General features: G+C 71.8%; 44 protein-coding genes and 2 pseudogenes (2 of these 46 cut by a window edge). 24 read left to right on the forward strand and 22 right to left on the reverse strand.

Features of this window, described 5'->3' with window-relative positions; translation table 11 throughout:
- The 3 genes in view from ACWDYJ_RS02920 to ACWDYJ_RS02930 are tightly spaced (at most 24 nt apart) and all read left to right on the forward strand, a layout consistent with a single transcriptional unit that may run on beyond the window.
- Window positions 1-347: the 3' portion of a response regulator gene (locus ACWDYJ_RS02920; RefSeq protein ID WP_451563669.1), read on the forward strand. The gene continues 340 nt to the left of window position 1, outside the view; 347 of the gene's 687 nt are visible here — the last part of the coding sequence; the start codon falls outside the window, past its left edge; its stop codon occupies window positions 345-347.
- A gap of 24 nt (window positions 348-371) precedes the next feature.
- Window positions 372-791, forward strand: coding sequence for an OB-fold nucleic acid binding domain-containing protein (locus tag ACWDYJ_RS02925; protein WP_451563670.1), 420 nt, complete (start codon window positions 372-374; stop codon window positions 789-791).
- 3 nt (window positions 792-794) lie between these two features.
- Complete coding sequence (locus ACWDYJ_RS02930; RefSeq protein ID WP_451563671.1) at window positions 795-1,514, forward strand: DUF3159 domain-containing protein; 720 nt, start codon at window positions 795-797, stop codon at window positions 1,512-1,514.
- 175 nt (window positions 1,515-1,689) lie between these two features.
- On the opposite strand, the gene ACWDYJ_RS02935 is transcribed toward ACWDYJ_RS02930, so the two are convergent.
- Together ACWDYJ_RS02935 and ACWDYJ_RS02940 are read right to left on the reverse strand one after the other, a co-directional pair.
- Window positions 1,690-2,352 (reverse strand): potassium channel family protein, encoded by a 663-nt coding sequence (locus ACWDYJ_RS02935; protein WP_451563672.1) that lies wholly within the window; start codon window positions 2,350-2,352, stop codon window positions 1,690-1,692.
- Complete coding sequence (locus ACWDYJ_RS02940) at window positions 2,349-3,017, reverse strand: potassium channel family protein (RefSeq protein WP_451563673.1); 669 nt, start codon at window positions 3,015-3,017, stop codon at window positions 2,349-2,351. The genes ACWDYJ_RS02935 and ACWDYJ_RS02940 overlap by 4 nt, the downstream gene beginning before the upstream one ends.
- Before the next feature lie 199 nt (window positions 3,018-3,216).
- On the opposite strand from ACWDYJ_RS02940, the gene ACWDYJ_RS02945 reads away from it, so the two are divergent.
- Window positions 3,217-5,265, forward strand: a complete 2,049-nt coding sequence (locus ACWDYJ_RS02945; protein WP_451563674.1) for an APC family permease — start codon at window positions 3,217-3,219, stop codon at window positions 5,263-5,265.
- A gap of 109 nt (window positions 5,266-5,374) precedes the next feature.
- Window positions 5,375-6,706, forward strand: a complete 1,332-nt coding sequence (locus tag ACWDYJ_RS02950) for a class I SAM-dependent RNA methyltransferase (protein WP_451563675.1) — start codon at window positions 5,375-5,377, stop codon at window positions 6,704-6,706.
- A 365-nt stretch (window positions 6,707-7,071) separates the two neighbouring features.
- Here the strand turns inward: ACWDYJ_RS02950 and ACWDYJ_RS02955 are convergent, their stop codons facing one another.
- The 7 genes and pseudogenes from ACWDYJ_RS02955 to ACWDYJ_RS02985 form a co-directional block, all read right to left on the reverse strand.
- A complete protein-coding gene (locus ACWDYJ_RS02955) occupies window positions 7,072-13,800 on the reverse strand; it encodes a DUF3320 domain-containing protein (RefSeq protein ID WP_451563749.1) in 6,729 nt (2,242 codons plus the stop codon).
- A gap of 128 nt (window positions 13,801-13,928) precedes the next feature.
- A pseudogene (locus ACWDYJ_RS02960) lies at window positions 13,929-14,435 on the reverse strand (DEAD/DEAH box helicase); the annotation flags it as partial.
- 263 nt (window positions 14,436-14,698) lie between these two features.
- Window positions 14,699-14,962: pseudogene (locus tag ACWDYJ_RS02965) on the reverse strand (NERD domain-containing protein); the annotation flags it as partial.
- Window positions 14,963-15,076: 114 nt separating this feature from the next.
- The gene (locus ACWDYJ_RS02970) at window positions 15,077-18,994 is read right to left on the reverse strand and encodes a caspase, EACC1-associated type (protein ID WP_451563676.1); all 3,918 of its coding nucleotides are present in this window, start codon (window positions 18,992-18,994) and stop codon (window positions 15,077-15,079) included.
- Entirely contained in the window at window positions 18,991-19,398 is a 408-nt protein-coding gene (locus tag ACWDYJ_RS02975) for an effector-associated constant component EACC1 (protein ID WP_451563677.1), read from the reverse strand. Before ACWDYJ_RS02975 ends, ACWDYJ_RS02970 begins: the two co-directional genes overlap by 4 nt.
- 171 nt (window positions 19,399-19,569) lie before the next feature.
- Window positions 19,570-21,447 carry a DNA/RNA helicase domain-containing protein gene (locus ACWDYJ_RS02980; protein ID WP_451563678.1) on the reverse strand — a complete coding sequence of 626 codons (1,878 nt, stop codon included), beginning with the start codon at window positions 21,445-21,447 and terminating at the stop codon, window positions 19,570-19,572.
- Window positions 21,448-21,876: 429 nt separating this feature from the next.
- Window positions 21,877-22,332, reverse strand: a complete 456-nt coding sequence (locus ACWDYJ_RS02985) for an Lrp/AsnC family transcriptional regulator (RefSeq protein WP_451563679.1) — start codon at window positions 22,330-22,332, stop codon at window positions 21,877-21,879.
- A gap of 146 nt (window positions 22,333-22,478) precedes the next feature.
- Between ACWDYJ_RS02985 and ACWDYJ_RS02990 the strand changes: the two genes are divergently transcribed.
- Window positions 22,479-23,480, forward strand: coding sequence for an asparaginase (locus ACWDYJ_RS02990; RefSeq protein ID WP_451563680.1), 1,002 nt, complete (start codon window positions 22,479-22,481; stop codon window positions 23,478-23,480).
- A 70-nt stretch (window positions 23,481-23,550) separates the two neighbouring features.
- Here ACWDYJ_RS02990 and meaB read toward each other — a convergent pair whose 3' ends face one another.
- From meaB to ACWDYJ_RS03020, 6 genes are all read right to left on the reverse strand, one after another.
- Window positions 23,551-24,537, reverse strand: a complete 987-nt coding sequence (meaB, locus tag ACWDYJ_RS02995; protein WP_451563681.1) for a methylmalonyl Co-A mutase-associated GTPase MeaB — start codon at window positions 24,535-24,537, stop codon at window positions 23,551-23,553.
- Between the two features lie 12 nt (window positions 24,538-24,549).
- Window positions 24,550-26,757 carry a methylmalonyl-CoA mutase gene (gene scpA, locus ACWDYJ_RS03000; protein ID WP_451563682.1) on the reverse strand — a complete coding sequence of 736 codons (2,208 nt, stop codon included), beginning with the start codon at window positions 26,755-26,757 and terminating at the stop codon, window positions 24,550-24,552.
- Entirely contained in the window at window positions 26,754-28,628 is a 1,875-nt protein-coding gene (locus ACWDYJ_RS03005) for a methylmalonyl-CoA mutase family protein (protein ID WP_451563683.1), read from the reverse strand. The genes scpA and ACWDYJ_RS03005 overlap by 4 nt, the downstream gene beginning before the upstream one ends.
- 141 nt (window positions 28,629-28,769) lie before the next feature.
- Entirely contained in the window at window positions 28,770-29,690 is a 921-nt protein-coding gene (locus ACWDYJ_RS03010; RefSeq protein ID WP_451563684.1) for an NADP-dependent oxidoreductase, read from the reverse strand.
- A 63-nt stretch (window positions 29,691-29,753) separates the two neighbouring features.
- On the reverse strand, window positions 29,754-30,527 hold the full coding sequence (locus ACWDYJ_RS03015) for a DUF2470 domain-containing protein (RefSeq protein ID WP_451563685.1): 774 nt from the start codon (window positions 30,525-30,527) through the stop codon (window positions 29,754-29,756).
- A 42-nt stretch (window positions 30,528-30,569) separates the two neighbouring features.
- Window positions 30,570-30,833, reverse strand: coding sequence for a TetR family transcriptional regulator (locus ACWDYJ_RS03020; protein WP_451563686.1), 264 nt, complete (start codon window positions 30,831-30,833; stop codon window positions 30,570-30,572).
- Between the two features lie 240 nt (window positions 30,834-31,073).
- On the opposite strand from ACWDYJ_RS03020, the gene ACWDYJ_RS03025 reads away from it, so the two are divergent.
- From ACWDYJ_RS03025 to ACWDYJ_RS03040, 4 genes are all read left to right on the forward strand, one after another.
- Complete coding sequence (locus ACWDYJ_RS03025; protein WP_073777979.1) at window positions 31,074-31,469, forward strand: cell division protein SepF; 396 nt, start codon at window positions 31,074-31,076, stop codon at window positions 31,467-31,469.
- 66 nt (window positions 31,470-31,535) lie between these two features.
- A complete protein-coding gene (locus ACWDYJ_RS03030; protein ID WP_451563687.1) occupies window positions 31,536-32,756 on the forward strand; it encodes an ATP-binding protein in 1,221 nt (406 codons plus the stop codon).
- Window positions 32,753-33,142 (forward strand): nucleotide pyrophosphohydrolase, encoded by a 390-nt coding sequence (locus tag ACWDYJ_RS03035; protein ID WP_451563688.1) that lies wholly within the window; start codon window positions 32,753-32,755, stop codon window positions 33,140-33,142. Before ACWDYJ_RS03030 ends, ACWDYJ_RS03035 begins: the two co-directional genes overlap by 4 nt.
- A 122-nt stretch (window positions 33,143-33,264) precedes the next feature.
- The gene (locus tag ACWDYJ_RS03040) at window positions 33,265-33,750 is read left to right on the forward strand and encodes a DUF6099 family protein (protein WP_451563689.1); all 486 of its coding nucleotides are present in this window, start codon (window positions 33,265-33,267) and stop codon (window positions 33,748-33,750) included.
- Window positions 33,751-33,798: 48 nt separating this feature from the next.
- Here ACWDYJ_RS03040 and ACWDYJ_RS03045 read toward each other — a convergent pair whose 3' ends face one another.
- The gene (locus ACWDYJ_RS03045; RefSeq protein WP_451563690.1) at window positions 33,799-34,035 is read right to left on the reverse strand and encodes a hypothetical protein; all 237 of its coding nucleotides are present in this window, start codon (window positions 34,033-34,035) and stop codon (window positions 33,799-33,801) included.
- A gap of 202 nt (window positions 34,036-34,237) precedes the next feature.
- Here ACWDYJ_RS03045 and ACWDYJ_RS03050 point away from each other — a divergent pair, with 202 nt between their 5' ends.
- The 9 genes from ACWDYJ_RS03050 to ACWDYJ_RS03090 all read left to right on the forward strand — a co-directional run bounded on the left by ACWDYJ_RS03050 (window position 34,238) and on the right by ACWDYJ_RS03090 (window position 46,452).
- Window positions 34,238-35,161: an LLM class F420-dependent oxidoreductase gene (locus ACWDYJ_RS03050; protein WP_451563691.1), complete on the forward strand. Its 924-nt coding sequence runs from the start codon at window positions 34,238-34,240 to the stop codon at window positions 35,159-35,161.
- 30 nt (window positions 35,162-35,191) lie between these two features.
- A complete protein-coding gene (mmuM, locus tag ACWDYJ_RS03055; RefSeq protein WP_451563692.1) occupies window positions 35,192-36,061 on the forward strand; it encodes a homocysteine S-methyltransferase in 870 nt (289 codons plus the stop codon).
- A gap of 47 nt (window positions 36,062-36,108) precedes the next feature.
- Window positions 36,109-37,578: a 3' terminal RNA ribose 2'-O-methyltransferase Hen1 gene (locus tag ACWDYJ_RS03060; RefSeq protein WP_451563693.1), complete on the forward strand. Its 1,470-nt coding sequence runs from the start codon at window positions 36,109-36,111 to the stop codon at window positions 37,576-37,578.
- Complete coding sequence (locus tag ACWDYJ_RS03065; RefSeq protein WP_451563694.1) at window positions 37,575-40,178, forward strand: polynucleotide kinase-phosphatase; 2,604 nt, start codon at window positions 37,575-37,577, stop codon at window positions 40,176-40,178. Before ACWDYJ_RS03060 ends, ACWDYJ_RS03065 begins: the two co-directional genes overlap by 4 nt.
- Window positions 40,179-40,331: 153 nt before the next feature.
- The gene (locus ACWDYJ_RS03070) at window positions 40,332-40,835 is read left to right on the forward strand and encodes a hypothetical protein (RefSeq protein ID WP_451563695.1); all 504 of its coding nucleotides are present in this window, start codon (window positions 40,332-40,334) and stop codon (window positions 40,833-40,835) included.
- A gap of 55 nt (window positions 40,836-40,890) precedes the next feature.
- On the forward strand, window positions 40,891-42,117 hold the full coding sequence (locus ACWDYJ_RS03075; protein ID WP_451563696.1) for an arginine deiminase: 1,227 nt from the start codon (window positions 40,891-40,893) through the stop codon (window positions 42,115-42,117).
- A 139-nt stretch (window positions 42,118-42,256) separates the two neighbouring features.
- Window positions 42,257-43,267: an ornithine carbamoyltransferase gene (argF, locus tag ACWDYJ_RS03080; RefSeq protein WP_451563697.1), complete on the forward strand. Its 1,011-nt coding sequence runs from the start codon at window positions 42,257-42,259 to the stop codon at window positions 43,265-43,267.
- A gap of 103 nt (window positions 43,268-43,370) precedes the next feature.
- Window positions 43,371-44,198: an enoyl-CoA hydratase family protein gene (locus ACWDYJ_RS03085; protein WP_451563698.1), complete on the forward strand. Its 828-nt coding sequence runs from the start codon at window positions 43,371-43,373 to the stop codon at window positions 44,196-44,198.
- Window positions 44,199-44,202: 4 nt separating this feature from the next.
- Complete coding sequence (locus ACWDYJ_RS03090; RefSeq protein WP_451563699.1) at window positions 44,203-46,452, forward strand: bifunctional salicylyl-CoA 5-hydroxylase/oxidoreductase; 2,250 nt, start codon at window positions 44,203-44,205, stop codon at window positions 46,450-46,452.
- A 59-nt stretch (window positions 46,453-46,511) separates the two neighbouring features.
- On the opposite strand, the gene ACWDYJ_RS03095 is transcribed toward ACWDYJ_RS03090, so the two are convergent.
- Genes ACWDYJ_RS03095 through ACWDYJ_RS03105 form a run of 3 tightly spaced genes read right to left on the reverse strand, consistent with a single transcriptional unit; the run spans window position 46,512 to window position 49,835 of the window.
- Complete coding sequence (locus ACWDYJ_RS03095) at window positions 46,512-47,351, reverse strand: GNAT family N-acetyltransferase (protein ID WP_451563700.1); 840 nt, start codon at window positions 47,349-47,351, stop codon at window positions 46,512-46,514.
- Window positions 47,352-47,410: 59 nt separating this feature from the next.
- A complete protein-coding gene (locus ACWDYJ_RS03100; protein ID WP_451563701.1) occupies window positions 47,411-48,211 on the reverse strand; it encodes a PaaX family transcriptional regulator in 801 nt (266 codons plus the stop codon).
- Between the two features lie 4 nt (window positions 48,212-48,215).
- Complete coding sequence (locus tag ACWDYJ_RS03105; RefSeq protein WP_451563702.1) at window positions 48,216-49,835, reverse strand: AMP-binding protein; 1,620 nt, start codon at window positions 49,833-49,835, stop codon at window positions 48,216-48,218.
- A 118-nt stretch (window positions 49,836-49,953) separates the two neighbouring features.
- Here ACWDYJ_RS03105 and ACWDYJ_RS03110 point away from each other — a divergent pair, with 118 nt between their 5' ends.
- On the forward strand, window positions 49,954-51,090 hold the full coding sequence (locus ACWDYJ_RS03110; RefSeq protein WP_451563703.1) for an acyl-CoA dehydrogenase family protein: 1,137 nt from the start codon (window positions 49,954-49,956) through the stop codon (window positions 51,088-51,090).
- Entirely contained in the window at window positions 51,087-51,563 is a 477-nt protein-coding gene (locus ACWDYJ_RS03115; RefSeq protein ID WP_451563704.1) for a RidA family protein, read from the forward strand. The genes ACWDYJ_RS03110 and ACWDYJ_RS03115 overlap by 4 nt, the downstream gene beginning before the upstream one ends.
- A 29-nt stretch (window positions 51,564-51,592) precedes the next feature.
- On the opposite strand, the gene ACWDYJ_RS03120 is transcribed toward ACWDYJ_RS03115, so the two are convergent.
- Window positions 51,593-51,802: a tautomerase family protein gene (locus ACWDYJ_RS03120; RefSeq protein ID WP_451563705.1), complete on the reverse strand. Its 210-nt coding sequence runs from the start codon at window positions 51,800-51,802 to the stop codon at window positions 51,593-51,595.
- A gap of 54 nt (window positions 51,803-51,856) precedes the next feature.
- Complete coding sequence (locus ACWDYJ_RS03125; protein ID WP_451563706.1) at window positions 51,857-52,618, reverse strand: SDR family NAD(P)-dependent oxidoreductase; 762 nt, start codon at window positions 52,616-52,618, stop codon at window positions 51,857-51,859.
- 124 nt (window positions 52,619-52,742) lie between these two features.
- Between ACWDYJ_RS03125 and ACWDYJ_RS03130 the strand changes: the two genes are divergently transcribed.
- Both ACWDYJ_RS03130 and ACWDYJ_RS03135 read left to right on the forward strand, forming a co-directional pair.
- On the forward strand, window positions 52,743-53,678 hold the full coding sequence (locus ACWDYJ_RS03130; RefSeq protein WP_451563707.1) for a LysR family transcriptional regulator: 936 nt from the start codon (window positions 52,743-52,745) through the stop codon (window positions 53,676-53,678).
- A 107-nt stretch (window positions 53,679-53,785) separates the two neighbouring features.
- Entirely contained in the window at window positions 53,786-54,763 is a 978-nt protein-coding gene (locus tag ACWDYJ_RS03135) for an alpha/beta fold hydrolase (RefSeq protein ID WP_451563708.1), read from the forward strand.
- A 117-nt stretch (window positions 54,764-54,880) separates the two neighbouring features.
- Here ACWDYJ_RS03135 and ACWDYJ_RS03140 read toward each other — a convergent pair whose 3' ends face one another.
- Window positions 54,881-56,257 carry an aminopeptidase P family protein gene (locus ACWDYJ_RS03140; RefSeq protein WP_451563709.1) on the reverse strand — a complete coding sequence of 459 codons (1,377 nt, stop codon included), beginning with the start codon at window positions 56,255-56,257 and terminating at the stop codon, window positions 54,881-54,883.
- Window positions 56,258-56,430: 173 nt separating this feature from the next.
- Between ACWDYJ_RS03140 and ACWDYJ_RS03145 the strand changes: the two genes are divergently transcribed.
- Window positions 56,431-57,671, forward strand: partial view of a collagenase gene (locus ACWDYJ_RS03145; protein ID WP_451563710.1) — the 5' portion only. The gene runs 1,189 nt beyond the window's last position; the window shows 1,241 of its 2,430 coding nt (coding positions 1-1,241); the start codon lies at window positions 56,431-56,433; the stop codon falls past the right edge of the window.

Below are 57,671 nucleotides of genomic sequence, written 5' to 3' on the forward strand. Positions count from 1 at the left end.
CGGCGGTCCGCCGGGCCGAGCCCGCAGCCGCGGCCGGCGGGGACGAGGTGATCGTGGAGACCGACGGCTTCACGGTGGACCTGGCGGCCAAGAAGGCGGTGCGCGCGGGGCGCGACGTACGCCTGACCCCCACCGAGTGGCACCTGCTGGAGGTGCTGGTGCGGGGCGCCGGCAAGCTGGTCAGCCAGAAGCAGCTCCTCCAGGAGGTCTGGGGGCCCTCGTACGGCACGGAGACCAACTATCTGCGCGTCTACATGGCACAGCTGCGCCGCAAGCTGGAGGCGGATCCCTCGCACCCCCGGCACTTCATCACCGAACCGGGCATGGGATACCGCTTCGAGAGGTAGCGGGGGCGCCGGTACGCTTCCTGTATGAGTGCTGAACCGCGTCCCGAGAAGCCCGCGAAACCGGCCAGGCCGGCGGGCCGGTTCCGCCGGATGATAGAGCGGCTTTCCACCTCCCAGGAGGATCTGCATTCGGCTGAGCTGCAGGAGGACGCAGAAGCCGCGGGGTGCCTGCGGATCTGCGACTGCCACGACCGCCAGATAGTCAAGGTGACCGGCACCCTGCGTACGGTCACCCTGCGGCCGAGGGCGGGCGTACCCGCCCTGGAGGCGGAGCTGTTCGACGGCTCCGCCGCACTGGACGTGGTGTGGCTCGGACGTCGCTCGATCGTGGGAATCGAGCCCGGGAGGCGCGTGATCGCCTCCGGGCGGATCTCGATGAGTCATGGGCGCCGGGTGCTCTTCAACCCGAAGTACGAACTGCGACCGCTCGGACAGGAGCAGTAACCGGTGACGTCACTCGACAAACCGACCACGCCGGCCACGCCGGAACCCGCGGCGGAGGACGACCAGAAGGCCGTGACCCAGGCGGCGCTCTTCGATGCCTTCGGCGGCATCCGGGGCACCGTGGAGACGATGGTCCCCGGCCTCCTCTTCGTGATGATCTACACCATCAACAGGGACGTGAAACTGTCCGCCATCTCGGCGGGCGCGGTCGCGGTCCTGCTGGTGATCGTGCGGCTGCTGCGCAAGGACACGGTCAAGCACGCCTTCAGCGGCGTCTTCGGCGTCGGTGTGGGCGTGGCCTTCGCCCTCTTCACGGGCACCGCCAAGGGCTTCTACCTGCCCGGCATGATCTACGGCGCCGGGCTGGGCGTGGCGTTCACGGTCTCCGCGCTGGTGGGCTTCCCGCTGCTCGGCGTGATGCTGGGGCCGGTGTTCAAGGAGAACCTCTCCTGGCGCACCCGCAACCCCGGCCGCAAGAAGGCGTACACGAAGGCCAGTCTGGCCTGGGGGATCATCTTCCTCGCCAAGTACGCGATCCTCTTCCCGCTGTACTGGTGGGGTGACGCGACGCAGCTCGGCTGGGTCCTGATCGCGCTGAAGCTGCCGCCGATGGTGCTGGCGGTGTACTTCACGTGGCTCTTCCTGGCGAAGGCGCCGCCGCCGATCGATGTGATCGCGGAGTGGGAGGCCAAAGACGCTGCCGCTCGGGAGCGGGGGGCCTGAGCCGCCGCCGTACGCGGCGTTCCGCGGATGAAGAAAGGGCGGGGACGACCACAGGTCGTCCCCGCCCTTTCCGCATCGCGGGTGCGGCGCCGTTGCCGGGGGCTCTGCCCCCGGGCCCCTGCGCCTCAACCCCCCAGACTCCGTCCGGGGATACCCCCTGGCGGGGCGGGAAATGCTAGCCGCGGGCCTGGAGGAGGTCTTCCAGTTGTTGTTCGCGGGCCTGGGCGGCCACGAAGAGGAGTTCGTCGCCGGGCTCCAGGGTTTCCTCGCCGTGCGGGGTGAGGACCCGGTTGCCGCGGATGATCGTGACGAGCGAGGTGTCCTCGGGCCAGGTGATCTCGCTGATCTGGGTCCCCGCGACCGAGGAGTCGGGCGGCAGGGTCAGCTCGACGAGGTTGGCGTCGCCGTGGCTGAAGCGCAGCAGCCGCACCAGGTCGCCGACGCTGACGGCCTCCTCGACCAGGGCCGACATCAGGCGCGGCGTGGAGACCGCGACGTCGACGCCCCAGGACTCGTTGAACAGCCACTCGTTCTTCGGGTTGTTGACCCGCGCGACGACCCGGGGGACCCCGTACTCGGTCTTGGCGAGGAGGGAGACGACCAGGTTGACCTTGTCGTCGCCGGTCGCGGCGATGACCACGTTGCAGCGCTGGAGCGCCGCCTCGTCGAGCGAGGTGATCTCGCAGGCGTCGGCCAGCAGCCACTCGGCCTGCGGCACCCGCTCCACCGAGATGGCGGTCGGCGCCTTGTCGACCAGGAGCACCTCGTGGCCGTTCTCCAGCAGTTCGCCCGCGATGGAGCGTCCCACGGCGCCGGCTCCGGCGATCGCGACTCTCATGCGTGTGCCTCCTCAGGCCCTTCGGCGAAGGCCGCCTCGACCTTGTCGATCTCGTCCGTGCGCATCATCACGTGGACGAGGTCGCCCTCCTGGAGGACGGTCGCCGACGTGGGCAGCATGGCCTCCCCCAGGCGGGTGAGGAACGCGACACGCACCCCGGTCTCGTCCTGGAGCTTGCTGACTTTGTGCCCGACCCAGGCGGTGGAGGTGTGCACCTCGGCGAGCTGCACACCGCCGCTCGGGTCGCGCCACAGCGGCTCCGCGCCCGAGGGCAGCAGCCGGCGCAGCATCTGGTCGGCGGTCCACCGTACGGTCGCGACGGTGGGGATGCCGAGCCGCTGGTAGACCTCGGCGCGCTTGGGGTCATAGATGCGGGCGGCGACGTTCTCGATGCCGAACATCTCGCGGGCCACGCGGGCGGCGATGATGTTGGAATTGTCACCGCTGCTGACCGCGGCGAAGGCTCCCGCGTCCTCGATCCCCGCCTCCCGCAGGGTGTCCTGGTCGAAGCCGACGCCGGTCACGCGGCGCCCGCCGAACGATGCCCCGAGACGGCGGAACGCGGTGGGGTCCTGGTCGACGACCGCGACCGTATGCCCCTGCTGCTCCAGGGTCTGGGCGAGGGCGGAACCCACTCTTCCGCAGCCCATGATGACGATGTGCACGGCCGTCCTTCCGGCTGACAGCGGCTCGCTGGTTTCCAGCCTCATTGCATGCTCTGGCTAATCAGGGTCTCAGACCATGGCCCAAGCTACACACGGGCGGTCACGAGCGTGACCTTTTGGGGCCCAGGTAGGGGCTCATTACCCGGGAAAGGGCCAGGGGGGTTCGTCAGCCGCATATCGAACGCTTACGATCCTCTGCGTGTCCAAACTGACCGACGTGCCCAAACGGATCCTGATCGGCCGGGCGCTTCGCAGCGACCGCCTCGGGGAAACGCTCCTGCCGAAGCGGATCGCGCTACCCGTCTTCGCATCCGACCCGCTCTCCTCGGTGGCATATGCCCCGGGGGAGGTTCTGTTGGTCCTGTCGATCGCGGGTGTGTCGGCGTACCAGTTCAGCCCCTGGATCGCGGTCGCGGTCGTCGTGCTGATGTTCACGGTGGTGGCCTCGTACCGCCAGAACGTCCACGCCTATCCCAGTGGCGGCGGTGACTACGAAGTCGCCAACACCAACCTCGGGCCCAAGGCCGGTCTCACCGTCGCGAGTGCCCTGCTCGTCGACTACGTGCTGACCGTCGCCGTGTCCATTTCCTCCGGCGTCGAGAACCTCGGCTCCGCCGTCGATTTCGTCATCGAGCACAAAGTGCTCTCGGCGATCGTCATGATCCTGCTCCTCACGCTGATGAACCTGCGCGGAGTGAAGGAGTCCGGAAAGCTCTTCGCCATTCCGACGTACGTCTTCGTCGCCACCGTCTTCGCCATGATCGCCTGGGGCGCCTGGCGCGGCCTCGTCCTCGACGACACCATGCAGGCGCGGACCGCCGACCTGGAGATCAAGGCCGAGCACGAGGGGCTGGCCGGTTTCGCGCTGGTCTTCCTGCTGCTGCGCGCCTTCTCGTCCGGCTGCGCCGCCCTGACCGGCGTCGAGGCGATCAGCAACGGCGTCCCCGCCTTCCGCAAGCCCAAGAGCAAGAACGCCGCCACCACCCTCGCCTACATGGGCGGCCTGGCCGTCACGATGTTCTGCGGAATCATCGGCCTGGCCATGGCCACCGACGTGAAGATGGCCGAGAAGCCCGCCCAGGACCTGCTGGCGAACGGTGTTCCGGTCGGCCCCGAATACGTCCAGAACCCGGTGATCTCCCAGGTCGCCGAGGCCGTCTTCGGGCACGGCAGCATCCTGTTCATCGTGCTGGCCACCGCCACCGCGCTGGTCCTGTTCCTGGCCGCCAACACCGCGTACAACGGCTTCCCGTTGCTCGGCTCGATCCTCGCCCAGGACCGTTACCTGCCGCGCCAGCTGCACACCCGCGGCGACCGGCTCGCCTTCTCCAACGGCATCGTGCTCCTCGCGGGCGCCGCCATACTGCTCGTCTGGGTCTACGACGCCGACTCGACGAAGCTGATCCAGCTGTACATCGTCGGAGTCTTCGTCTCCTTCACGCTGAGCCAGATCGGCATGGTCCGGCACTGGAACCGCCACCTGCGGTCGGAACGGGACAAGGCCGCGCGCCGGCGGATGCACCGCTCCCGGGCGATCAACACCTTCGGAGCCTTCTTCACGGGCATGGTGCTGGTGGTCGTCCTCGCCACCAAGTTCACCCACGGTGCCTGGGTCGCCCTGCTCGGCATGCTGATCTTCTACGGCACGATGAGCGCCATCCGGAAGCACTACGACCGCGTCGCCACCGAGATCGCCGCCGCCGAGGGCCCGAGCGACGACAGCGTGCGCCCCTCCCGCGTCCACTCCATCGTCCTGGTCTCCAAGGTCCACAAGCCCACGCTGCGCGCCCTGGCCTTCGCCAAGCTGACGCGCTCGGACACCCTGGAGGCGCTCAGCATCAGCGTCGACCCCGTGGAGACCAAGGCGCTGCGGACCGAGTGGGAGCGGCGCGAGATCAACGTCCCGCTGAAGATCCTCGACTCGCCCTACCGCGAGATCACCCGGCCCGTGGTCGAGTACGTCAAGGGGCTGCGCAGCGAGAACCCGCGCGACGCCGTCAGCGTCTACATCCCCGAGTACGTCGTCGGCCGCTGGTACGAGCACCTGCTGCACAACCAGAGCGCGCTGCGGCTCAAGGGCCGGCTGCTGTTCACGCCTGGTGTGATGGTCACCTCCGTGCCCTACCAGCTGGAATCCTCGGAGATCGCCAAGAAGCGGGCCAAGAAGCGGCAGGAGTGGAACGCCCCGGGCGCGGTGCGCCGGGGACCGGTGAACACGTCGCGTCCGAAGGACCCGGCGGCGAAGTAGGGCGGGCAGGCCCTGTCCGGTTGGCGAACGGCCGGACGAGATCCACGTAAACTGGTGGGTCGGTCGTCCGGCCGTTTCTTTTATTCATGACCCTTGGAGTCTCCCCACCATGACCGAGCAGAACGAGAAGCAGTCATTGGTCGGGGAGGAGTACGAGGTCGAGGTCGGTCCCGTCGCGCACGGCGGCCACTGCATCGCCCGGACCGCCGAGGGCCGGGTCCTCTTCGTCCGCCACACCCTGCCCGGCGAGAAGATCATCGCGAAGGTCACCGAAGGTGACGCCGACTCCCGCTTCCTGCGCGCCGACGCCATCACGGTGCTCGAGGCCTCCAAGGACCGCATCGAGGCGCCGTGCCCGTACGCCGGCCCCGGCAAGTGCGGCGGCTGCGACTGGCAGCACGCCAAGCCGGGCGCCCAGCGCCGGCTCAAGGGCGAGGTCGTCGCCGAGCAGCTGAAGCGGCTCGCCGGCCTCACCCCGGAAGAGGCCGGCTGGGACGGCACCGTCATGCCGGCCGAGGGCGACAAGCTCCCGGCCGGGCAGGTCCCGCAGTGGCGCACCCGGGTCCAGTACGCCATCGACGAGGACGGCACCGTGGGCCTGCGCAAGCACCGCTCCCACGAGATCCAGCCGATCGACCACTGCATGATCGCCGCCGAGGGCGTCTCCGAGCTCGGCATCGAGAAGCAGGACTGGCCGCAGATGGAGACCGTCGAGGCCATCGCCGCCTCCGGCTCCGGCGACCGCCAGGTCGTCCTCACCCCGCGCCCCGGCGGCCGCCTGCCGCTGGTGGAGCTGGACAAGCCCGTCTCGGTCCTGCGCGTCGAGGAGAAGGACGGCGGGGTCCACCGCGTCCACGGCCGCCCCTTCGTCCGCGAGCGCGCGGACGGCCGTACGTACCGCGTGGGCATGGGCGGCTTCTGGCAGGTCCACCCGCAGGCCGCCGACACGCTGATCAAGGCGGTCATGCAGGGCCTGATGCCGCGCAAGGGCGAGATGGCCCTCGACCTCTACTGCGGCGTGGGCATCTTCGCGGGCGCACTGGCGGAGCGGCTCGGGGACACGGGCGCGGTGCTCGGCATCGAGTCGACGAAGCGCGCGGTCGAGGACGCCCGGCACAACCTGGCCGACATGCCGCGCGTGCGGATCGAGCAGGGCAAGGTCGAGCAGATCCTGCCCAAGACCGGGATCACCGAGTGCGACCTGGTCGTCCTCGACCCCCCGCGCGCGGGCGCCGGCAAGCAGACGGTCCGCCACATCGCGGGCCTCTCGCCCCGCCGCATCGCCTACGTCGCCTGCGACCCGGCGGCCCTGGCGCGCGACCTGGGCTACTTCAAGGAGAACGGCTACAAGGTCCGCACGCTGCGCGTGTTCGACCTGTTCCCGATGACGCACCACGTGGAGTGCGTGGCGATCCTGGAGCCCGTCAAGAATGATGCCTGACCTGCGGGTCAGGGCAGTGTGCGTGATGTGCGCCGCGGGCGTTGCGCGCGAATCTTGACGCAGCGCAGGTCAGACCAGGCATCAGGCCTGCCTCCGGAGGCCTGGCATGGCGAAGTCTTGACTGTTCGCTGCCATGGGTGGCCAACATCCATGGCAGCGGTAACACTAGGAAATCGCACCTCTGACGCTGGGCTGCGATGGTGAAGTGGGCAGGGCCGTTTCGCCGGCGGTTTGGTGCAGGTACGCCCGGGCCCGGCGCCGACTGCACTGGCACAGGTCTCGGGGATCTTCCCGACCGGCCGGCCCGTGGCCACGCGGATGGGCCCAGCTGCTCCGGGGAGAGCAGCGTGAGGGACGGCCCACTGTCAACGGCCCACGGAACGGTCCTCCATGGGGATCAAACCCGATGGTCCTTCCTCGATGCTGTTTCTGGCGATGAGGGCCTCGACGTCTTGGTCGAAGGCAGCCCGAATGTCAGCCCCCACACGCAGCCACCCGAAGAACCGCGCTGTTTCTCTGGCGAGTTCATCGCGTCGCAGTCCAGGAGACTCGGAGAGAATGCCCAGGAGGGCCACTTGTCGCTCGGCGGGGGGAACGTGCAGGACCTTCTTGCGCTCGAGGTCCGCACTCGGCGTACGAGCCGTTGTCACCTCGCGCTCCGGCGTGTTCCATGCCGTTCCCGCCCGAACCGCCAAGTTCTTCCCGCGCAGCCGCACTAGTGCCTTACGGACACTGGCCTGCACGATTTGACCTGCGCGATCGAGACCCCAGGCTTCTCGCACCCTGCCGATCAGCACTTCCTCCTCAATGGGCCCCTCGACCGAGATGATGTGACGCGCCAATTCCGCCAGCAGACCGATGGCTTCGGGTTCGCGCAGATCGATGTCGCCGAGCCCCGTCTGCATGCCCAGGACACGGCGAAGCTCGTACAACTCCCCGAGCCGCACCGCGCGGTAGGGCCGGCTCCACTCCGAGCGGTCCGACTCCTCGACGGGAACGATCACGACCTCTGCCGTCACTGGAACGGATACCGCGACCGGCTCCGGTCCCGCGGCCGGTGCGTGAGGATCGACGGCGCAGGCGGCCTCGACCGCTTCGCGGAGCCGCCGCTGCGCGTCCTTGCGGTTGCGGTACCAGTCCGTTCCCCAGATCCGGTGCAGGTTCCACCCCAGGCCGCGCAGCATCTCCTCCCGCAGCCGGTCACGGTCACGGGCCGCGCGTGAGGAGTGGTACATCGCGCCGTCGCACTCGATTCCGAGCGCGTACGAGCCCGGAGCGCCCGGGTGCCGGACCGCCATGTCGATCCGGAAGCCCGCCACGCCCACTTGGGGCTGCACGTCGTAGCCCCAGCTGCGCAAGACGTCGATCACGTCCTCCTCGAACGGGCTTTCCGGCGCGGCGTCCGCTTCCGGTGCTGTCGTGGCCAGCACCGCCGGGCCCTGCTCCGCGTACTGCAAATAGCGCTTGAGATGCTGGACGCTCTTGTTCGGGCTGTCCGCCAGGTCGGCGCCGTAGAAGGACGCCACGACCTCCACCCGGTGACGGGCCCGGGTCACGGCCACGTTCAGCCGCCGCCAGCCGCCCTCGCGGTTGATCGGACCGAACGTGGCGCGCAGTTTGCCCTGCGCGTCGGGTCCGTAACCGACCGACAGGATGATCACGTCACGTTCGTCACCCTGCACCGTCTCCAGGTTCTTCACGAAGAAGCCGCCCAGGCGGTCCTCCGTGAAGTGCGGGTCGAGGTCGGGTCGGGCCTTGCGTGCCTTGGCGACGGCGTCCTCGACGGCCTCCGCCTGCGCTTTGGAGAGTGTGACGATCCCCAGGGTCAGATGAGACCGCGTCGAGAAGTGGTGGATGACCCGCTCGGCCACCATCTCGGCCTCGCGGACGTTGTCGCGCCGGTTGCTGCGGTCGTACACGCCGTCGGCCTTGTAGAAGGCGACCCCCACGTCGTGGCCGTCGATGACCGCGCCCGGGAAGACCACCATGGCGTCGTCGTAGAACTCGTGGTTGCTGAAGGCGATCAAGTTCTCGTGGCGGCTCCGGTAGTGCCAGCGCAGTGACAGCTCACGCAGCACCCCGCTGGCCTTGCAGGCGTCCAGGATCGACTCGAAGGAGTCGGGCACCTCCTCGTCCCACTCGTCGTCATCGTCGGAGTCGCCACCGGCGCTGAAGAACGACGTGGGCGGGAGCTGGCGCGGGTCGCCCGCCACGATCAGGGCGTCACCGCGATAGACGGCGTTCACGGCGTCCTGCGGAAGGACCTGGGAAGCCTCGTCGAAGATCACGACATCGAAGTGGAAGTCCGGCGGCAGGAACTGGCTGACCGTCAGCGGGCTCATCATGAAGCACGGCTTGAGCCGCTGTACGACGTCCCGTGTCTCATCGAGGAGCCGCCGCACGGGCTTGTGCCGTCGCTGCAGTTTCGCCTGGCGGCTCAGGATGGCGGCCTGTCCCGTCGTCGCCCTACGGGGGCGTCGCGTGTTGCAGGCGGCGATCACCGCCGCGTGGGCGGCCTGCACCAGCCCACGGTCCAGTCGGCGGTACCGCTCCACCAACTGGTCCCGGTCGGTGGCCCGCACCACCGAGAGACGGCTGTCGGTTGCCAGTTGGTGCTCCACCCAGGCGCGCAGCACGGTGCGCTCCACGGCCACGGGGAAGAGCGATGCCGGCACCTCACGGTCCGCCAGTTGCGCCGGCAGCTCCTCCAGACCGTAGCCGCTCAACACCGCGCGGGCCTCGGCGGAGCGGAGCCAGGCGTCCGGGCCGTACGGATCGTCGGCCATGCGGTCGAGGAGTGCCCGGGCGGAAGGGAACGCGGTCGCCAGCTCGGCACGGACCTCTGCCGCCCGGGTCGGCGCGAACTGCCCGATGAGCACCTGCGACCGCTCCAGCCAGTCGCGGTTACGGCGCTCCACCGAGGAGTCGGGCGCCGCGTGCAGCAGCAGGCGTGCGGCCTCAGGCGTCAGGGGAGCCGCCGTGCCGGTCGCGGAAGCGCAACGCCTGGCGCCGAGAGCCCAGTCCAGAGCGCTGTGGACGGTCTCCCGGGAGGTGTGGATCGCTTCGTACAGGTCACCGAGCAGGCGGCGGTGCTCCACCTCGGCGCTCAGGAAGTCCTCCTCGGTGGCGCGCGCCGCCACCACGGCTGCCACGGAGGAGCGGGCGCCGCCCAGTGACAGCCAGGCGGTACCCCCCTGCGAGGAGCCTGTCGTACGGGTCACTGAGTGGATCAAGGAGGTGGCCTCGTCGAGCGGTTCGAGGTGTGCGCGCAGCCAGGCGGCGCCCTCGCGGAGGGAACGAGCACGCAGACCGGGGCCGGCAGGGGCCGCGGGGGGAGAGTTCGTGAAGGTCTCCCAGTCGGCGCAGCCGGCGCGTAGACGGGCGGCCGTCGCGAGCAGGCCCGGGACGGCGGGCCGTCCGGAACAGAGCACGTGGACGATGCCGCTCCGCCGCGCCGGGTCCGCCAGAACCGGTCCGACCAACCGGTGGGCGTCGGATGCGGCGGCCAGCGCCGTGGCCAGGGCGGCGGTGCGAGGCCGGCCGTCCGAGGCGTACTCGCCCAGGAGCTCGACGGCTTTCGAAGCATCACGGTCCGTCCCGGGCTCGCTGTCCGCGGCCCGAAGCCGCACCGCCCGGCGCAGCAGTACCTCCTCCACCGTTGTACTGCCGCCGGAGTCAGGCCGGTTGTCGAGACGAGTGTCCAGGCCCTCGTACCAGGCGCACAGCAGTTCCCGGTCGTCAGCTTCCCTCGCCGCGAACGCCGCGTCCTCCCGCTGCGCCGCGTGAGCCACGGCAACGGCCGTGCGTGCCGAGGCGAGGGTGTGCCCCGTTCCCTCGGTGAACTCCCGACGGCCGACGGACTGGACGGTGTCGATGATCCGTACGGTGTCTTCCAGCGCCGGCCCATGTGCGTGCAGCCACGCTGAGGCCGCCGCCGGTCCGAGGTGGTCCAGAGCCGCTTCGTGCTCGCGCAGTCGCGGCTCCCGCAGCGCGGACGCCCACGTGCTCAGATCGTCTCGCAGCCGCGTGCCCCACTCGAGGAGCGCGGCGTCGGAGATGGATCCATGGGCCAGTTGCGCGGCCAGACGACGGCGACGGACCGGGTCGGCCACCACGGCTGTGCCGAGCCGGTGGGCCTCCTCAGCCTGGTGCAGTGCGCCGTCCAGCGCGTCGAGGTCGGGCAGGTCCTCGCCGGCGTAGGCCGCGAGCAGTTTCCCGTACTCGGTCACAGCGGCCCGTACGGCCTGGTGTGCCTGCTGCCAGAGCGCGGCCTTGGCCATCTCCTCCCGCAGACCGCTGTGCCAGGACCCGCCGGTGCTGATCCCGCCGACGAGCTTGCGGTCAGCCCGGACCTGGAAAGACAGACCCGCCGCGAAGCGCCGGCCGTTCTCCGAGAGACGGCGCACCGCGTCGGTCAGGCCAACGGTCCCGGGCGTCTCGGGGCCGAACGTGTCCTGCGCCTCCGTCCTGGCTTTCGCGAGGACGTTCATGAGGCGGTGCAGTTCGATCACGGCCTGGCGTGCCCGAGGAAGAACCACCGGATCGAACCAGGCTTCGGGAGCCCGATGGGCGCTGGTCGCCAGCGTGGCCAGACCGGTCACGGACCGCGTTTCGCAGAGGGTGCCAGGCGGCTCGCATCCCAGCACATCCGCTGCGTCCACCGCGCACTTCGCGGCGCCCTCCAGCATGTGGGCAAGGGTGCTCCAGCGGCGGGCGAGGGATGCGGCCTCCTCCCGCCCGAGGACGGTGAGATCGGCACCGGGCGGTTCCAAAGTGACGAGCGCCAGCTCCGCGGCCTGCGGCTGTCGGGGCAGATGGGACGGCATGTCCGCCCAGCAGGGCCCTGCGTATTCGTGCGCGGTCGCCCGCGCCGCGACCGTTCGGTCCCGGCGGATCTCGAACTCTCCCACAGCATCCGCCACGAGGGTGAGGGCCGCCTGCTGCGCCGCGGCGAAGCCCTTCGGGTCGCCCCACGCCTCCAGCGGGCGATGCGGGAGAGCGGAGAGGTCCACCAGATCGCACAAGGCCGTTGCCTCGGCCAGCGATCCCGGTTCGTCGACCCCCAGGATCCGGGTGAGCTCGCGGGCCGAGGCATCCGCGCTCCCCAGCAGGTCGACTGTCCTTTTGAAGTCCCGGCAGAGGTCGTCCGTCTCGCGCTCGGTCAGCCCCGCCAGATCCAGTCCCTGGGGCTCGAGGGCAGCCAGAGCCCGCTCCGCCGCGGGTCGCTCGGCGCGAAGGCGTGGGGACAGCTCCTGCCAGCGGTCACCCACCAGGTCCTGCGCGGACCGCTGGGCACGCCGTACGCGACGCAACGCGTCGAGGAAGGACTCGACCGGATCGGTCACGGAGTGCGCGACGTCGACGTCGGTGAGCCACCACTCGGGCACGGGTAGACGTTCATCCAGCAGGCGCAGTAGCCGGACGAGCCGGTCGACCTGGTGCGATGTCGTGAACTGCGCGCCGTCCGTGTTGAGCGCGTCGTAGCCGTCGAGGGCGGACAGGAGCCCGCTCAGGGCTGTGCGTGCCTCCTCGAGCGCGGGGCCGGGATGGGGGAGGTCCGTGCGGAGCCCGCGCCACGGAAAGGCCGGGTCGGCCACTGCCTGCCAGGCACCACCGATGGCATGGGCGGCCTTGAGTACGTTCTCCAGGTTGGCCGCGGAGAGAGCGGAAGCGTCGAATCGCCGAGACGTGCCGTCACCGGCGGCCAGGTAGGCGACAGGTGCGTCGTCGAGCTTGCCCACCTGTCCGAGGACATCGTGCAGCGTGCGGCCCATGGGCTGACGCACTTCGTTCATCGCGGTGGCGTAAGCGGACAGCGCTTCGCGGTCGAGGCGTGCCTGGGCCCTCTCCTGGTCGTCGAGCCCGCTCGCCTGCGGCTGCTCGGCGAGCGCGCGGCCCAGTTCCTGCGCCACGGCCTTGCGGCTTGTGTTGCGGCTGTGGAGGGCGAAGGCGTAGGAGTCGAGTCCCACGGACTGCAAGCGCTGCAGTACGACGTCCAGCGCGGCAGCCTTCTCACTGACGAACAGCACACTGCGGCCGGCGTGCATCAGCCCGGCGATGATGTTGGTGATGGTCTGGCTCTTGCCCGTCCCCGGAGGGCCGTCGAGCACGAAGGACCGCCCCGCCACAGCCGCCGCGACGGCCTGCCGCTGCGAGGTGTCCGCGTCCAGGACCAAAGGCGCGTCTTCCGGAGGGGCCAGCTCGTCCACCCGCTCGGACGGTACCTCCTCGAAGTCGAAGCGGTCGGAGGCGAGGGCGTCGCCGGGGCCCACCGCCACCGCGCGTACCAGGTCGCTCGCGAGGAGCCGGTCCTCGTTTTCGAGCAGGTCCCGGTACATGGACTCCTTGTGCGAGGCGAAGAGCGCCATGACGGCTCGCTCCTCCACGTCCCATTGGGACTTGCCGGCGACGGCCTTGCGTACGGCCTCCACCACGGCGGTCACGTCACGGCAGTCGGTCTCAGCGACAGGCGCCCAGTCGATGCCGAACTGCTCCAGCTTGATGGGCAGTGCGGGATTGAGCTGTGGGTCCTCGTCGTCGTTCGCCTGGAGGAGCACCTGCCCGGTGGGCGTCCGTACGAGTTCCACAGGAATGAGAATCAGCGGTGCCTGACTGCTGGTCGCAGCTCCGTCCTCACGCCAGTGGAGGACGCCGACGCCCAGGTGAAGGGTCCATAGACCGTAGTCGTTGAACACCTGTGTCGCTTTTGAACGCAGGGAGCGCAGCGCCCGCTGCAAGGCAGGAGCCGTGGTCTTCTGCGTGACGATGTCGCCCTCACCGGGCGGAGGGCACACCGGCTCCTCTCCCTCCGCCGGTACTTCGTCCGGGAGCGAGGCGAAGTACAACGCGCGGTTTTCCAGCATGCTCACCAGGACCGACGGTGAGGGGGCCGAAATCTCCAGCGTCGAGGTGCGGGTGTGCCTGAAGTTCAACAGACGGTTACGTCCGCTGAGATCCACAAGTGACGTACGCCAATCCGCGAGGATGGCCTTGAGGCGTTCCAGATCGCTGCCGCCCCCGAAGGTACCCGGATCGGTCGTCACAGTTGTCCCCGCTCTCGCTTCGCACCACTCGGGCCCGAAGGAGAAGAGCACGTAGCTCTCCTCGGGGTACGGCGACACGGGCAGGCCCGGCATCCTCCGACTGATCCCCGGTGTGACATGTTCGCCCTGTCGCACTCGCCCCCCACGGACGGGCGAATTCTATGGTCACGGTGCCGAATTCAGAAGCTGGTCTCAAAGCGGACGGGTTCCGTGAGTACAGCGCGTGCTCCGTCGAAGTCGGCGAGTCGCGCGGCGACGGTGGCGATCGCGAGACGCTGTGGCAGTGCGGCGGAGAACTTCAGCCCGTGCACGGCACGGGGATCCACATCCGGCAACACCAGGGCGCTGCCTCCATCGGCCGCCTCAAAGGCCGTACGCCACATCCCGGGTGTGAGGTCTTCCCGCAGACGCACGTAGCAGTCGGTCGGTCGCTGGACCGGGTCGGAGATCGACGGCAGAGTCGCCGCGATCGTCGCGTTGGCGCGGTAGCCGGCCCACGTCCACCAGCGCACGTCCTTCTCCACCCGGGAAACCAGCGTCCCTCCCGGACGGGCCGTGTGCGGCGCGCTCTCCGCACGCCATTCCGCCAGGCATACCTCGGCGCGGCGGGTGAGCGACACCGAGGGGTCCGACCCCAACAGCACGTCGCGCATGGCGCGCGTCAAGGCGTACGACAGCCCGGCAATCGTGGCGTCGCCGCGGCGTTGAGGGAAGCCGCGGCGGCCAGCTCCACCAGGCGGCGTTCGTCCCAGTCGAGCGTGCCCGGCGGCGGGGTCAGGGCGCCGAGTTCGCCGAGGACCGTCGTGGCGGTCGGCAGGGTGTCCAGCTTGGCGAGGCGGTCGGCCGTGCGGCCCAGGCGTACGGCGTAGTCGAGCAGGCCCGGGGCCGTCGGGGTGTCGGGGCGTCGTCCTCCCGGACGTCCAGTGCGAGCAGGCCCGCGCCCAACGCCTCCTCCGTGGGTGGTCTGCACCCATGTGCCGTTCTCACTGGTCAGCGAGCCGTGCCAGTTCTTCAGCTCGATGACGCAGACCCCGCCGGGGGCGATGACGAGGAGGTCGACCTCCCGGACGTGCCCCGTGTTCGCGGTGAAGGTGAAGTTGGACCACGCCCGCCACGGATCGCAGTCCGGCAGCTTCTCGCGGATGGACTCCAGACCGCGGCGTTCGTGATCGAACTCGGACTCGGTGACCGTGGTCCACCGGCCTTCCCGCATGTGCTGCCCCCGCTTCGTGGATCTGCTGTGCCCGCAGCGATCCTAATGGCGGAGCCCGACATCAGGGGCAGCGTGAGGAAGCGGGCACGGAAGGGATCGGTTCCCTTGGAAGGGCTACCGGCCTCCCCGCACCGCATGAGTGGGTCCCATGCCGAACAGCGGTTCCAGCGCCCGGTCTCCGGCGAGGATCCGCCAGGCCGGCACCCGGACCGTGCGCTCCACCGGACCGGTCTTCGCACCCAGGCCGCCGGACGGCAGCCCCACCAGCAGATCGCTGCGCGCGTGGGTGAGGCGCAGGTGCCGTGCGGGGTCGTGGGCGTGCTGCGGGCCGGTGTCGATCAGTACCGCGGTGTTCGCGCCGTCCACCGTGAACAGCAGGTCCACGGTGTGCCCGCCGACCGGCGCCGCCCGTTCCAGATCGGTGACGCCCCGTGCGGCGAGGTGCTGCTGAATCCGGTCCGCGAGTTCCTCGCGGAACCTGGACGCCGCTGTCACCGGCGCTGCCACCGGCCTGACGTCAGGGCCTGCGGCGCCGGGTGCGACCGCACTCAACAGGGAGGACCGCTCAGCGAGCTGGGCGGGCAGTTCCGCCTGCCCTTGCCAGAAGGCATGGCTGCCTACGGTGACCAGCTGCGACTTCGCCCGGGTGATCGCCACGTTCCACAGATTGACCTGGCTCGCCACCCAGTGCGCGGTTCGTGGCGGGGTGTTCTTCGTCGCCACCGGGCTGAGCACCATGACGTCCCGCTCGCCGCCCTGGAAGGCGTGCACCGTGCCCACGCGCACCCGGTCGTTTCCCGCCCATACGCGTGCCAGCGCGTCCTTCTGGGCTCTGAACGGCGTCACCACCCCGACGGTGGCGTGCTCGGGCAGCCGGGCGAGCAGCTCGTCCACGGTGCTCCGTACGGCTCGGGCCTCGGCAGCGTTGCGCCAGGACTGCCCGTCGCCGCCTCGCGCCGACTCGCCGTCCGGTACGTCCACCCAGGCCAGGACGGGCGCCGGGTCCGCGAAGCCCACCGGATCGAGCGCCGGTACCTGCCTGCGGACGTCGGTGAGCACCTGCAACTGGCCCGCGTAGCAGTAGCCGTTGACCACGTCCGCGATCGCCGGGTGGCACCGGTAGTGCTCGTCCAGCAGCAGCGCCGTCTCACCGTGCTGCGCTGCCGCGTGGTACGAGGAGTAGACGTGGTAGGCGAGCCGGTGGTCTTCCAGAAGCGCCGCGCTCAGACCGGAGCGGACCCGGGCCTGCCGCTCCTGCTCGGGTGAGATGCCCGGAATGTGGCCGAGCTGCATCGGGTCGCCGATGATCAGCGCGCGCTTCGCGCGGAACAGCAGTGGCAGGATCGCCGGGATCGAGCACTGGCTCGCCTCGTCGATCACCACGAGGTCGAAGAGCTTCGGGGTCAGCTCGAGCTGGCGCACCGAGTGCGTGCTGATGGCCCACCCCTTGATGTGGGCCATCAGGTTCCGCTGGCTCTTCTGGAAGCCGGAACGCCGGCGCAGGGCCTGGAGCCGCTGGCTCATCAGCGAGCGCCCCCGGACCATGGCCTCGGCAGCCACGGCCCGGGACAGCTCGCCCGAAGCCTCCGACAGGCCGGCCGCGCTCTCCAGCCGCGCCCGCTTCAGCTCGTCCTCGTCGCGGGCGAGATGCTCGGGTACGAGGTCCCGGAGGGCCCGTTCCACGTCCGCGGCATCGGCCAGGGAGTCGAGCAGCTCGGGCAAGGCGGGCCGCTCGGCGGCCCAGGCCGGCCACGGGTACGCCGGATCGGCGGCTTGAGAGGCGACGAGTGCGGACAGAGCCCGCCCCCTGCGCCACCGGCCGAACGAGAACCAACCAGCCGCGGCCGCCTTCCGCGCCCGCTCCTGCCAACGGGCGAGAGGAGGAGCCCCGTCGCCCGCCCAGGCCCGTTCCAGGAGGTCCACCGGCATTCCGAGGCTGCCGGCCCGCTCGGCGCGCTCGCGGAGCAGATCCAGCAGCCGGCTTTCCTCGCCGACCAGGCCGGCTGCTTCCGCCCGCCGTGCGGCTGCCACCGCGTGACGGTTGCGCAGCTCTCCCGCCACGGTCGCCGAGCCGCGCCGCGGTGTCTCACCCGGTTCGGCAAGAAGCCGTTCCAGCTTCGTGGCCTCGCGCTCCAGGGCCGCGGCATTACCCGTTCGCATGAGCAGCCCGGGGGAGATGTCGTCGCAGCGCCCGGCGACGACGTCGACCGCCTCGTTGTTGGTGGAGGCGACTAGCACGGACTGGCCTGCGGCGACAGCGGTGGTGACGACTGCGGTCACGACCGCGCTCTTGCCGGTGCCCGGCGGTCCGGTGGCGACGGTGAGGGGGCGTGACATCGCCGACGTGATCACCAGCTCCTGGCTCTCGTTGCACGGTCCGGGCGCGACCACGGTGTCGGGCGCGTCGAGAACGGCGCCGGGATCCCCACCCGTCAGGAGCGCGTCCAGCGCCGTACCGGCGATCTGCCCCGTACGCGCCGACATCTGGAGCAGGTTGTCCACCAGAGCCTGAGTGGCGACGCGCTCCACACCCGTGGGCGCCAGGAGTACGGCGGCGTTGTGGGCTCCGGGACGCAGGGACTGCATCACGGACTGCTCACTCAGCGCGGACAGGTCGAGGGGTTCCAGTTCCGGGACACCCAGCTCCGTCAGCAACTCCCGTACGCCACGCAGCATCTGGCTATCGTTGCCCTCTTGCCAGGTCGGCTGCCAGCGGGCCAGCAGATCGGCGGCCTGGTCGTCCCCCAGCAGCTCCGTGATCACGCCCGTGTGCAGGGAGGGCACTCCGCTCGGACGGAGCATGTCCCGGCCGTTCTCGTCCGGAGCGAGTTCCATCGGCTGGATCAGCAGCGGGGCGAGCCGCACCGATGCCCGTCGCCGGCCGTCTCCTCCGCGCTCGGGAAGGGTGATGGCGGGGTACCCGTACCAGTACTCCTGCAGCGCATCGGCAGTCGCCTGCGCGTCGCCGCTCTTGGGCTTCGGGAGTTGCGCGGGGGCGGGGAAGGACGACCCCAGGCCGGACTGGATCGTTTCGGGGCCCCGTCCCAGGAGGAAGTAGGCGGAGTCGCGGCCCTTGTCCCGGTCGGGCAGCGTTCCCGCCTCGGCCTGCGCGGTCAGGCAGTGCACGTAATAGCGCAGCAGCCGCTGCCACTCGACGCCGTCGTGAGCGTCCCGCGCTGCCAGCTCTCGCGCCTTGAGCAGAGCGGGAGAGCCTTGTGCGGCCTCGGCGGCGTCGCGGGGCGGGGGCTGGAGGTGGACGGTTCGGGCCACGGAGCGCGCGAGGGGCAGGCTGTGTGTCGCGCGGATCGTCGACTTGGTCGGTCGCTGCTCCTCGGGCACACCATTGCGCACCATCTGTGAGGTCAAGTACTCGAAGAGGTCGTCCGGTGTGATCCAGGCGCCGTTCTCCTTGATCCGGCCGGTGCGCAGCCCCTCCACGATCTCCCCGGTGAACCGGGAGGTGCCGAGGGACGACCCGACCGGGGCCATGGCGGAGGCCGCCTGGAGCGCGTCGGAGGCGGTGATGAAGTAGACGCCGGTCGGCCGCAGCAGGGTGCTGGGCGAAGGCCGGTCTCCCGCATCCGTCGCACCCTTGGCCGTCCACCCCTGGACGACGGAGCCGCTGGAGCAGCAGTCCAGCAGCACCACCTTCGAAGAGGCGCGGCAAGACTGGAGCATGCGCTCCAGGAACTCCGCGGAGACGGCCGTCCCGGGCAGATCATCCGGGTCGGCGTCCCGGGTGAGGAAGTACAGCTGGTTGTCGGCCTCGCAGAACTCCCCGTGCCCACTGAAGTACAGCAGGGCCGTCTCGCTGGACTGCCGCTCCTCCAGAAACGCCTCGATGGCGTGCAGCATCTCAGCGCGGGTGGGCTCCGCGACCATGGCGCAGTCGTTGTACATGCCGATCTCGGTGCTCTCCAGCACCGCTTGCATGTAGTGCAGGTCAGCCCGGACCGGCGGCAGGTCGTGGTAGCGGTCGCTGTCGTACGTGGATACGCCGATGAGGATGGCGTACCGGTCGTTCTCGCTCATTCGGTGCCCGGACCGCCCTCGCCGCTGTCGCTGTTCCGCGTGTCCCCGTCGAGGAACCGTGCGATCTGCTCGTCATCGGCGCGCGCCTCCTTGCCGGAGATGCGCAGGGTCGCCCCGTCCGGGCGGGTGACCACAACGGTCCGCTGCGGCACGCGGGCCAGCCAGACCTGCACGCCCGCGGCGGCCAGGGAACCTGCGCTGAACACCAGCGCGACGAGGTCCGTGACCGCACCGCCCTTGTCGGTCTCGGGGCCGGTCCGCTGACCCGGGACGTCGAGAGCGGCCAGGGGGTCGGCTTCACCGATCGTGGCGAGGAGCTCGCGTGCTTCACGGCGAGCACGCAACGGGTCCTCGTCGACGATGGAGATGCGGTAGCCGGCCGGACCCGCGTGGATGGTGTTCATGCTCGCTGTCCCCCTGGTTTCCTCGTGCGGCGAGCACGAACCCATGAGGATATCCAGGGGAATCGCCGCCTATTGCACTGTCTTCCGGAACCAGCTGGTTCATTGGCGTAAACATGCCGACATCAGTTCGCGCAGGCATGCCCTCCCGCTGATCCAGCTCTATCCGGCGGTCTAAACCTCCGCGACGGGCGGGACCAAAGCGCGGAGCTTCTCGCGGGTTTCCGGGTCCGTTGAGTAGACGATCGTGCCGATCATGCCCCGGGTCAGCAGCACCTTGTAGGTGTTGCGGACGAGGCGGTCGACGTCCTCGTCCGGGGTGGCCTTGGCGAAGGACGGGTCCTTGGACGCGGTGCGGTCCACCACCCAGCGGTCAGTCCGCCAGACGAGGTCCGGGCCCATGATCACGCCCGACCAGTCGTACTCGAAGCCCTGCGCGGTGTACACGCACCCGATCTGGCCGAACCCCGCGGGATCCGTGGCCCAGAGCGGCGACGGTGGCGCTCCGAGCAGGGAGCGGTCTCCGGACAGGTTCCACGGCTTGGCCCAGTCGCCGATGACCACGTCCGCGGGCAGTTCCGTCATGTCCGGGGTGATCTTCTTCGTCCACTTCCAGCAGTAGCCCGCCGACATCCGAGCCTCGTAGTCCTGGGCCCGTTGTGCGCTCAGGAAGCCTTCCAGCTCCTGCGGGCTGTCGACCGTCAGCAGCTGTACCTTGCCGTCCGGTTCCCACTCGACCGGCCCGTCGCCATCCAGCCCCAGCAGGCTTGTCACCCACCGCAGGTACGCGTCGCTGCCACCGCACCGGAACTGGCTGTCCAACTCCACCACAGTGCACTCCAGCCCCTGCTCGGCTGCTGCTACCCGGATCTCCTCCACTGTCCCCATCTCACCCGGGCGCACCACCTGGTGCTGGTCCAGCAGGAACACGGGAACCCGGGCAGCGTCCATCAGCTCCGCCACCTGCGGGCGGCCAGTGCGCAGGGCGGCGCTGGTGTAGCGGTTGGCGGAGGTCTTTCGGAGCCGGTGTGCTTCGTCGCAAACGAGCACGTCCAGATCGTTGGGCTCGGCCTCCATGAAACTGTTGAAGTAGCGGAAGAGCTTCTGGACCTCAGGCTTGCGGGCTCCCGCGACCTTGCGCATGGTCTTGGTGAACGACTGCGAACCGGTCGCGTGGAGTGCCGGCACACCGCGCCGGTACAGATCGCCGAGCAGGGACAGGGCGATCACGCTCTTGCCGGAGCCCGGACCGCCGGCCACCACGACCACCTGCTTGTGGTTGGACCGCCGCGCCTTCCGGACCGCGGACATCACCGTCTCGTAGGCGAGTCGCTGCTCGCCCAGCAGCACGAACTGCTCGCGGTTCCGCACTTCCTCGGCAGCAACGGCCATCAGCTGCTTGGACGGCCTGACCTTGCCCTGGAGCAGAGCGTCGGCCGCATCGGCGCCGGGCTTCGGTGCCAGCATCGAACGCAGGTAGTCCAGGAAGGCGCCGCGCTGCTCACCAGTGAACATCCGGCCCCGCCGGTCCTCCGTGACGGCCCGCAGTCCTGCCACCCCGAACTCGGTGGCGTTGTGCAGGTATGCCACTCCGGCGATCGACTCCGGTACCTGCTCCAGCGCACCGTTGAACGACACGAGGTAGTCGCAGTAGCCACGCACTTGCTCGATCGGGTTCAGGACAGGCCCCGGGTACGCGTCGATGCGGCACCGCAGCGGGTCACCGTCTTCCGGGTAGGCACTGCTCCACTGCTTGAGTTCGACCACCACGTACGACGGTCCGCTGGTGACCGGATGCACGCCGGCCAATATCACGTCCGCGCGCTTGCTGGTCAGAGGCAGCCCGTACTCCAGCAGCATCTCCACTTCGCCGAGCCCGGCTTCGACCAGCGCGTTGGTGAGCGCGGGAATGCTGCGCTCCCAAGAGCGCACCTCCGACGGGTGGGGCCGGTGGCGGTGTTTGTGCAGGAAATTCTCGCTCAGGAGCTGTGCCAGCCGTCCTTCGAGGTGGGTGCGGGTGGCCAACGACGCCGCGGACTCACGGAACAGCAAGAAAATGCCCCCAGGCAGCACGAAGTAGCTCGTGCGGGTGGGGGCATGTCCTTCAGTTCCACGGAAGTGGAGCGGAAGCCCGTCGGGCCGCTGAGATGGTCATCGCCATCCTAGAACAGGACGTGGATCATGCACCCAGAGCTGGGCGGCAGTCTCATGGGTAGGGAACTGGTGACGCTCCTCTGACGCATGTTGCCCTCTCGCTTTGATAACAGAGGGGCCTGACCGGCGTTTTCGCCGAGCGCCTTCTCTCAGAGCGTTTTCTGGGACGCACGGTGGGCGTTACGGGCGGCGTCCTGATGCCGACCTGACGCGCGTGGATGGTGAGCCGGAACTGAGCGTCCTGCTGTGCCTGCCGGTGCACGGGCCCGGCGGTGCTGCCGTGAGAACGGCCCTCCATGGGCACCAGACCGCACAGTGCCGTGGTGCTCAGTGGTCGACCGGGAGGCCCGTCGGTTCCTTGATCCGCTTCATGATGATCTGGGAGTTGACCTCCGTCACGCCGGACAGGGCGGTGAGCTGCTCGATCCACAGCCGCTCGTACGCGCGCAGGTCCGCGACGGCGATCCGCAGCAGGCAGCCGGGGCTGCCGAAGAGGCGGTAGGCCTCGATGACGTCGGGGATCTCCTGGAGCGCCGACTCGAAGGCCTCGACGGCCTCGCGGTCGCGGCGGACCTCGACGGACACCAGTACCTCGAAGCCGCGGCCCACCGCCTCGGGGTCGATCACCGCGCGGTAGCCCTGGATCACCCCGTCCTGCTCCAGCTGGCGCACCCGGCGCATGCAGGGGGCCGGGGTCAGGCCGATGCGCTGGGCCAGCTCCTGGTTGCTGAGCCGGCCGTCGCTCTGAAGCTCGCGCAAGATTTCGCGGTCAATGGCGTCCATGGCGCAATTATGCATCGCCCTGGCGCGGGGGAGCGGCTCGAAGAGGCAATCTCATTGCGCGTAGATCTCACTATCATTGCGCCTCGTAGAAAATGTGTGCGGTCTGTGCGTGTCTGTACGAGATCCGTGTGAGGGAGAGGGTGGCCATGGGACGCATCGTCGTCATCAGCACCGGCGGAACGATAGCCAGCCGATGGACGGGCTCGGGCTTCGCCGCCGACGCCGACGGCCGCGAGGTGATGGCCACCGCCCCGATGCCCGAGGGCATCACCGTCGAGGTCGTGGACCTGTTCTCGGTGAACAGCCCCCGCCTCACCACCGCCCACCAGCTGACCCTGCTGCGCACGGTCCACGAGGTGCTCGCCGACCCCGGCGTGGACGGCATCGTCGTCACGCACGGCACCGACACCCTGGAGGAGTCGGCGTTCCTCGTCGACCTGCATCACCATGACGCCCGTTCCGTGGTGTTCACGGGCTCGCAGCGGCCCATGGGCACCGCCGACGGGGACGGGCCGGGGAACCTTTACGACGCGCTGCTCACGGCGGCCACCACGCGCGGGCTCGGCGTGCTGATCGCCTTCGCGGGCCGGGTGCACGCCGCCCGGGGCACCGTGAAGACGCAGGCCGTGGACCTGGACGCGTTCGCCGACCCCTCGTGGGAACCGCTCGGGAAGGTCGGTTTCGGCAAGGTCACCCTGCTGCGCCAGGCCCAGCGGCCGACCCCCCTGGCGTTGCCGGCGATGCCGGAACTGCCGCCCCGTGTCGACATGGTGATGCACCACGCCGACGGCGACCCGCTGCTGATGAACGCCGCCGTCGACGCGGGCGCCCGGGGCATCGTCCTGGTCGGGACCGGCGCGGGCAACGCCACGCCCGAGATCGTGGACGCGGTGGCCGCCGCCGTCGCGCGCGGTGTGCTGGTCGCGCTGACCACGCGGGTCGCGGCCGGGCCGATCACCGAGATCTACACGCAGGGCGGTGCGGTCGACCTGGTCGCCGCCGGAGCCGTGCCCACCGGAACCCTGCGCGCGGGCCAGGCGCGGATCGCCGTCCTCAGCGCGCTGCTGGCCAGTGCCGACCCGGCGGAGCGGTCCCGGATCCTGCGCCGGGCGCTGGCCGCGGAGGGCCCGGTCCTGGCCGCTGCCTGACCACAAGGTCATAGGGAAGAGGCTCACATACGACATTGCAATGTCGTATGTGAGCCTCTTTCGCTCTGTGTCACACCTGACGGAACGCCGACAGGATGCGGTCCGCCGCCGACGTGGCCGTCACCGTGCCCGCTCGGACCTCCGCTTCGAGCCCCGGCGCGAGTCCCCGTACGGCGGGGTCGGCGCGCAGCCGCTCCAGCAGCTCCTCACGGACCATCGCCCAGGTCCACTCCACCTGCTGCTCGGCCCGCTTCGCCGCCAGCCGGCCACCGGCCTCCAGCAGCACCCGGTGCTGCTCCAACCGGTTCCAGACCTCGTCGAGCCCCGCCGACTCCCGCGCGCTGCACGTCAGCACCGGCGGGGTCCACGCCGCGTCCGCCGGGTGCATCAGGCGCAGCGCGCCCGACAGCTCCCGCGCCGCGGCCTTCGCGTCGCGCTCGTGCGGGCCGTCCGCCTTGTTCACCGCCAGGACGTCGGCCAGCTCCAGGACGCCCTTCTTGATGCCCTGCAACTGGTCGCCCGTACGGGCCAGGGAGAGGAGGAGGAAGGAGTCGACCATCCCGGCGACCGTGGTCTCCGACTGGCCCACCCCCACCGTCTCGACCAGGACCACGTCGTAGCCCGCGGCCTCCATGACGATCATGGACTCGCGCGTCGCCTTCGCGACCCCGCCCAGCGTCCCCGCCGAGGGCGAGGGGCGGACGAACGCCGCCGGGTCGACGGCCAGGCGCTCCATCCGCGTCTTGTCACCCAGGATGGAGCCGCCCGTCCGCTTCGACGACGGGTCGACCGCGAGGACGGCGACCTTGTGGCCCAGGCCCGTCAGCATCGTGCCGAACGCGTCGATGAAGGTGGACTTGCCCACCCCCGGCACCCCGCTGATGCCGATCCGCCGGGCGTTGCCCGCGTGCGGCAGCAGCTGCGTCAACAGCCGCTGCGCCAGGGCCCGATGGTCCGCGCGGGTGGACTCGACGAGGGTGATGGCGCGGGCGATGTGCGCGCGCTTCCCGTCGAGTACGCCCTTCACGTACACGTCGATGTCGATCCTCGGAGGCATCCGCGCGGCCGCCTACAGCTCGTGGCCCAGTTCCGCGGCGAGCCGCGTCACCAGGTCGTGGGCCGCGTCCGGGATGACCGTGCCCGGCGGGAAGACCGCGGTCGCGCCCATCTCCAGCAGCGTCGGCACGTCCGCCGGCGGGATGACCCCGCCCACCACGATCATGATGTCCTCGCGCCCCTCCTCCGCCAGCTGCTCGCGCAGCGCCGGTACGAGGGTCAGGTGGCCGGCCGCCAGCGACGAGACGCCCACCACGTGGACGTCCGCCTCGACGGCCTGGCGGGCCACCTCCGCGGGGGTCTGGAACAGCGGGCCGACGTCCACGTCGAAGCCCAGGTCGGCGAAGGCGGTCGCGATGACCTTCTGCCCCCGGTCGTGCCCGTCCTGGCCCATCTTGGCGACCAGGATGCGCGGGCGCCGGCCCTCCGCCTCCTCGAACCGGTCGACGAGCGTGCGGGTGCGTTCCACGGACGGGGACTCTCCTGCCTCGGTGCGGTACACACCCGAAATCGTACGGATCTGGCTCGCGTGCCGCCCGTACACCTTCTCGAGCGCGTCGGAGATCTCCCCGACGGTCGCCTTCGCCCGCGCCGCGTTCACCGCCAGCGCCAGGAGGTTGCCCTCCATGCCCTGACCGGCACCGCGCTCGGCGGCGTTCGTCAGCGCCCGCAGCGCGTCCTGCGTCAGCGCCTCGTCGCGCTCCTCGCGCAGCCGCCGCAGCTTGGCGATCTGCTGCGTGCGCACGGAGGAGTTGTCGACCTTGAGGACGTCGATCCGCTCGTCGGTCTCCACGCGGTACTTGTTGACGCCGATCACCGGCTGGCGGCCCGAGTCGATCCGCGCCTGCGTCCGGGCCGCGGCCTCCTCCACGCGCAGCTTCGGGATGCCCGCGTCGATGGCCTGCGCCATACCGCCGGCCGCCTCGACCTCCTGGATGTGCTGCCAGGCCCGCCGGGCCAGGTCGTACGTCAGCTTCTCGACGTACGCGCTGCCGCCCCACGGGTCGATCGAGCGGCAGGTGCCCGACTCCTGCTGGAGCAGCAGCTGGGTGTTGCGGGCGATGCGCGCGGAGAAGTCCGTCGGCAGCGCGAGCGCCTCGTCGAGGGCGTTGGTGTGCAGCGACTGGGTGTGTCCCTGGGTCGCAGCCATCGCCTCGACGCACGTGCGCGTCACGTTGTTGAAGACGTCCTGCGCCGTCAGCGACCAGCCCGAGGTCTGCGAATGGGTGCGCAGCGACAGGGACTTGGCGTTCTGCGGGTCGAACTGCTTGACCAGGCGCGCCCACAGCAGGCGCGCGGCGCGCAGCTTCGCGACCTCCATGAAGAAGTTCATGCCGATCGCCCAGAAGAACGACAGCCGCGGCGCGAAGGCGTCCACGTTCAGCCCGACGGCCTGCCCGGCCCGCAGGTACTCCACCCCGTCCGCGAGGGTGTACGCCAGCTCCAGGTCGGCCGTGGCCCCCGCCTCCTGGATGTGGTACCCGGAGATGGAGATGGAGTTGTAGCGCGGCATCTTCTGCGAGGTGAAGGAGAAGATGTCGGAGATGATCCGCATCGAGGGCTTCGGCGGATAGATGTAGGTGTTGCGGACCATGAACTCTTTGAGAATGTCGTTCTGGATGGTCCCGGCGAGCTTGTCGGGGGAGACGCCCTGCTCCTCCGCCGCCACGATGTAGAGGGCGAGGACCGGCAGCACCGCGCCGTTCATCGTCATCGACACCGACATCTTGTCCAGCGGGATCCCCTCGAACAGCTGCCGCATGTCGTAGATCGAGTCGATCGCCACACCCGCCATGCCGACATCGCCCGTCACCCGGGGGTGGTCGCTGTCGTAGCCGCGGTGGGTCGGCAGGTCGAAGGCGACCGACAGGCCCTTCTGGCCGGAGGCGAGGTTGCGCCGGTAGAAGGCGTTGGACTCCTCCGCCGTGGAGAAACCGGCGTACTGCCGGATCGTCCAGGGCTGGTTGACGTACATCGTCGGGTACGGGCCGCGCAGGTACGGGGCCACTCCCGGGTACGTCGCCAGGAAGTCCAGGCCCTCCAGGTCCCGCCCGGTGTACAGCGGCTTGACGCCGATGCCCTCGGGGGTCTCCCACAGAAGGTCGCCCGTGGCGGTCCCGGTGGACTCCTTCACCGCCGCGCGCCACTGGTCCTCGGACCCGGCGGAGTCGTGGCCGCCGAGCGCGAGCTCGGAGAAATCGGGGATTCCGGTGCCGCTCAAGACGCTACTCCCATCCGATCGAGTACGCGGGACAGCACGGCGACCGCGTCGCAGCCGGCGAAGACGTACTCGTCCGCGGCCTGCTCGGCGGTGCCGGGCCGGCCGGCGAGGAACACGGTCGTCGCGCCGGCCTCGCGCAGGGCGGCGGCCACCGCCCCGGCCTGCTCCTCGTACAGCCCGTCGCTGGAGCACAGCACCGCCATGCCGTCGGCGCCGCTCGCCGCGTACGCCGCGGCGGCCGTCGCCGGATCCACCGAGACGGGGTCGTGCACCGGTTCGGTGCCGCCCGCCTGGAACAGGTTCGAGGCGAAGGTGGCCCGCGCGGTGTGCGCGGACGCCGGGCCGAGGGCGGCGAGGAAGATCCGCGGGCGGGCGCCGGTGGCGGCCAGGTGCGCGTCACTCCGGGCGCGCAGGGCCTCGTACGCCTCGTCGCGCCGGACGCGCGGCAGTCCGCCGGTGGCTCCCGCGGGCGCGGGCTCGCGTACGACCGGCTTCTCCGACAGCAGCGGGAACTCGCTGACGCCGGTGATCGGTTCGCGGCGCGTGGCCAGCTTCTTGGAGCGCGCGGCCCAGGTGGCGGCGAGCCGGTCCGCGACCAGCCCGGAGCGCAGGGCGGCCGCCTGGCCGCCCGCCCGCTCGACGGTCTGGAAGAACTCCCAGGCCACGTGCGCGAGTTCGTCGGTCAGCTGCTCCACGTAGTACGAGCCGCCGGCCGGGTCGATCACCTTGGCCAGGTGCGACTCCTCCAGCAGGATCGTGGAGGTGTTGCGGGCGATCCGGCGCGCGAAGGCGTCCGGCAGGCCCAGCTCGTTGTCGAAGGGGAGCACGGTGACCGCGTCCGCACCGCCCACGCCCGCCGCCATGCAGGCGACGGTGGTGCGCAGCATGTTCACCCACGGGTCGCGGCGGGTCATCATCACCGGCGAGGTGACGGCGTGCTGCCGCTGGGCGCCCGCGTCGGGGGCGCCGCAGGCCTCGGCGACCCGGGCCCACAGGCGCCGGGCGGCGCGCAGCTTGGCGATGGTGAGGAACTGGTCGGCGGTCGCGGCGTAACGGAACTCCAGCTGCCCGAGGGCCGCCTCGGTGGTGAGGCCGGCCTCCGTCAGGGCCCGCAGGTAGGCGACCCCGGTGGCCAGGGACAGCCCCAGCTCCTCGGCGGCCGAGCCGCCCGCCTCGTGGTACGGCAGGGCGTCCACGGTCATGGCCCGTACGCCGGGCCAGGCGGCGGCGGTCTCACGGGCCAGTTCGGCCGCGGGCGCCAGGTCCAGGGCCTCGCCGGTGCGGGCCTCGTGGCCCAGCGGGTCGATGCCGAGCGCGGCGCGGGCGGCGTCGGGGGACACCTCGCGCTCGGTGTACAGGTCGAGCAACGCCCGTGCGGCGTCGGCGTATCCGGCTCCGGCGTCGAGGGTGACGGGGGCCAGGTCGAGGTAGACGCCGTCCAGTGCCCGGCACAGTCCGCCGGCCGGGAGACCGCCCTGGCCGACGGTCAGCCAGAGGGAGGTGGTCCCGTTCTCGAGGTCCGCGAGGGCAGCCTCGTTCACCCGTACCGGGTCACTGCCCGTGAGCCGCTGCCGTACGTCCCACCCGGACGCGCTGGTGCCCGCGGGGGCACCTCCGCGCACGAAGGGCGCGAAGCCGGGGAAACCGGGGAAACCGGTGTCGACGCCGTCCCCGTCAGGACGCGCGGTGTAGAGCGGGCGGGTGATGAGCCCGTCTTCGAGCTTCGTGGACAGCGCTGCTTCCGCTGCCTCGCCGGATACTTCCTTGCCCGACTTGCGCAGTACGCCTTCAACCAGGCGCTGCCACTGCTCATGTGTCGCGTCAGGAAACTCGGCGGCCAGGGAGAGCCCGTCGTCAGGCTGGACCGTCATGACTCGAATGCTAGGGGGGCCGCTCATTCGAGACCATAACCGCCGGATGTGATCTCGCACTCCCAGGTCAGACCGCCCGGCCCGGCCCCGGCGGGCCCGCAGGGAGCGGGCTCGCCCCCGGGCCCACCCGTGCCCGAAAGCTCAAACCGTGAGGACGATCTTGCCCCGGGTCCGGCCGGTCGCGCTCAGCTTCCACGCCTCGGCGGCGTTCGCCAGCGGCAGGACGTGCTCCACGTTGACGGTGAGCCGCCCCGTGTCGGCCAGGTCCGCGAGGGCGGCCAGGACGGCGGTGTCGGCGCGGGCCCAGATGTGCTTGGCACCCTTGGATCCGGCGTCGTTGTCGGCGATGGAGATCACCGGGGCTCCTTCGCGGACCAGCGACTGGAGGAGCTCGACGCCGCCCTCGCCGTAGAAGTCGAGTCCCGCGTCGACACCCTCGGGGGCCAGCGCGCGGATCCGGTCGGCGACGCCGTCCCCGTAGAGCACCGGTTCGGCGCCCAGCGTGCGCAGGTAGTCGTGGTTGTGCGCGCCCGCCGTGCCGATGACCCGCGCGCCGAGGGCGACCGCGATCTGCACGCCCAGCGAACCGGTGCCGCCGGCGGCCGAGTGGATGACGACGGTCTGGCCGGCCGTGACGCCCGCGCGGGTGATGGCCTGGTAGGAGGTGAGCCCGGCGAGCGGAAGGCCCGCGGCCTCCTCGAAGGTCAGCGAGCGCGGCTTGTGGGCGATGGTGCGCACGGGAGCGGCCACCAGCTCGGCGTACGTGCCGAGCTCGACCCATTCCTTGCGGACGTAGCCGTACACCTCGTCGCCGACGGCGTAGTCGTCGGTGTCCGGGCCGACGGCCTCCACGATGCCGGAGACGTCCCAGCCGGGGATGACCGGGTGGCGGACCTCGAGGACTTCGCCGAGGAATCCGGCGGCGAGCTTCCAGTCCACGGGGTTGACCCCGGCGGCCTTGACGCGGATGAGCACCTCGCTGGGGCCGACCTTGGGCTCCGGCGCGTCAACCAGCTCCAGGCGGGCGGGACTTCCGTATGCGCTGTACGCGATTGCCTTCATGGTCGTCCCAACGGGGCCGAAGCGGAGGGTATTCCGTCGTTTGCGCGCGGTGCCGGGTTCGGTTCAGGCGGGCAGCGTGTTGTGGTGGGAACGCCGCCGGGCAGCGCTCAGGAGGGCCTGGATCTGGGCGCCCGACTGCTCGACGTCGTCCAGCGGCGAGGGGAACGCCAGCCGGACGTCGCGGTGGCCGCGCCGCTCCTCCAGGCGCAGGGTGATCCCGTACCGGTCCAGGGCGAGCGGCAGCGCGCGCACGACCGCCGCCGAGGGCGCCGGCCGGACCAGGCGCAGCAGCAGGGTGACCAGCTCGGGGTGCTCGTCGAGGAGGTGGGTGAGCATGCCCGCCTCGTAGGGGGCGAGCGGGTCGGGCCAGGCCTCGTCGAGTTCCTCCAGCCCGATGTACGCGACTCCCTCCGCGGTCTCCAGGACCGCCTGGCCGTACTCCACGCAGGTGCTGCCCGTGGGCCCTGCGGCTCCCTCGTCGGCGAAGGGCCCGTACGGGGTCTCGTAGGGGGTGAGGAGGTGCCCGAGGACGGTGACGCGGGCGCGGACCCGGTCGCGTACGGGGGTCGGGGCGATGTCGGTGAACTCCAGCCGGATCGCGGGACGGGCGTCGTCCGGCGGAGAGGTGGGATGTCCTGCGGCGGGCGCGGCGGGGTGCAGGTGCAGCCGGCCGAGGACGTCGCTGCCGTCGAGGTGGCGGACCTCGGTGCGGACGCCGTCGGTGACCACGGTCATCGAGTGGGCGGCGGCCAGGACGGACCGGACCCGCTCGGCGTCGGTGGGGCGGGTCGCGGGCGGGTCGGCGGGCGTGGCGGCGGAGGCACCGGGCAGGCGCATGCGGGTCTCTCCCTCATCCGGAGCGGGTTAGGTATGCCTAACCTAACCCATTCGATCCGGGGGGAGTACCCCGCGTGCACGCGCCCAGTACCGGTAGGCGGCCCCGGCGAACCGGTCCTGCCCCGCCGTAGTGCCGAGCGTCAGCGGAAGATGCCGCTCCAGGTGCTCGACGGCGGAGATGGAAGCGGGGTCCGGGAAGCGGTGGTAGAGCGTGGCCCGGCCCACCCCGGCGGCCTTGGCGATCCGGTCCGTCGTCAGGGCGCGCGGATCGCACTCCGTGAACAACTGTTCCGCCGCGGCCGGCATCTGGGCGCGGTCGCGGATCGCGTCGGCGCGCTGCCGCGGCCGACGGGTCGAGGCCCGGGCGCCGGGCCCGGGGGTTGCCCGCTGGGGCGGGACCGGCGCCCGCGATGTCGCTCACGGCGCGGACCTGGTAGCCCTCGGTCATGGCGGCGGCCCTACGTGCTTCGTGTCGGTGTTGGGCTGAACGGGTGAAACGGGAGAGGATGGCGGGATGCACATGAAGCGCACGGCCGAGGCGGCCCGGTGAGCAGGTACGACGTCACGGACGAACAGTGGGAGGGACTCGCGCAGGTGGTACCCCTGCGCAGTCGCAACGAGTGGCCCTCCCGGGTGGACCACCGCACGATTCCCGCGAGTCCCGGGGCGTCCGCCGCGGAGCAGCGGCGCTTCGTCGTGATCCGGGTTCAGATCTTCGCGGACGCGCGGGAGGTGGCGGAGTACCTGATCGCGCAGATCCCGGTCCTGCTCGACCTCACGGGCGCGGACAGCGAAGTCGCCAAGCGGATCCTGGACTTCAGCAGCGGTGTGGTCTTCGGCCTCGGCAGCGGCATGCACCGGGTCGACAGGAACGTCTTCCTGCTCGCGCCCGTCGGGACCGAGGTCGAGGGGATCGCGGCAGCCGCCGTCCCCCGATCGTAGGAAGGTCGTGGCGACGGAACGGTTCGCCGGGCCCCCGGACGCCCCGGCGGCCCGTACCGTCCGGCCATGGACGCCATCCTGGACGCGCCGCGGCCCGGCGCCGCCGCCGCGACCGACACTCCCGCACGGCCCGCCGTCCCCGCAGGGGGTCAGCTGCGCCCCAGCGTCACCGAGTTACGGCTGTCCGCCTTCGGGCCACACCGCGCGGCCGTGTTCCCACTGGGCCCCGTGACCCTCTTCGCCGGATCGAGCGGCAGCGGCAAGTCCCAGGCCCTCGCCGCCTACGAGGCCCTCGCCGGGCTCGGCTCCGGGATCCCGCTGGAGGAGGTGTTCCCCGACCCCCTGGCCCGGGTGCCCGAACGGGCCCGGCCCGACGCGGACGGGCGGCGCGGCTTCCGGATCGGCTGCGTGGTCGACGGTCCGGTCGGCCCCGTCCGCCTCGACCTCGCCGTACAGGCCGAGCCCGCGCTGCGCGTCGTCGGCGAACGGCTCTCGCAGGACGGTCAGATCCTGTTCAGCACCGCCCTGCTCGACCCCCGCCGACGCTCCGTCCAGGCCGCCTGGCTGACCGGCGGCACCATCGGCGTGACGCGCGCCCCGCTGCCGGACGACCGGCTCGGCACCGCCCTGCTGCCGCTGCGCGTCGCCGGATCCACCCCCGGACAGCGCCGCGTCCTGGCCGCCGCCGAGCAGGTGGTGGTCGCTCTGCGCTCGGTGTTCGCCTGCGACCCCCGCCCGGAGCGGATGCGGGCACCCGTCCCGCCCGGGGACGGCCGGCTGCGGCGCGACTGCGCCAACCTGGCCGACGTACTGCGCCGGACCCGCCACGAGTGCGGCACCCGCCACGCGCTGCTGGCCGAGGCGGCGCGTACCGGCTGCGCGGGACCGGTGGCCGCGCTGGACGTCCGCAGCCCGGACGCCGGGGCCGACGGCGACGGCCTCCTGTCGGCCCTGCTGGACCGCGGACCCGACCGGCCCGCGACGTGGTTCGGCCGGCTCGGCGCGGGCGAGCTCCGCTTCCTCGGGCTGGCGCTCGTCCTGCTCACCGGGCCGGGGGTGCTCGCCGTGGATCCGGCCGCCGAGATGCTCTCCGCGCGGCAGGCCCTGACCGTACTGGCCGACGGTCTCGACCGCGGTCTGGACCGGCGGCAGAGCGCCGAACTGCTGCGCCTGGCCCTGCTGTCCGGCGGGCGCGGCCACATCCGGCTGGTGGCGGCGGTGGGAGAGGACGCGGCGGGAACCGCGCGGGGCCTGCCGGGCGTCTCGGTGGTAGACCTGTCCTCATGAACGACAGGCAGGATGCCCCGCGGGGGGAGCGGCTGTACCAACTCCAGCGGCGGCTGGCGGATTTCGCGGCGGCCCGGGACTGGGGCCCGTACCACACGCCCAAGAACCTGGCCGTGGCCTTGAGCGTCGAGGCGTCCGAACTGGTCGAGATCTTCCAGTGGCTGACGCCTGAGCAGTCGGCGGCGGTGATGGACAAGCCGGAAACCGCGCACAAGGTGGCCGACGAGGTGGCCGATGTGCTCGCGTACCTGCTGCAATTCTGTGAGGTTCTCGGGGTGGATGTGCTGGACGCTCTCGCCGCGAAGATCGAGAGGAACGAGCTCCGGTTTCCGGTGACGGGTCCGCCGGGGCACGATGGAACACCGAATCGTCACTCTTCGGAGTGATGGCGCTGTCCACAACCATGTTTGTGTCCACAGATTTCCGAATACCCCTGGCTTTACTGGCTCGTTGCCTTCACTCTGGGTAGTGGAGAACGGCGGGATGTCGTGCGGACGGGGGACGGCATATGGATGCGGTACGGCTCATCGCGGCCGGCCGGCACGCGCTGGCACAGAGCGGGGCTGCGTGGGACATCGTGGGCGAGGCCTGGCAGGCCCAGGCGCTCGCCCAGGGGATAGGCGGCTGGCTGGCGGTCACCGGGCCGCCGGAGCTCAGAGCGGAGGCACGGGGACTGGGAGAAGCGGGAGGCAGAGGCTGCGGGGTGATCGACCGGGCGGCGCTGCGCGGTGAGGGCAGCGCACCCGAGCGGCCGCCGCGCGCGGAGCAGCTGACCGAGGTGGCGGATGTGCGCCAGGCGCTGCTCGGACTCCAGGCGCTGCTCGGCGAGGTCGGGATAGCGCTCGTCGGAGTGGCCTGCGGGACGGACGAAGAGGGCCTGTACTGGCAGTGCATAGAGTCGATCGACGCGGCGGACGAGTCGAGCGACCGGGTACGGGGACTGCTGCGCCGGATGACGGTCCGGGAGCGGGGGTCCGCATCGGGCGTGGCCTGAGCGGTTCGGGGTCCGGGTCCCGCCGCGCGCGGCGGGACCCTCGCACGCTCAGAAGGACCGGTCGGGCTGAGGCTCGCTCTGCGGGCGCTCGCTCTGCTGGAGGTCGGCATCGAGCTGGGACAGGTCGGCGTTCAGCGCCGCCATCAGCTCTTCCATCTGCTGCAGCAGGCCCTTCGGCGCGCCGCCCTGGGCGGGTTCCGCGGACTCGTGGCGTGCGTGGTCGTGCGCTGCCTGTCCGGTCTGTCCGTTCTGTCGGCGGGTCTCCGGCACGGACTCGTGGGACATGGCGGCCTCCTCGGCCCTGGCCCTTCCGGTGCGGAAGGGGGCGGTGGACGCACCGGCGAGAGGCCGCCGGCGCGCGGGCCGGGCGGTCCGGCTCCGTCCGAGCCAACGATCCCCTTCCGCGCTGGTCACTGGCGAGGCGGAGGGCAGGCCTCCCGGTTGACGCAGATTCACCCGGCAGGGGTGGGAGGGGCAGGATGGGGGCATGGATCTCCGCATTTTCACCGAACCCCAGCAGGGTGCGAGTTACGACACCCTCCTGAGCGTCGCCAAGGCCACCGAGGACCTGGGCTTTGACGCGTTCTTCCGCTCGGACCACTACCTGAGGATGGGATCCGCCGACGGGCTGCCCGGTCCCACCGACGCCTGGATCACCCTCGCGGGCCTGGCCCGCGAGACCAAGCGGATCCGGCTGGGCACGCTGATGACGGCCGGCACCTTCCGGCTGCCCGGCGTGCTCGCCATCCAGGTGGCGCAGGTCGACCAGATGTCCGGCGGCCGGGTCGAACTCGGCCTTGGCGCGGGCTGGTTCGAAGAGGAGCACAAGGCGTACGGGATTCCCTTCCCGGCGGAGCGCATGGCCCGACTGGAGGAGCAGCTGGCCATCGTCACCGGCCTGTGGGCGACCGAGCCCGGCGCCACCTTCGACCACCGGGGCAGCCACTACCAGGTGGAGAACTCCCCGGCCCTGCCCAAGCCGGCCCAGGCCAAGGTGCCCGTCCTCGTCGGCGGCCACGGCGCACGGCGCACCCCGCGCCTCGCCGCCCGGTACGCGGACGAGTTCAACATGCCGTTCGCCTCGGTCGCCGACAGCGAGCGGCAGTTCGGCCGGGTCCGCGAGGCGGCCGAGGAGGCGGGCCGCAAGGCCGGCGAACTCGTCTACTCCAACGCGCTCGTGGTGTGCGTGGGCAAGGACGACGCCGAGGTCGCCCGCCGGGCCGCCGCCATCGGCCGCGAGGTGGACGAGCTGAAGGCCAACGGCCTGGCCGGTTCCCCGGCCGAGGTCGTCGAGAAGATCGGCACCTACTCCGCCATCGGCTCCTCCCGCACCTACCTCCAGCTGCTCGACCTCGACGACCTGGACCACCTGGAGCTGATCTCCTCCCAGGTGCTCTCCCAGCTCGGCTGAGTCCGTCCCCGGAAAGGAGCAGCGGAACCGATGCCCCGAGCGACCGGCCCCCTCGCCGAATCCCTCGCCCACCGGGCCGTGCTCCTGGACGGCGGGCTGAGCAACCAGCTCACCGCCCAGGGCTGCGACCTGTCCGGCGGCCTCTGGACCGGCCGGGTGCTCGCCGAGCGGCCGGACCAGGTGGAGGCCGCCCACACGGCGTACGTCCGGGCCGGCGCGGAGGTACTGATCACCGCTACCTACCAGGTCGGCCACGAGGCCGCCGCCCTGCTGCGCCGGGGCGTCGCCGTGGCCGCCCGTGCGGCGCGGGCGGCGGACCACGAGGTCTGGGTGGCGGCCTCGGTGGGCCCGTACGGGGCGGTCCTGGCGGACGGTTCGGAGTACCGCGGGCGGTACGGGCTGAGCGTGCGCGAGCTGGCCGCCTTCCACCGCCCCCGGATCGAGGCCCTGCTGGAGGCGGGGCCGGACGTCCTGGCCCTGGAGACCGTCCCGGACACCGACGAGGCCGAGGCCCTGCTGGACGTCCTGGCGGGGACGGGCGCCCGCGCCTGGCTGAGCTACACCGTCGCGGGCGACCGCACCCGGGCCGGCCAGCCCCTCACCGAGGCCTTCGCCCTCGCCGCCCACGCCCCGGAGGTGATCGCGGTCGGCGTCAACTGCTGCGACCCGGCGGACGTACTGCCCGCCCTGCGGGCGGCCGCCCCGGTCACGGACAAGCCGCTGCTGGCGTACCCCAACGACGGCTCCGTCTGGGACGCGACCGCCCGGCAGTGGCACCCCCCGCCGACGCCCGCGGCGTGGGACGTGCCCGCCTGGCGGGCCACGGGCGCCCGCCTCCTCGGCGGCTGCTGCCGCGTGGGCCCGGACCGGATCGCCGCCCTCGGAGCGGCCTTGGCCTGAGGAAAACCAGAGGCAGACAGGGCGCGTGACCGGCGACAATCGGCCGTGTGTTCCTGACGATCTCCACCACCGGCATCCCCGAACGACCCGCCACCGACCTGGGCTTCCTGCTGCACAAGCATCCCGGGAAGGCGCAGGCGTTCTCCACCTCCCACGGCACCGCCCACGTGTTCTACCCCGAGGCCACGGCCGAACGGTGCACGGCGGCCCTGCTCCTGGAGGTGGATCCCGTCGCGCTCGTGCGGCGCGGCCAGGGCAAGGGCCGGGGCGGAGCACCCGACGCCGCGCTCGCGCAGTACGTCAACGACCGGCCGTACGCCGCCTCCTCCCTGCTCGCCGTCGCGCTCAGCGGCGTATTCCGCAGCGCCCTGGCGGGCCAGTGCACGGCCCGGCCCGAACTGCCCGGGCAGCCGCGCCCGCTGCGGATCGAGATCCCGGCGCTGCCCGCCCGGGGCGGCGCGGAGCTGGTGCACCGGCTGTTCGGCCCGCTCGGCTGGGACTCCGTACGGACCGAGCCCGTCGCGCTCGACGAGCAGTTCCCCGAGTGGGGCGACAGCCGCTACGTACGGCTCGTCCTGGAGGGCGAGCTGAAGCTCGACGACGCCCTGCGCCAGCTGTACGTCCTGCTGCCCGTCCTCGACGACGCCAAGCACTACTGGATCGCCCCCGACGAGGTCGACAAGCTGCTGCGCGCCGGAGACGGCTGGCTGCCGGCGCACCCCGAGCACCAGCTCATCACCGCCCGCTACCTCGCCCGCCACAAGCGGCTCACCCAGGACGCCCTGGAGCGCCTGGAACTGGCCCGTCTCGCCGAGGCCGACGGAAGCGAGGCCGAGGAACTCGACAACGCCGTCGACGAGGCACGGGACACGGAGGAGCGGCCGCTGCCGCTCGCGGTGCTGCGGCGCGACGCGATCCTCGCCGCCCTGCGCGATGCCGGGGCCCAGCGCGTGCTGGATCTGGGCTGCGGGCAGGGCCAGCTGGTGCAGGCGCTGCTCAAGGACCCGGCGTACACCGAGATCGTCGGCGTGGACGTGTCCGTGCGGGCGCTGAACACGGCGGCCAAGCGGCTGCGGCTGGAACGGATGGGGGAGCGGCAGAGTTCCCGCGTCCAGCTCCTCCAGGGTTCGCTCGCGTACACCGACAAGCGGCTGGCCGGGTACGACGCGGCCGTGCTCAGCGAGGTGATCGAGCACCTGGACCTGCCGCGCCTGCCCGCGCTCGAATACGCCGTGTTCGGTTCGGCCCGTCCGCACACGGTCCTCGTGACCACGCCGAACGTCGAGTACAACGTCCGCTGGGACTCCCTGCCCGCCGGACAGGTCCGCCACCGCGACCACCGCTTCGAGTGGACCCGCGAGGAGTTCCGGACCTGGGCCGGCCAGGTCGCCGACCGGCACGGGTACGCCGTCGCGTACGTGCCCGTCGGGGACGACGACCCCGAGGTCGGACCGCCGACCCAGATGGCCGTCTTCACCCGTACCACCGAGACCCCGAAGGAGGGCCGGGCAGCATGACCGACACCGACACCGACACCGACACCGACACCGACACCGCCACCGACGCAGCCACCGAGGCCCGGACCCACCGCGTCCTTCCCGTCACCGACCTGTCCCTCGTCGTCCTGGTCGGGGCCACCGGATCGGGCAAGTCCACCTTCGCCCGCAAGCACTTCAAGCCCACCGAGATCCTCTCCTCCGACTTCTGCCGGGGGCTCGTCGCCGACGACGAGAACGACCAGAGCGCCAGCAAGGACGCCTTCGAGGTCCTGCACCACATCGCCGGCAAGCGCCTCGCCGCCGGCCGCCTCACCGTCGTGGACGCCACCAGCGTGCAGCCGGAGTCGCGCCGCCGGCTCGTGAAGCTGGCCCGCGAGTACGACGTACTGCCCATCGCCATCGTCCTCGACATGCCCGAAGCGGTCTGCGCCGAGCGCAACGCGGCCCGTCCCGACCGGGCCGGCCTGCCCCGCCGCGTCATCCAGCGCCACCGCAGCGAGCTGCGCCGCTCGCTGCGCGGACTGGAGCGCGAGGGCTTCCGCAAGGTGCACGTGCTGCGCTCGGTGGAGGAGGCCGAGTCGGCCGAGGTCGTCCTGGAGAAGCGGTTCAACGACCTCACCCACCTCACCGGCCCCTTCGACATCATCGGCGACATCCACGGCTGCGCCTCCGAACTGGAGACCCTGCTCGCCAAGCTCGGCTACGAGAACGGCGCCCACCCCGCGGGCCGTACCGCCGTCTTCGTCGGCGACCTCGTCGACCGTGGCCCGGACAGCCCCGGCGTGCTGCGCCGCGTCATGGGCATGGTCGCGTCCGGCAACGCCCTGTGCGTGCCGGGGAACCACGAGAACAAGCTCGGCCGTTACCTCAAGGGCTCCAAGGTCCAGCAGACCCACGGCCTCGCCGAGACCGTCGAGCAGCTCGCGCGCGAGCCGCAGGAGTTCGTGGACGAGGTACGGGAGTTCATCGCCGGCCTGGTCAGCCACTACGTCCTCGACGGCGGCAAGCTCGTGGTCTGCCACGCCGGGCTGCCCGAGAAGTACCACGGGCGCACCTCCGGCCGGGTCCGCTCGCACGCCCTCTACGGCGAGACCACCGGCGAGACCGATGAGTTCGGCCTGCCCGTGCGCTACCCGTGGGCCGAGGACTACCGCGGCAAGGCGGTGGTGGTCTACGGCCACACCCCGGTCCCGGACACCACCTGGATCAACAACACCATCTGCCTCGACACCGGCGCCGTCTTCGGCGGCCGGATGACCGCCCTGCGCTGGCCCGAGCGCGAACTGGTCGACGTACCGGCCGAGAAGGTCTGGTACGAGCCGGTCAAGCCGCTCGTCACCGAGGTCCCCGGAGGTCATGACGGCCGCCCCCTCGACCTGGCCGACGTCCACGGGCGGCGGATCGTGGAGACCCGGCACCTGGGCAACGTCACCGTGCGCGAGGAGAACGCGGCGGCCGCCCTGGAGGTCATGAGCCGCTTCGCGGTCGACCCCCGCCTGGTCCCGTACCTGCCGCCGACCATGGCGCCCACGGCCACCTCGGGGCAGGAGGGCTGGCTGGAGCACCCGGCCGAGGCCTTCGCGCAGTACCGCGCGGACGGCATCGAGCGGGTCGTGTGCGAGGAGAAGCACATGGGCTCCCGCGCCACCGTCCTGCTGTGCAAGGACGCCGACGCCGCCCGCGAGCGCTTCGGCGCCGAAGGGCCCACCGGCTCCCTCTACACCCGCACCGGGCGGCCCTTCTTCCAGGACCCGGAGGTCACCGAGGAGTTCCTCGCCCGGCTGCGCTCCGCGGTCGGCGCCGCGGGCCTGTGGGAGGAGCTGGCCACCGACTGGCTGCTGTTCGACGGGGAACTGCTGCCCTGGTCGCTGAAGTCCACCGGCCTGCTGCGCAACCAGTACGCCGCCGTGGGCGCCGCCTCCCGCGCCGTCTTCCCCGACGCCCTCGCCGCCCTGGAGGCGGCCGCGGCCCGGGGCATCGACACCGGAGCCCTGCTGGAGCGCCAGCGCGGCAGGTCCGAGGACGCGGCCGCCTTCACCGAGGCCTACCGGCGCTACTGCTGGACCACCGACGGGCTGGACGGCGTACGCTTCGCGCCGTTCCAGCTGCTCGCGGCGGCCGGCCGCTCGCTGGCGGCCGTACCGCACGACGAGCAGCTCGCCTGGCTGGACCGGCTCGCCCTGGCCGACGAGACGGCCGGCGGGGGCCTGCTGCGCCGCACCGCCCGGGTCTACGTGGACACCGGCGACGAGGCGTCCGTACGGGCGGGCACCGACTGGTGGCTGGAGCTGACGGCGGCCGGCGGCGAGGGCATGGTCGTCAAGCCGCTCCAGGCGTACGCCCGGGACGCCAAGGGCCGGCTGGTCCAGCCGGGGGTCAAGGTGCGCGGGCGTGAGTACCTGCGGATCATCTACGGCCCGGAGTACACGCGTCCGGACCACCTGGAGCGACTGCGCGGCCGCTTCCTGGGACACAAACGCTCGCTCGCGCTGCGCGAGTACGCGCTCGGCCTGGAGGCGCTGGACCGGCTGGCGGCGGCGGAGCCGTTGTGGCGGGTCCACGAGGCGGTCTTCGCCGTGCTCGCCCTGGAGTCGGAGCCGGTCGACCCCCGGCTCTGACAGAGGCACACGCCGTAAAGCGGCGGCCCCCGTACGGCCGCGAATTAGGTCGTATGGGGGAACTTTCCCGGAGAACTCCGGGAAAGCCACCGGCGGGATCGTTCATCCAGGGCAGCGGAGTGTCCGCGACCCTGGAAGGACGGAACGTCACCTATGAAGATGACCGCGCGCGGAAGCATTGCGGCGCTCTTGACCTGTATGGCCGCGGCCGGCGCGGCCTCCCCGGCCGTGGCCGACTCGGTTCCGGTGGGTGTCCCCCTGGACGCCGTCGAGACCACCCTGGGCCTGACCGCCCCGCGTCTGGCCACGACGGTGCCGGTCCCGATCGTCGGCGCCCCCGAGGCCCCGCGCCACCACACGGGCGACCTGCTTCCCAGCCCGCTGCTGCCGGTGGTGCCGATCGCCACCGAACTCGGCGCCACCCGTCTCACCTCCCCGGTGCCGAACCTGGCCGGAGCGCCCGAGACGGACGGTGAGGGCTCCGTGCACTCCCCGGCCACGACCCTGCGCGCCCGCGGCCCCGGCGCGATCGTCGGCGCCCCGCTGTCGATGCCCGACGGCAGCAACTTCGGCATCCCGAACGTGGTCGCCCCGAGGCTCGGACTGACCGCCCCGGAACTGATCGGCGCCCCGACGGCGCTTCTCGGCCTGCGCTGAGACCGCGAAGCCGACGCCAGGTCAAAAAGCCGCACGGTCTGGGAATCTGTAGGGCATGGGATTCCATGTCGACTCCGAGACCGGGCGGCTTCGCCGCGTCATCCTCCACCGGCCCGACCTGGAGCTGAAGCGGCTCACACCGAGCAACAAGGAGGCCCTGCTCTTCGACGACGTGCTGTGGGTGCGCCGGGCCCGCCAGGAGCACGACGGTTTCGCGGACGTGCTCCGCGACCGCGGCGTCGACGTCCATCTCTTCGGCGACCTGCTCCGCGAGTCCCTCGACATCACCGAAGCCCGGCGCCTGGTCCTGGACCGGGTCTTCGACGAGAAGGAGTACGGGCCGCTCGCCACCGACCACCTGCGCTCGGTCTTCGACGGACTGTCCTCGGCCGATCTGGCGGAGGCACTGGTCGGCGGCATGACGAAGCGCGAGTTCCTGGAGCGGCACACCGAACCGATCTCGGTGCTCTTCCACGCCCTGGACCTGGACGGCTTCCTGCTGGGGCCGCTGCCCAACCACCTCTTCACCCGGGACACCTCCGCCTGGATCTACGACGGGGTGTCCATCAACGCCATGCGCTGGCCGGCCCGGCAGCGCGAGACCGTGCACTTCGAGGCGATCTACAAGCACCACCCCCTCTTCACCGGCTCCGGCGCCTTCCACTACTGGTCACAGGGCCAGGAGGACTACCCGTCGACGATCGAGGGCGGGGACGTGCTGGTCATCGGCAACGGAGCCGTGCTGATCGGGATGAGCGAGCGCACCACCCCGCAGGCGGTGGAGATGCTCGCGCGCGGCCTGTTCGCCGCCGGGTCCGCCACCACCATCGTGGCGCTCGACATGCCCAAGCGGCGGGCCTTCATGCACCTCGACACGGTGATGACGATGGTGGACGCGGACACCTTCACGCAGTACGCGGGCCTGGGCATGCTGCGCTCCTACACGATCCGGCCGGGCAAGGGCCCGAGCGAGCTGGAGGTCACCGACCACGCGCCGGAGCACATGCACCGGGCGATCGCGCACGCGCTCGGGCTGGACGCGCTCCGGGTGCTGACCGCCACGCAGGACGTGCACGCGGCGGAGCGGGAGCAGTGGGACGACGGATGCAACGTGCTGGCCGTGGAGCCGGGGGTGGTGGTCGCGTACGAGCGGAACGTCACCACCAACACGCACCTGCGCAAGGAGGGCATCGAGGTGATCGAGATCCCCGGCAGCGAACTGGGGCGGGGGCGGGGCGGACCGCGGTGCATGAGCTGTCCGGTGGAGCGGGACGCCGCTTGAACGCCTCCCCGCCCGCATGCCCCCACTCGAATGCCCCGCTCGAATGCCCAGGCCCGAACGTCTCCCCGTATGTATATCAATGCAGAGGATCGTATATACTTCCAGTTCTGTCCCGTCAGCGCCCCCCAGGAGTGTCCCCATGGCCACCGACCTCTTCGGCCGCAGTTTCCTCAAGGAGCTCGACTTCACCGCCGCCGAGTTCCGCGGCCTGGTCGAACTCGCCGCCCAGCTCAAGGCGGCCAGGAAGGCCGGTACCGAGCGGCCGCGGCTCCAGGGCAAGAACATCGCGCTGATCTTCGAGAAGACCTCCACGCGCACCCGCTGCGCCTTCGAGGTCGCCGCCGCCGACCAGGGCGCGAACACCGTGTACCTCGACCCCTCCGGCTCGCAGATGGGCCACAAGGAGTCGGTCCGGGACACGGCGCGGGTGCTCGGCCGGATGTTCGACGGGATCGAGTACCGGGGCGATAGCCAGGACGCCGTCGAGGAACTCGCCGCGCACTCGGGCGTGCCGGTCTTCAACGGCCTCACGGACGACTGGCACCCCACCCAGATGCTCGCCGACGTGCTCACCATGACCGAGCACTGCGCCAAGCCGCTGGAGCGCATCGCCTTCGCCTACCTCGGGGACGCCCGCTTCAACATGGGCAACTCGTACCTGGTGACCGGCGCGCTGCTCGGCATGGACGTACGGATCGTCGCGCCGAAGCAGTACTGGCCGGCCGAGTGGGTCGTGGCGCGGGCGCGCGAGCTCGCGGCGGCCAGCGGGGCGCGGATCACCCTCATCGAGGAGGTCGCGGAGGGTGTGGCGCAGGCCGACTTCGTGGCCACGGACGTCTGGGTCTCGATGGGCGAGCCCAAGGAGGTCTGGGACGAGCGGATCGGCGCGCTGGCCCCGTACGCCGTCACCATGGACGTGCTGCGCGCGACCGGGAACGCGGACGTGAAGTTCCTGCACTGCCTGCCCGCCTTCCATGACCTGGGCACCAAGGTCGCCCGCGAGGTCCACGAGCGGCACGGGCTGGAGTCGCTCGAGGTGACGGACGAGGTGTTCGAGTCCGCGCACTCGGTCGTCTTCGACGAGGCCGAGAACCGCCTGCACACCATCAAGGCCGTGCTCGTCGCCCTGCTCGCGGAGCCGCTCGTGTAGCCGCTCGGCACAGCCGGGTCGCGCAGCCGCTCGGCGCAGCCGGTCGCGTAGCGTTGTTGCGTTTCTGTGACGGTGGTCACGAGTCGGTGATACCGTCGGCTTCGTGAGCCCCTTCACCGGTTCCACATCAGCGACCGAACGGTGGCGCCACCTGCGGGTGACCCGGCAGGACGGCGTGGCCACCGTCACCCTCGACCGCCCCGACAAGCTGAACGCGCTCACCTTCGGCGCCTACGCCGACCTGCGCGATCTGCTCGCCGAACTGACACGTGAGCGTTCCGTACGCGCCCTCGTGCTGGCCGGCGAGGGGCGCGGCTTCTGCTCCGGCGGAGACGTGGACGAGATCATCGGCGCCACCCTCGCCATGGACACCGCCCAGCTCCTCGACTTCAACCGGATGACCGGCCAGGTGGTCCGCGCCGTCCGGGAATGCCCCTTCCCGGTCATCGCCGCCGTCCACGGGGTGGCCGCCGGCGCCGGAGCGGTGCTCGCTCTCGCCGCCGACTTCCGGATCGCGGATCCCAGCGCCCGCTTCGCCTTCCTGTTCACCCGCGTCGGCCTCTCCGGCGGGGACATGGGCGCCGCCTACCTGCTGCCCCGGGTCGTCGGCCTCGGCCACGCCACCCGGCTGCTGATGCTCGGGGAACCCGTACGCGCCCCCGAGGCGGAGCGGATCGGCCTGCTCAGCGAGCTGGTCGACGAGGGCAAGGCCGACGCCCGGGCCACCGAACTGGCCGCCCACCTCGCCGCCGGACCCTCCCTCGCCTACGCCCAGACCAAGGCCCTGCTGACGGCGGAGCTCGACATGCCGCTGGCCGCCTCCGTCGAGCTGGACGCCAGCACCCAGGCGCTGCTGATGCACGGCCAGGACTACGCGGAGTTCCACGCGGCCTTCACCGGGAAGCGGCCGCCGGAGTGGAAGGGCAGGTAGGCACATGTCCGCGCGCGCCATGCGGGTCGCCGTCGTGGGCGGGGGACCGGGAGGGCTGTACGCCGCCGCGCTGCTGGCCCGCCAGGGACACACCGTCGAGGTCTGGGAGCGGGGGGCACCACAGGACACCTTCGGCTTCGGCGTCGTCCTGTCCGACGAGACCCTCGGCGGCATCGAACGCGCCGACACGGCCGTCCACGCCGCCCTCGGCGCCGAGTTCGTCCGCTGGGACGACGTGGAGGTGGTCCACCGGGGCCGCCTGCTGACCTCCGGCGGCCACGGCTTCGCCGCCCTCGGCCGGCGGCGGCTGCTGGAGATCCTGCACGAGCGCTGCACGGCCCTCGGGGTCCGGCTGCGGCCGCGCACGGAGGCGTCGGACGCCTGGGCGCTGGCCGGCGCGTACGACCTGGTGGTCGCGGCGGACGGGGTGCACAGCGCGACCCGCCGGCGCGGCGCCGCGCACTTCCGGCCGACCGTCACCGCGGGGCGCTGCCGCTACATCTGGCTGGCCGCGGACTTCGCCTTCGACGCCTTCCGCTTCGAGATCGCGGAGACCGCGCACGGGGTGATGCAGCTGCACGCCTACCCGTACTCCGCCGACGCCTCGACCGTGATCGTCGAGATGCGGGACGAGGTGTGGCGGGAGGCCGGCCTCGACCTCTGTGGCGAGAGCGAGTCAGCGGCCCGCTGCGCCAAGATCTTCGGCGAGGCCCTGCGGGGACGGCCGCTGCGCGGGAACCGCTCGGCGTGGACCCGCTTCCGTACCGTCGTCAACGAGCAGTGGTCACATGGCAATGTGACATTGCTCGGTGACGCGGCACATACGGCGCACTTCTCCATCGGCTCCGGCACCAAGCTCGCCGTCGAGGACGCCCTCGCGCTCGCCGAGGCGGTGGCCGCGGAGAACGAGGTACCGGAGGCGCTCGCGGCGTACGAGGCGGCGCGGCGGCCCGCCGTGGAAAGCACCCAGCGGGCGGCGGCCGCCAGCATGCGCTGGTTCGAGGAGATCGAGGGCTACGTCGACCAGCCCGCCCGGCAGTTCGCCTTCAACCTGCTGACCCGCAGCCGCCGGGTGACGCACGACAACCTGCGGCTGCGCGACGCCCGCTTCACCCGTGCGGTGGAACGGGACTTCGGCTGCCCGGAAGACGGAACACCGCCGATGTTCACCCCCTTCACGCTGCGTGGACTGACCCTGCGCAACCGGGTCGTGGTCTCACCGATGGACATGTACGCGGCGCGGGACGGGGTGCCGGGGGACTTCCACCTCGTACACCTGGGCGCGCGAGCCCTCGGCGGGGCCGGCCTGGTCATGACCGAGATGGTGTGCGTGTCCGCCGAAGGCAGGATCACCCCCGGCTGCGCCGGCCTCTGGACGGCGGAGCAGGCCGCCGCCTGGAAGCGGATCGCCGACTTCGTCCACACGTCCGCGCCCGGCACCGCGCTGGGCGTCCAGCTCGGCCACTGCGGCCGCAAAGGATCGACGCGCGTGATGTGGGAGGGCATGGACGACCCCCTGCCCGAGGGAAACTGGCCGCTCGTCGCCGCCTCCGCTCTGCCGTACCGGCCGGGCGTCTCCGCCGTCCCGCGCGCCCTGGCCGCCGCCGATCTCGCCGCGATCCGCTCCGACTTCGAGGCCGCCACCGTGCGGGCCGCCGACTGCGGCTTCGACCTGCTGGAACTGCACTGCGCGCACGGCTACCTGCTGTCCGGCTTCCTGTCCCCGCTCACCAACCACCGCGACGACGCCTACGGCGGCTCCCTGGAGAACCGGCTGCGCTTCCCGCTGGAGGTCTTCGACGCGGTCCGCGCGCTCTGGCCGGACGACCGCCCGATGACGGTCCGGCTCTCGGCGACCGACTGGGCGCCCGGCGGCACCTCGCCGCGGGACGCCGAGCGGATCGCCGCCGCCTTCGCCGCCCACGGCGCGGACGCGGTGGACGTGTCCACGGGACAGGTGGTGGCGGACGAGGCACCGGAGTACGGGCGCTCGTACCAGACCCCCTACGCCGACCGGATCCGCAACGCCCTCGGCATCCCCGTCATCGCGGTCGGCGCCATCTCCTCCTGGGACGACGTCAACTCGCTGCTGCTGGCGGGCCGCGCCGACCTCTGCGCGGTCGGCCGCCCCCACCTGTACGACCCGCACTGGACCCTGCACGCGGCTGCCGACCAGGGCTACGCCGGACCGGCCGCGCCCTGGCCCGACCCGTACCGGGCGGGCAGCCGCAAGCCGCCGACCGGGCGGGGCTGAGACGGCACCCGGGTCACATTGCAGGGTGACGGGTCACACTGCAGGGGCACATTGCACGGTCACATCGCGACGACCTCGGCGCGGTCCTCGACCGGTGTGTAGCCCAGGCGCAGGTATATGCCGTTGCTGGTGGGATTGGCCAGGTCCGTGAAGAGGAGGACCTGCGAGGCGCCGGCCGCGTACGCCGCTTCGCTCGCCGCGTGCGTGACCCCGGCGGCGTAACCGCGGCCGCGGACCCCGGGCGGCGTGTAGACGGGGCCGATGCGGGCGGCCGAGCCGACCGGGCGGTGGAAGGAGGCCAGCGAGACGGGCGCGCCGGCGTGCTCCCACAGCAGGATCCCGCCGTAGGAGAGCCGGTCGCGCAGGGCGCTCGCGGAGGCGGCGCCCGGCTGGCCGGACTCCCGGTTGAAGGCCTCGATCCACTCCAGCAGCAGGGGGAGGTCCGCCTCGGTGGCAGGCCGGGCCCGGCCGGCCGGCGCGGGGTCCGGGGCGACCAGAGCGGCCAGCCGGTACAGGCGGTTCTCCTCGGTGACCCGGGCCGGCCGCGCCCAGGCCCCGGCCAGCGCTTCCGCGTCGGAGCGGCGGGCGTTGAACCCGGTGATCCCGCGGAGCAGCGGCTGCGTGCCGAGGGCGGCCGCCAGCGCCCGGACCGCCTCCGCGGGCACCGCGCCGAGCAGCAGCGGGTACGGCGGAGTGCACAGCAGGCCCCCGGCGACGGCCCCGTCCGCCCCGGTCCACCAGCCGTAGAACGGGTCGGCCGGGCCGAAGGCATGGGGCCCGCGTCGCTCAAGGGCGTCGGCCGTGGTGAGCAGGATGGTGTTGGAGACGGGCTGCGCGGCCAGCGAGGGGCCGGCCGAGGCCAGATAGGCCGCCAGGTCGCAAGAGAAGGTCCAGGTCATGGCCCATCCTGTCGTCGTGCGGGGTCCTCGCGCATCCGAGTTCCTGAGCGCAGGCCTCGTCACGGCCCGGCGAACTCGGCGCCCGGATCCCGCAGCCGCGCGTGCAGTTCGGCGAAGACGGCCGCCGCCCGGTCGCCCGGCCAGTCCGCCGGGAGCAGCTCGCGGGGCAGGCCCGGGTCGGCGTAGGGCAGCCGGCGCCAGGTGTCCAGGGCGAGCAGGTAGGCGCGGTACGCGTCCTGCGGTGTCGGGGGCGGGCCCGACTGGAGGGCGCGCAGGACGGGCTCGTGCAGGTCGAGGAACTCCTCGTGCTGCTTGGCCAGGGCCGTCAGGTCCCACCAGCGGGCCACCGCCTCGGCGGTCGGGGCGAAGCCGAGGTGGGCGCCGCGGAAGAGCTCCACGTACGCCGTCAGGTGCAGCCGCACCAGGGTGTGCCCGGTCTCCTCGGACAGCTGGGCCGGGGCGATCCACACGCCCGGGGCGACCGCCCCGAAGCCGAGGCGGGCGAGGCGGGAGCGCAGCAGGTGCCGCTTGTGCCGCTCCTGCTCGGGGACGGAGAAGACCGCCACGAGCCACTCCTGGGACACCGGCGTGGTTCCGTAGATCCGCCGGTCGCCGTCCTCCAGCATCAGGCGGGCCTCGTCCGAGAGGCCGTAGGCCGCCGACCCGTCCGCCGCCCGCGCGGGCACCAGGAAGCCGCGCCGCTTCAGCCGGGACACGGAGGAGCGGACGGACGGCGCGTCGACGCCGGCCGCCCCCAGCAGGCGGACCAGCGCGGATACAGGGACGGGTCCCTCGAAGGACCGCCCGTAGGCGCCGTAGAACGTGACGATCAAAGATCGCGGGGTGTGCTGCTCGGCCACGGGTTCACTTTAGATCGCGCAGCCGGAACCGCTGCAGTTTGCCGGTCGCGGTGCGCGGCAGCGCGGGGAGGAAGACGAAGGAACGCGGGCACTTGTGCGGGGCCAGTTCGCCGCGCATGAAGGCGCGCAGGATTTCTTCCGTCAACACTGCACCGTCACGTGTGACGGTGTACGCCACCACGATCTGCCCACGCCGTTCGTCCGGGTGGCCCACGACCGCCGCCTCCACGACGTCCGGATGGCGCAGCAGGGCCTCCTCGACCTCCGGGCCCGCGATGTTGTACCCGGAAGAGATGATCATGTCGTCCGCGCGGGCGACGTAGCGGAAGTAGCCCTCCGGGTCGCGGACGTAGGTGTCACCGGTCAGATTCCAGCCGTCCCGTACGTACTCGCCCTGCCGTGGATCGGCCAGGTAGCGGCAGCCCACCGGCCCGCGCACCGCCAGCAGCCCCGGCTCGTTGTCCGCCACCGTCCGCCCGGCGGAGTCCACCACCCTCGCCTCCCAGCCGGGTACCACCCGCCCGGTGGTACCGGGGCGGATGTCCTCGTCGGCGGCCGAGATGAAGATGTGCAGCAGCTCGGTGGCCCCGATCCCGTTGATGATCCGCAGCCCGGTGCGCTCGTACCAGGCCCGCCAAGTGGCGGCGGGCAGGTTCTCGCCCGCCGAGACGCAGCGGCGCAGCGCGGAGAGGTCGTAGGCCCCCGCGTCGTACGGGCCCAGGGTGTCCAGCATCGACCGGTAGGCGGTGGGCGCCGTGAACAGGACCGTGACCCGGTGCTCGGCGAGCGCGGGCAGCAGCTGCCGGGGCGCGGCCTGCTCCAGCAGCAGCGCGCAGGCCCCGGCCCGCAGCGGGAAGACGAGCAGCCCGCCGAGCCCGAAGGTGAACCCGAGCGGCGGACTGCCCGCGAACACGTCGTCGGGGCGGGGGCGCAGGACGTTGCGGGAGAAGGTGTCGGCCACGGCGAGCAGATCGCGGTGGAAGTGCATGCAGCCCTTGGGGCGCCCGGTGGTCCCGGAGGTGAAGGCGATCAGCGACACGTCGTCGGCGGAGGTCTCGACGGCGGCGAAGGGCTCGGTGTGCGCCTCGGCCAGCCGCAGCAGGTCGTCGGGGCCGTCGCCGCCGTACGGTGTGATCCGCAGCCCGGGCACATTGGCCTTGCACAGGTCATCGAGCACGGTCACATGGCACAGTGCGTGCCGCACCTGTGCCATCGAGCAGACCGTGGCCAGCTCCTGGGCCCGCTGCTGGGCCAGCACCGTGACGGCCACCGCGCCCGCTTTCATCACCGCCAGCCAGCAGGCGGCGAGCCAGGGGCCGGTGGGCCCGCGCAGCAGCACCCGGTTGCCCGGGACCACGCCGAGATCGACCGTGAGCACATGGGCGAGGCGGTCCACGCGGTCGCGCAGCTCCCCGTACGACCACACCTCACCGGAACCGGTGCGAAAGGCCGGACGGTCGGCCCCGAACCGGTCGATCGTGGCGTCGAGCAGCTCGGCGCCGCAGTTCAGCCGGTCCGGATACGCCAACTCGGGCAGTTCGAACAGCAACTGCGGCCAGGCGTGCGCGGGAGGCAGGTGGTCGCGGGCAAAGGTGTCGGCATGAGCGGATGGCTTGAGCTCCAAGGCGGGTTCGCCCCCTTGCAACGTCCGGATTGAGGTGGAGCCGGCCGTGCGGTCGCGCGACGAGCGTATCGTGACGGTGACGGCAGTCAACAGGACGCGATAAGACTGGGGCATTCGGATGACCGGATTCGCGCTCGGGGCGGACGAAGAGCAATGGTGCGGGGAGTTGCGCGACCTCGCGCGGCAGCGGCTGAAGCCGCTCGCCGAGAAGGGTGAGCCCGGCCGGGTGAACCGGCCACTGCTGGCCGCACTGGGTGAACTGGGGCTCCTGGAACGGGTCTTCACCTCCGGAGCCCTGCAACTGTGCCTGCTCCGCGAGTCCCTGGCCTACGGATGCACCGAGGCGGAGACAGCCCTGGCCCTGCAAGGCCTGGGGGCGTATCCGGTGCTGCGCTCGGGCAGCGAGGCGCAGCGGGAGCGGTGGCTGCCGGGCGTACGGGCGGGCCGGCTGGTGGCGGCGTTCGCGCTGAGCGAGCCCGGGGCCGGCTCGGACGCGGCGGCCCTGACCCTGTCGGCGGTCCGGGACGGTAAGGCCGCGGGCGCCGGCTGGCGGCTGAACGGGCGGAAATGCTGGATCTCCAACGCCCCCGAAGCCGATTTCTACACCGTCTTCGCCCGGACGGGTGAGGCGGCGGGGGCCAAGGGCATCACGGCCTTCCTGGTCCCTGCGGACCGGCCGGGGCTCACCGGCGAGCCGCTGGACATGCTCTCGCCGCACCCGATCGGCTCGCTCTCCTTCGACGGCGTGCCGGTCGGCGCGCGGGACGTACTGGGGGAGCCGGGGCAGGGGTTCCGCGTCGCGATGGAGACGCTGAACCTCTTCAGGCCCAGCGTCGGCGCGTTCGCGGTCGGGATGGCGCGGGCCGCGCTGGACGCGACGCTCGCGCACACGGCCGGGCGGACCGCCTTCGGCGGAGTCCTCGCCGACCTCCAGGCGGTGGCGCACCGGGTGGCCGAGATGGCGACCCGCACCGAGGCCGCCCGGCTGCTGGTCTACGCGGCCGCGGCGGCCTACGACCGGGGCTCCCCGGACGTCCCGCGACGGGCGGCGATGGCCAAGCTCCTCGCCACGGAGACGGCCCAGTACGTCGTGGACCACGCCGTCCAGTTGCACGGCGCGGCCGCCCTGCGGCGGGGCCACCTGCTGGAGCACCTGTACCGGGAGGTGCGGGCACCCAGGATCTACGAGGGGGCCAGCGAGGTGCAGCGCACGATCATCGCCAAGGAGCTGTACCGGGGGGTGACCGCGGGATGAGTCAGGACCGCACGAGCCCGGACCGCACGGGCCCGGACGGTACGGGCCCGGACGGTACGGGCCCGGACGGTACGGGCCTGGAACGGATCAACCCGGCGGAACTGTCCGCGGCGACGGGCTTCACCCACGCCGTCACCGCCACCGGCGGGCGCCTGGTGTTCCTGGCCGGCCAGACCGCGCTCGACGCCTCGGGCAGGGTGGTCGGGGAGAGCCTGCCGGAGCAGTTCGAGCGTGCCCTGGCCAATCTGCTGACCGCCCTCGCGGCGGCGGGCGGCGCCCCGGCGCACCTGGCCCGCGTGACGGTGTACGCGGTGGACGTGGAGTCGTACCGCGCCCATGCCGCCGAACTCGGCCGGGTCTGGCGCCGACTCGCGGGCCGCCACTATCCGGCGATGGCGGTCGTCGGGGTGGTCCGCCTCTGGGACACCGAGGCCCAACTCGAACTGGACGGCATCGCGGTCCTTCCGACGTAGGAGCGCCGCCGGGTCGGCGCCGCGTACGGTCAGGCCAGAGCGCGGCGGCGCCGGTACTCCTGCGTCGGGAGGCCGCCGACGCCCCAGTCCTCCAGGTCGACCTCGTCGATGAGGACGAAGGTGGTGGCGGGGTCCTTGTCGAGGACCCTGACCAGCAGGTCGGTGACACCCGCGATGATCTCGGCCTTCTGCTCGGCGGTGGCGCCTTCACGGGTGATCTTGACGTTGACGTATGGCATTGCAATGTCCTCCGTAGCGGTGCGGGGTGGGGTACGGGGAAGGGTGACGAGGGTTCAGCGGCGGCCGGTGATGTGGCCGCCGTCCACGCGCAGGGCGTGGCCCGTGACGAAGGCGGCGTCCGCGAGGTAGAGCACCGCCTCGGAGATCTCCGAGACCTCGCCGACCCGGCCCAGCAGCGCGAGCCCGCCGAAGGAGTCCACGTCGGAGCCCTCGTGCAGTGGCGTGCGGACGATGCCGGCCGCCACGAGGTTGACGCGGATGCCGTCGGCCGCGAGCTCGGCGGCCAGGCTCGTCGTCAGCGCGTGCACCCCGGCCTTGCTGACCACCGGCGCCGAGGCCGGGAAGCCGGCGAGGGCGTGGTCCACCAGCGTCGTGCCGATGTTGACGATGCTGCCGCCCCGGCCCTGGGCGCGCAGCGCCCGCACCACGGCCTGGGTGGTGAAGTAGGTCCCCTTGAGGTTGCCGGTCAGGTAGCCGTCGAGCTCGTCCTCGGTGACCTCGGTGAAGGGCCTGGAGGCGAAGGTTCCGGCGTTGTTGACCAGTACGTCGAGACCGCCGAAGCGCTCCAGCGCGACGCGGACGAGGGACTCCCCGGTCTCCGGCGCGGCGATGCTTCCCGCCACCCAGGCCGTCCGCTCCGGATGGCCGAGGTCGGCGGCGGCCTTGGCGACGCGGTCGGCGTCCCTGCCGTTGAGGACGACGTTGGCGCCGCTCGCGAGGAAGGCGCGGGCGATGTCCAGGCCGATGCCGCTGGAGGAGCCGGTGATCAGGGCGGTGGTGCGGGTGCCGGCGGGGGTGCTGCTGGTGTCGGTCATGGGTCGAGGTGCCTTTCGTGGCGGATCGGTTCGTCTGTTCGCCCGCTTGGGCGACACCGGAAACGTACGAGTCCGCAACTCATAACACCACGACGGATATTGAAGCATGTGATAATCCAGGCTTATGGATGTGGACCTGCGTGACCTCGAACTCCTGCACGCCACCGCCGACGCCGGCTCGCTGACGGCCGCCGCCGAACGCCTCTACGTCAGCCAGCCCGCCCTCAGCCAGCGGCTGACCCGGCTGGAGGACCGGCTCGGCATGCGGCTCTTCGACCGGCAGGGCCGTCGCCTCGTGCCCAACGCGGCGGGCCGCCGGATGCTGGCCGCCGCCCACCACATCCTCGCTGAACTGGAGTCGGCGACCCGCGACTTGAAGGACATCCGCGACGGGCGCGACCGGCGGGTCCGCTTCGCCGCCCAGTGCAGCACGACCTTCCCGTGGCTGCCGCCCGTGCTGCGCGCCTTCAGGGAGCGCGTGCCGGACGCCGACGTACGGATCGAGGCGGCTGCGGACGACGCGCCGATCGCCGCCCTCCTCGCCGACCGGGTCGACGTCGCGCTGGTCACCAAGCTCGACGGGCAGGTGGACCAGGTGACGCTGACCCGGTTGTTCGAGGACGAGATGGTGGCTGTGGTTCCCGCCGCGCACCCCTGGGCATCGCGTGAGTACCTGACCGCCCGTGACTTCGACGGCGTGGAGCTGGTGCTCTACGACGTCTACGACCAGAACCGCATCCCGTCGTTCCCGCTGCCGATCCCCGCCCGGTCGCGGCCCGCGCGGATCACCACCATGCCCGTGGTCACCGACCTGGTGGTCGAGATGGTGGCCGGCGGCCAGGGCGTGACGGTGCTGCCGAACTGGGTGGCCGCCCCCTACGCGTCCTCGCACGGCCTCGCGCTGGTCACCATCGGCGCGCGGCCGCTGACCCGCACCTGGTACTGCGCCACCCGCCCCGGCCCCCGCCCGCCCCACCTCGAGGCCTTCGTCGAGGAACTCCTGGCCCGCCTCAAGACCCCTGAGCCGCACGGGCCCGTCCGCCGGATCACCACGCCGTAGCGGCTGGCCGAAATCAGCCGATCATGTGTGCGCCTGCTCCTAGGGTCGGACGTATGAGTGACGTGAGCGGCAGGAGTGACATGAGCGACATGGGTGTCAGGAGTGCCATGAGTGACAGCGTCGGTGCCGGTGGACAGTCCAGGCGCGGGGTCCTGAAGGCGGCCGTGGCCGGGGCGGGGGCGGTCGCCGCGGTGGGCGTGGGAGCCTCCGCCGCGCACGCGGACGGGCGGCGGCGCGGCGCGCCCACCTTCGTCCTCGTCCACGGTTCCGGGAGCAACTCCTATGCCTGGTCGGCGGTCTTGGGCGAGCTGGCCCTGCGCGGGCACCGGGCGATCGCGGTCGACCTGCCCGGACACGGGACCGGCGCGTACTTCCCGGTCTCCTACCAGGCCCCTCAGGACCTGGAACGGCTGAGCACCGAGCCGTCGCCGATCGCCAAGGTGACGCTGGCGGACTTCGCGGCGCACGTGGTGGGCGTCGTACGCGCCGCGTACCGCAACGGCCCCGTGATCCTGGTCGGCCAGAGCCTGGGCGGGGTCACGGTGAACGCGGTCGCCAACCAAGTGCCCGAGCTGATATCCCACTTGGTGTACGCCTCCGCGTTCTGCCCGACGCGGCACGCCTCGGTGAACCAGCTGATGACGACCCCCGAGGCATCCTCCAGCGCCCTCTTCCGCATACCCGCCGTCAAGACGCCGCCGGAACTCGGGCTCAGCCGGGTCAACTGGCGCTCGGGCGACCCCGTCTTCTTCGCGGCGGTGAAGGAAGCGCTGGGGGTCGACTGGCCGGACGCAGAGGTACGGGCGCTCCTCAACACGCTGGAGCCGGACGAGTCCGCGGCGATCGGGGCCGCCGACGCCCGGGGGCTGCCGGACCGGTGGGGGCGGGTGCCGCGTACGTATCTGCGCTTCACCCGGGACCGCTCGATCCCGCCGGCCCTGCAGGACCTGATGATCCGCGAGGCGGACGAGACGACGCCCCGCAACCGCTTCCGCGTACGGTCGCTGGCCACGCCGCACATCGGTCCGCGCGACGCGGCCGTGTGGGCGGACGAGCTGGAACTCGTGGCGCGGATGTGCCGCTGAGGGCCCGAGACCGCTGAGGGCGGAGGCGCTCGTCACACGGCCGGCGGGTCAGGGCTGCCGGTCCCTGATCCGCCGGACATGTGACTCGCCGGCCCCCTGACCCCACCCGGCGAGGGGTTACCGGCCGCCCTCCAGCAGGCCGCCCATCCACTCCTCGATGCCCGCCACCGTGCGCGGCAGGGCCCCCGACATCAGGCGGGCGCCGTCGGCCGTGATCACCAGGTCGTCCTCGACGCGTACGCCGATGCCGCGCAGCTCCGGCGGGAGGGTCTCGTCGTCGGGCTGGAGGTAGAGGCCGGGTTCGACGGTGAGGACCTGGCCCTCCTCCAGCACGCCGTCCAGGTAGGTCTCGGCCCGCGCCTGCCCGCAGTCGTGGACGTCGAGCCCCAGCATGTGCCCGCTGCTGCACAGCGTGTACCGCCGGTGCAGGTCGCCGTCCGCGTTCTTCAGGATCCCCCACTCCGCGAGGCCCTCGGCGATCACCCGCATTCCGGCCCGGTGGAAGTCCCCGAAGCTCGCCCCCGGGCGCAGCGCCGCCATCCCCGCGTCCTGCGCGGCGAGCACCAGCTCGTACACCTGCCGCTGCACCGGAGAGAACCGTCCCGAGAGGGGGAGGGTCCGGGTGATGTCGGCCGTGTAGAGGGTGTCCGTCTCGACGCCCGCGTCCAGCAGGAGCAGTTCGTTCCCGTTGAGCCGGCCGTCGTTGCGGATCCAGTGCAGCGCGCACGCGTGGGCGCCCGACGCCGCGATCGTGTCGTAGCCCGTGCCGTTGCCCTCCGCGCGGGCGCGCAGGCCGAAGACGCCCTCGATCCACCGCTCGCCGCGCGGATGCGCCAGCGCCTGCGGGAAGGCCCGTACGACGTCCTCGAAACCGGCGGCCGTGTGGTCGACCGCGAGCTGGAGCTGCTCCACCTCCCAGGCGTCCTTGATCAGCCGCAACTCGGAGAGCGCGGCGGCCAGTTCACCGTCGGAGGCGGCGTTGCGGGCCGACGGCGCGCCCAGTGTGTCGAGGTGCGCGCAGCGGATGCCGGTGAGGCGCTCCGCCTCCGCGAGGTCGGGGCGGCGCCCCACCCAGAACTCGCCGTGGCGGCGGTCGCGGTAGAACTCCTCGTTCCCGTTCCCCCGGGGCGAGCGCGGCCGCAGGTAGAGCACCGCCTCGTGGCCGTGCGGCCCGGACGGCTCCATGACCAGGACGTGGCCCACCTGGTCCTCGCCCGTCAGGCCGGTCAGCCAGGCGTACGCGCTGTGCGGCCGGAAGCGGTAGTCGCAGTCGTTGGAGCGGACCTTCAGCTCACCGGCCGGGATGACCAGCCGCTCGCCCGGGAAGCGCGCGGAGAGGCGGGCGCGGCGGGCCGGGGTGACGGCGTGGGCGGGGACGCGTGCTGCGGCGGACAGCGGTGAGGCCGCCCAGTTCCCCGACATGAAGCGGGACAACTCGTCAGACACCGGGAGGTCATGGCTGCCGGTGTTGAGGCGGGAGGAGGTGTCGGTCACGGAGGCTCCCTCAAGAAGAACCGAACTGGTGGGCGCACAGGGGTTGTCAGTGCAATTTCACATTACTATGTTACAGCTCACACTGCGGCACGTTAACTCCCCTCAAACGCCGTGTGACGCAGGGCAGTTCACGCACCACCTCCCCCACCTCCTCTTCTCACCAGGAGTCATTGGTGTCCCAGCACAGAGCTGTGCGTACGTCCCTCCTCTCCGCCGCCGTCGCGGTCACCCTCCTCGCCACCGCGGGGCAGGCCGTGACACAGGCCGCCGATCGCGGCAGCCCCGCCGCCGCGCCCGGCGTCAACGCCCCGGCCGCCTCCGTCCCGGCCGCCCTCGCCTCGGGAGCCTCCGTCGCGCCGAACCCCTTCGACGAGGTCGAGCGCCTGGCCAACGCCCGGGAGCTCACCCCGGCGCCCGCCCCGGGCCCCGGCGGCCAGGCCGTCACCGACGGCCGGATACCCGGCGCCGCCCCGGCCGCGACCGTGCCGACGTCGGCCGCCTCCGCCGAACGCATGGAGAAGAGCCGCGAACTGGCCTCGGCCCAGGCGGCGCCCACCGCGCGCAGCCTCGTCGTCGCAGTCCCCTGCACCCTCGACGGGATCAAGAACCTCACCCCGGAGCAGTTCGCCGACTTCCTCGCCGACCAGGCCGTCCTCGCCGACGGCTGCCTGCGCGGTCTGATCTGGACCTGGGACGCCCGCCTGGCGCCCGTCATGTCCGACGCCCACGTCCAGGCCGTCTCCCGCCGGATATCCAGCCTGGCCGCCGCCCACGACGGCCGTAACTCCTCCCACCTGGAGGAGATGTTCACCTACCTGCACGCCGCCGCGTACCACGACCACTCGCGCTCCGAGATCGACCTCACCGACGCCCCGACGGTCGACGCCGTCCGCCGGGCCATCGCCGACTTCGGGGCCGCCGCCCGCACCTTCGACGTGACCGCCTCCAACGCCCGCACCCTGCGCGAGGCCCTCTACGCCGGCAGCGCGCCCGGTCTGCGCCAGCACCAACTCGGCCTGATCAAGAAGGTCCTGGCCACCATGGACCCGGCCCACCCGGCCACCCACCTCGACGCCGGCTGGGCGGGCGCCGCGCTGGCCGGCCTCTCCGTCAACTACCTCGGCGTCTACCCCGGCAACCGGGACACCGCCTTCCACGCGGCGGTGGCGGCCGACCCCGCCTACCGCGCGGCCTTCAAGGCCTTCTCGGGCCACACCCACCTCAAGGGCACCGGCAACTCCTGGGTGGCGCGCGACGCCCTGAGCGAGTACGGCCGCTTCGGCCAGGTCGAGGGCCTGGAGGGCCAGGTCGTCGCCGACCTCGGCGCCCTGCTGGAGCCGGTCAAGTCCGCCTTCGGCAACGGCAGTCCGCAGTGGGCCTCGCTCGTCTCCTGGCTCAACGTCTACGAGGCCTG

The sequence above is a fragment of the Streptomyces sp. NPDC003042 genome, assembly GCF_053591315.1.

Bases quoted from the DNA above. Each gene is read 5' to 3' on its own strand.
- ACWDYJ_RS02970 (WP_451563676.1), bottom strand. From the start codon at position 18,994: ATGAGCGAGAACGACCGGTACGCCATCCTCATCGGCGTATCCACGTAC.
- ACWDYJ_RS03010 (WP_451563684.1), bottom strand. From the start codon at position 29,690: ATGAAGGCAATCGCGTACAGCGCATACGGAAGTCCCGCCCGCCTGGAG.
- ACWDYJ_RS02935 (WP_451563672.1), bottom strand. From the start codon at position 2,352: ATGAGAGTCGCGATCGCCGGAGCCGGCGCCGTGGGACGCTCCATCGCG.
- ACWDYJ_RS02925 (WP_451563670.1), top strand. From the start codon at position 372: ATGAGTGCTGAACCGCGTCCCGAGAAGCCCGCGAAACCGGCCAGGCCG.
- ACWDYJ_RS03020 (WP_451563686.1), bottom strand. From the start codon at position 30,833: ATGCCGGCCGCGGCGGAACAGTTGTTCACGGAGTGCGATCCGCGCGCC.
- ACWDYJ_RS02990 (WP_451563680.1), top strand. From the start codon at position 22,479: ATGGGACGCATCGTCGTCATCAGCACCGGCGGAACGATAGCCAGCCGA.
- ACWDYJ_RS03125 (WP_451563706.1), bottom strand. From the start codon at position 52,618: ATGACCGACACCAGCAGCACCCCCGCCGGCACCCGCACCACCGCCCTG.
- ACWDYJ_RS03130 (WP_451563707.1), top strand. From the start codon at position 52,743: ATGGATGTGGACCTGCGTGACCTCGAACTCCTGCACGCCACCGCCGAC.
- ACWDYJ_RS03075 (WP_451563696.1), top strand. From the start codon at position 40,891: ATGGGATTCCATGTCGACTCCGAGACCGGGCGGCTTCGCCGCGTCATC.
- ACWDYJ_RS03040 (WP_451563689.1), top strand. From the start codon at position 33,265: ATGGATGCGGTACGGCTCATCGCGGCCGGCCGGCACGCGCTGGCACAG.
- ACWDYJ_RS02975 (WP_451563677.1), bottom strand. From the start codon at position 19,398: ATGAACACCATCCACGCGGGTCCGGCCGGCTACCGCATCTCCATCGTC.
- meaB (WP_451563681.1), bottom strand. From the start codon at position 24,537: ATGCCTCCGAGGATCGACATCGACGTGTACGTGAAGGGCGTACTCGAC.
- ACWDYJ_RS03115 (WP_451563704.1), top strand. From the start codon at position 51,087: ATGAGTCAGGACCGCACGAGCCCGGACCGCACGGGCCCGGACGGTACG.
- ACWDYJ_RS03030 (WP_451563687.1), top strand. From the start codon at position 31,536: ATGGACGCCATCCTGGACGCGCCGCGGCCCGGCGCCGCCGCCGCGACC.
- ACWDYJ_RS03005 (WP_451563683.1), bottom strand. From the start codon at position 28,628: ATGACGGTCCAGCCTGACGACGGGCTCTCCCTGGCCGCCGAGTTTCCT.
- mmuM (WP_451563692.1), top strand. From the start codon at position 35,192: ATGCCCCGAGCGACCGGCCCCCTCGCCGAATCCCTCGCCCACCGGGCC.
- ACWDYJ_RS02950 (WP_451563675.1), top strand. From the start codon at position 5,375: ATGACCGAGCAGAACGAGAAGCAGTCATTGGTCGGGGAGGAGTACGAG.
- ACWDYJ_RS03015 (WP_451563685.1), bottom strand. From the start codon at position 30,527: ATGCGCCTGCCCGGTGCCTCCGCCGCCACGCCCGCCGACCCGCCCGCG.
- ACWDYJ_RS03120 (WP_451563705.1), bottom strand. From the start codon at position 51,802: ATGCCATACGTCAACGTCAAGATCACCCGTGAAGGCGCCACCGCCGAG.
- ACWDYJ_RS03065 (WP_451563694.1), top strand. From the start codon at position 37,575: ATGACCGACACCGACACCGACACCGACACCGACACCGACACCGCCACC.
- ACWDYJ_RS02985 (WP_451563679.1), bottom strand. From the start codon at position 22,332: ATGGACGCCATTGACCGCGAAATCTTGCGCGAGCTTCAGAGCGACGGC.
- argF (WP_451563697.1), top strand. From the start codon at position 42,257: ATGGCCACCGACCTCTTCGGCCGCAGTTTCCTCAAGGAGCTCGACTTC.
- ACWDYJ_RS03070 (WP_451563695.1), top strand. From the start codon at position 40,332: ATGAAGATGACCGCGCGCGGAAGCATTGCGGCGCTCTTGACCTGTATG.
- ACWDYJ_RS03050 (WP_451563691.1), top strand. From the start codon at position 34,238: ATGGATCTCCGCATTTTCACCGAACCCCAGCAGGGTGCGAGTTACGAC.
- ACWDYJ_RS03135 (WP_451563708.1), top strand. From the start codon at position 53,786: ATGAGTGACAGCGTCGGTGCCGGTGGACAGTCCAGGCGCGGGGTCCTG.
- ACWDYJ_RS03110 (WP_451563703.1), top strand. From the start codon at position 49,954: ATGACCGGATTCGCGCTCGGGGCGGACGAAGAGCAATGGTGCGGGGAG.
- ACWDYJ_RS03035 (WP_451563688.1), top strand. From the start codon at position 32,753: ATGAACGACAGGCAGGATGCCCCGCGGGGGGAGCGGCTGTACCAACTC.
- ACWDYJ_RS03090 (WP_451563699.1), top strand. From the start codon at position 44,203: ATGTCCGCGCGCGCCATGCGGGTCGCCGTCGTGGGCGGGGGACCGGGA.
- ACWDYJ_RS03095 (WP_451563700.1), bottom strand. From the start codon at position 47,351: ATGACCTGGACCTTCTCTTGCGACCTGGCGGCCTATCTGGCCTCGGCC.
- ACWDYJ_RS03045 (WP_451563690.1), bottom strand. From the start codon at position 34,035: ATGTCCCACGAGTCCGTGCCGGAGACCCGCCGACAGAACGGACAGACC.